The sequence below is a fragment of the Leisingera sp. NJS201 genome, assembly GCF_004535885.1.
GTDB lineage: Bacteria > Pseudomonadota > Alphaproteobacteria > Rhodobacterales > Rhodobacteraceae > Leisingera.
Map to the genome: position 1 here is coordinate 2,062,812 of NZ_CP038234.1, position 57,671 is coordinate 2,120,482.

General features: G+C 63.2%; 48 protein-coding genes and 6 pseudogenes (1 of these 54 only partly in view). 21 read left to right on the top strand and 33 right to left on the bottom strand.

Annotation, left to right across the window (positions count from 1 at the left end):
* From ETW23_RS10175 to ETW23_RS10200, 6 genes are all read left to right on the top strand, one after another.
* Nucleotides 1-2,529 carry the 3' portion of a vitamin B12-dependent ribonucleotide reductase gene (locus ETW23_RS10175; protein WP_134829918.1) on the top strand. It extends 1,116 nt beyond the left edge of the window, so only the last 2,529 of its 3,645 coding nucleotides appear in the window; the start codon falls outside the window, past its left edge; its stop codon occupies nt 2,527-2,529.
* 388 nt (nt 2,530-2,917) lie between these two features.
* Nucleotides 2,918-4,057 carry an acyl-CoA dehydrogenase family protein gene (locus ETW23_RS10180; protein WP_129370976.1) on the top strand — a complete coding sequence of 380 codons (1,140 nt, stop codon included), beginning with the start codon at nt 2,918-2,920 and terminating at the stop codon, nt 4,055-4,057.
* Nucleotides 4,058-4,108: 51 nt separating this feature from the next.
* A complete protein-coding gene (locus ETW23_RS10185; protein ID WP_134829919.1) occupies nt 4,109-5,155 on the top strand; it encodes an enoyl-CoA hydratase/isomerase family protein in 1,047 nt (348 codons plus the stop codon).
* Nucleotides 5,152-6,027: a 3-hydroxyisobutyrate dehydrogenase gene (mmsB, locus tag ETW23_RS10190; RefSeq protein WP_134829920.1), complete on the top strand. Its 876-nt coding sequence runs from the start codon at nt 5,152-5,154 to the stop codon at nt 6,025-6,027. Before ETW23_RS10185 ends, mmsB begins: the two co-directional genes overlap by 4 nt.
* A gap of 210 nt (nt 6,028-6,237) precedes the next feature.
* The gene (locus ETW23_RS10195) at nt 6,238-7,809 is read left to right on the top strand and encodes a Hint domain-containing protein (RefSeq protein ID WP_129370979.1); all 1,572 of its coding nucleotides are present in this window, start codon (nt 6,238-6,240) and stop codon (nt 7,807-7,809) included.
* A gap of 98 nt (nt 7,810-7,907) precedes the next feature.
* A complete protein-coding gene (locus ETW23_RS10200) occupies nt 7,908-8,261 on the top strand; it encodes a hypothetical protein (protein ID WP_129370980.1) in 354 nt (117 codons plus the stop codon).
* Nucleotides 8,262-8,276: 15 nt separating this feature from the next.
* On the opposite strand, the gene ETW23_RS10205 is transcribed toward ETW23_RS10200, so the two are convergent.
* Nucleotides 8,277-9,047 (bottom strand): helix-turn-helix domain-containing protein, encoded by a 771-nt coding sequence (locus ETW23_RS10205; protein WP_134829921.1) that lies wholly within the window; start codon nt 9,045-9,047, stop codon nt 8,277-8,279.
* 121 nt (nt 9,048-9,168) lie between these two features.
* On the opposite strand from ETW23_RS10205, the gene ETW23_RS10210 reads away from it, so the two are divergent.
* The gene (locus ETW23_RS10210; protein WP_134829922.1) at nt 9,169-9,603 is read left to right on the top strand and encodes an excinuclease ABC subunit A; all 435 of its coding nucleotides are present in this window, start codon (nt 9,169-9,171) and stop codon (nt 9,601-9,603) included.
* A gap of 147 nt (nt 9,604-9,750) precedes the next feature.
* On the opposite strand, the gene uvrA is transcribed toward ETW23_RS10210, so the two are convergent.
* The 8 genes and pseudogenes from uvrA to ETW23_RS10245 form a co-directional block, all read right to left on the bottom strand.
* On the bottom strand, nt 9,751-12,609 hold the full coding sequence (gene uvrA, locus ETW23_RS10215; RefSeq protein ID WP_134829923.1) for an excinuclease ABC subunit UvrA: 2,859 nt from the start codon (nt 12,607-12,609) through the stop codon (nt 9,751-9,753).
* Between the two features lie 279 nt (nt 12,610-12,888).
* Nucleotides 12,889-13,239, bottom strand: a complete 351-nt coding sequence (locus ETW23_RS26755; protein WP_368075887.1) for a hypothetical protein — start codon at nt 13,237-13,239, stop codon at nt 12,889-12,891.
* Between the two features lie 118 nt (nt 13,240-13,357).
* On the bottom strand, nt 13,358-13,966 hold the full coding sequence (locus tag ETW23_RS26760; protein WP_368075889.1) for an MFS transporter: 609 nt from the start codon (nt 13,964-13,966) through the stop codon (nt 13,358-13,360).
* Between the two features lie 234 nt (nt 13,967-14,200).
* Nucleotides 14,201-15,595 (bottom strand): dihydrolipoyl dehydrogenase, encoded by a 1,395-nt coding sequence (gene lpdA / locus ETW23_RS10225; RefSeq protein WP_134829924.1) that lies wholly within the window; start codon nt 15,593-15,595, stop codon nt 14,201-14,203.
* 271 nt (nt 15,596-15,866) lie between these two features.
* Entirely contained in the window at nt 15,867-16,445 is a 579-nt protein-coding gene (locus ETW23_RS10230) for a DUF924 family protein (RefSeq protein WP_129370987.1), read from the bottom strand.
* A 138-nt stretch (nt 16,446-16,583) separates the two neighbouring features.
* Nucleotides 16,584-17,857 (bottom strand): annotated as a pseudogene (locus tag ETW23_RS10235) (MFS transporter).
* A gap of 166 nt (nt 17,858-18,023) precedes the next feature.
* Nucleotides 18,024-19,109, bottom strand: a complete 1,086-nt coding sequence (gene queA / locus ETW23_RS10240; RefSeq protein WP_134829925.1) for a tRNA preQ1(34) S-adenosylmethionine ribosyltransferase-isomerase QueA — start codon at nt 19,107-19,109, stop codon at nt 18,024-18,026.
* Nucleotides 19,110-19,170: 61 nt separating this feature from the next.
* Entirely contained in the window at nt 19,171-22,599 is a 3,429-nt protein-coding gene (locus ETW23_RS10245; protein ID WP_254695188.1) for an AsmA-like C-terminal region-containing protein, read from the bottom strand.
* A 123-nt stretch (nt 22,600-22,722) separates the two neighbouring features.
* Between ETW23_RS10245 and ETW23_RS10250 the strand changes: the two genes are divergently transcribed.
* The 7 genes and pseudogenes from ETW23_RS10250 (at nt 22,723) to ETW23_RS10275 (ending at nt 28,496) form a co-directional block, all read left to right on the top strand.
* Nucleotides 22,723-23,184, top strand: coding sequence for a peroxiredoxin (locus ETW23_RS10250; RefSeq protein ID WP_134829927.1), 462 nt, complete (start codon nt 22,723-22,725; stop codon nt 23,182-23,184).
* 244 nt (nt 23,185-23,428) lie between these two features.
* Nucleotides 23,429-24,271 (top strand): ferritin-like domain-containing protein, encoded by an 843-nt coding sequence (locus tag ETW23_RS10255; RefSeq protein ID WP_134829928.1) that lies wholly within the window; start codon nt 23,429-23,431, stop codon nt 24,269-24,271.
* A 182-nt stretch (nt 24,272-24,453) separates the two neighbouring features.
* Nucleotides 24,454-24,576 (top strand): hypothetical protein, encoded by a 123-nt coding sequence (locus ETW23_RS26580; RefSeq protein WP_302658375.1) that lies wholly within the window; start codon nt 24,454-24,456, stop codon nt 24,574-24,576.
* Nucleotides 24,573-24,959, top strand: a complete 387-nt coding sequence (locus ETW23_RS10260) for a hypothetical protein (RefSeq protein ID WP_254695189.1) — start codon at nt 24,573-24,575, stop codon at nt 24,957-24,959. The genes ETW23_RS26580 and ETW23_RS10260 overlap by 4 nt, the downstream gene beginning before the upstream one ends.
* A gap of 212 nt (nt 24,960-25,171) precedes the next feature.
* A pseudogene (locus ETW23_RS10265) lies at nt 25,172-26,502 on the top strand (DUF5930 domain-containing protein).
* Nucleotides 26,492-27,037, top strand: a complete 546-nt coding sequence (locus ETW23_RS10270) for a polymer-forming cytoskeletal protein (protein ID WP_129370994.1) — start codon at nt 26,492-26,494, stop codon at nt 27,035-27,037. Before ETW23_RS10265 ends, ETW23_RS10270 begins: the two are co-directional and overlap by 11 nt.
* Nucleotides 27,038-27,251: 214 nt before the next feature.
* Nucleotides 27,252-28,496 (top strand): calcium-binding protein, encoded by a 1,245-nt coding sequence (locus ETW23_RS10275; RefSeq protein WP_134829929.1) that lies wholly within the window; start codon nt 27,252-27,254, stop codon nt 28,494-28,496.
* Nucleotides 28,497-28,547: 51 nt separating this feature from the next.
* On the opposite strand, the gene ETW23_RS10280 is transcribed toward ETW23_RS10275, so the two are convergent.
* The 3 genes from ETW23_RS10280 to ETW23_RS10290 all read right to left on the bottom strand — a co-directional run bounded on the left by ETW23_RS10280 (nt 28,548) and on the right by ETW23_RS10290 (nt 30,729).
* On the bottom strand, nt 28,548-29,480 hold the full coding sequence (locus tag ETW23_RS10280) for a DUF3179 domain-containing protein (RefSeq protein ID WP_247676701.1): 933 nt from the start codon (nt 29,478-29,480) through the stop codon (nt 28,548-28,550).
* Between the two features lie 201 nt (nt 29,481-29,681).
* Entirely contained in the window at nt 29,682-30,230 is a 549-nt protein-coding gene (locus ETW23_RS10285; RefSeq protein ID WP_134829931.1) for a peptidylprolyl isomerase, read from the bottom strand.
* Entirely contained in the window at nt 30,223-30,729 is a 507-nt protein-coding gene (locus ETW23_RS10290; RefSeq protein WP_129370998.1) for a peptidylprolyl isomerase, read from the bottom strand. The genes ETW23_RS10285 and ETW23_RS10290 overlap by 8 nt, the downstream gene beginning before the upstream one ends.
* A gap of 139 nt (nt 30,730-30,868) precedes the next feature.
* Between ETW23_RS10290 and pgk the strand changes: the two genes are divergently transcribed.
* The 6 genes from pgk to ETW23_RS10320 all read left to right on the top strand — a co-directional run bounded on the left by pgk (nt 30,869) and on the right by ETW23_RS10320 (nt 36,860).
* Nucleotides 30,869-32,059 (top strand): phosphoglycerate kinase, encoded by a 1,191-nt coding sequence (gene pgk / locus ETW23_RS10295; protein ID WP_134829932.1) that lies wholly within the window; start codon nt 30,869-30,871, stop codon nt 32,057-32,059.
* A gap of 209 nt (nt 32,060-32,268) precedes the next feature.
* A complete protein-coding gene (locus ETW23_RS10300) occupies nt 32,269-32,568 on the top strand; it encodes a septum formation initiator family protein (RefSeq protein WP_129371000.1) in 300 nt (99 codons plus the stop codon).
* Between the two features lie 183 nt (nt 32,569-32,751).
* Nucleotides 32,752-33,768 carry a pyruvate dehydrogenase (acetyl-transferring) E1 component subunit alpha gene (gene pdhA, locus ETW23_RS10305; RefSeq protein WP_134829933.1) on the top strand — a complete coding sequence of 339 codons (1,017 nt, stop codon included), beginning with the start codon at nt 32,752-32,754 and terminating at the stop codon, nt 33,766-33,768.
* Nucleotides 33,768-34,154: a VOC family protein gene (locus ETW23_RS10310; RefSeq protein WP_129371002.1), complete on the top strand. Its 387-nt coding sequence runs from the start codon at nt 33,768-33,770 to the stop codon at nt 34,152-34,154. The genes pdhA and ETW23_RS10310 overlap by 1 nt, the downstream gene beginning before the upstream one ends.
* 1 nt (nt 34,155) lies before the next feature.
* On the top strand, nt 34,156-35,535 hold the full coding sequence (locus tag ETW23_RS10315) for a pyruvate dehydrogenase complex E1 component subunit beta (protein WP_134829934.1): 1,380 nt from the start codon (nt 34,156-34,158) through the stop codon (nt 35,533-35,535).
* 11 nt (nt 35,536-35,546) lie between these two features.
* Nucleotides 35,547-36,860, top strand: a complete 1,314-nt coding sequence (locus ETW23_RS10320; protein ID WP_134829935.1) for a pyruvate dehydrogenase complex dihydrolipoamide acetyltransferase — start codon at nt 35,547-35,549, stop codon at nt 36,858-36,860.
* Nucleotides 36,861-37,049: 189 nt separating this feature from the next.
* On the opposite strand, the gene cysK is transcribed toward ETW23_RS10320, so the two are convergent.
* The 19 genes and pseudogenes from cysK to ETW23_RS10415 form a co-directional block, all read right to left on the bottom strand.
* Nucleotides 37,050-38,114 (bottom strand): cysteine synthase A, encoded by a 1,065-nt coding sequence (cysK, locus tag ETW23_RS10325; protein ID WP_129371005.1) that lies wholly within the window; start codon nt 38,112-38,114, stop codon nt 37,050-37,052.
* A gap of 309 nt (nt 38,115-38,423) precedes the next feature.
* On the bottom strand, nt 38,424-39,245 hold the full coding sequence (gene cysE / locus ETW23_RS10330; protein WP_129371006.1) for a serine O-acetyltransferase: 822 nt from the start codon (nt 39,243-39,245) through the stop codon (nt 38,424-38,426).
* A gap of 309 nt (nt 39,246-39,554) precedes the next feature.
* On the bottom strand, nt 39,555-39,863 hold the full coding sequence (locus ETW23_RS10335; RefSeq protein WP_129371007.1) for a hypothetical protein: 309 nt from the start codon (nt 39,861-39,863) through the stop codon (nt 39,555-39,557).
* Nucleotides 39,860-43,773 (bottom strand): annotated as a pseudogene (locus tag ETW23_RS10340) (glycoside hydrolase/phage tail family protein). Before ETW23_RS10340 ends, ETW23_RS10335 begins: the two are co-directional and overlap by 4 nt.
* Complete coding sequence (locus ETW23_RS10345; RefSeq protein ID WP_134829936.1) at nt 43,773-44,240, bottom strand: NlpC/P60 family protein; 468 nt, start codon at nt 44,238-44,240, stop codon at nt 43,773-43,775. Before ETW23_RS10345 ends, ETW23_RS10340 begins: the two are co-directional and overlap by 1 nt.
* Nucleotides 44,237-45,124 (bottom strand): DUF2163 domain-containing protein, encoded by an 888-nt coding sequence (locus ETW23_RS10350; RefSeq protein WP_134829937.1) that lies wholly within the window; start codon nt 45,122-45,124, stop codon nt 44,237-44,239. Before ETW23_RS10350 ends, ETW23_RS10345 begins: the two co-directional genes overlap by 4 nt.
* Complete coding sequence (locus ETW23_RS10355) at nt 45,121-45,753, bottom strand: DUF2460 domain-containing protein (protein ID WP_129371011.1); 633 nt, start codon at nt 45,751-45,753, stop codon at nt 45,121-45,123. The genes ETW23_RS10350 and ETW23_RS10355 overlap by 4 nt, the downstream gene beginning before the upstream one ends.
* Before the next feature lie 17 nt (nt 45,754-45,770).
* Nucleotides 45,771-46,430: a phage tail tape measure protein gene (locus tag ETW23_RS10360; protein WP_134829938.1), complete on the bottom strand. Its 660-nt coding sequence runs from the start codon at nt 46,428-46,430 to the stop codon at nt 45,771-45,773.
* Entirely contained in the window at nt 46,423-46,638 is a 216-nt protein-coding gene (locus tag ETW23_RS10365; protein WP_134829939.1) for a rcc01693 family protein, read from the bottom strand. The genes ETW23_RS10360 and ETW23_RS10365 overlap by 8 nt, the downstream gene beginning before the upstream one ends.
* A complete protein-coding gene (locus ETW23_RS10370) occupies nt 46,635-46,955 on the bottom strand; it encodes a gene transfer agent family protein (protein WP_134829940.1) in 321 nt (106 codons plus the stop codon). Before ETW23_RS10370 ends, ETW23_RS10365 begins: the two co-directional genes overlap by 4 nt.
* 3 nt (nt 46,956-46,958) lie before the next feature.
* Nucleotides 46,959-47,372 carry a phage major tail protein, TP901-1 family gene (locus ETW23_RS10375; protein ID WP_129371015.1) on the bottom strand — a complete coding sequence of 138 codons (414 nt, stop codon included), beginning with the start codon at nt 47,370-47,372 and terminating at the stop codon, nt 46,959-46,961.
* A gap of 46 nt (nt 47,373-47,418) precedes the next feature.
* Complete coding sequence (locus ETW23_RS10380) at nt 47,419-47,826, bottom strand: DUF3168 domain-containing protein (protein ID WP_134829941.1); 408 nt, start codon at nt 47,824-47,826, stop codon at nt 47,419-47,421.
* Entirely contained in the window at nt 47,823-48,155 is a 333-nt protein-coding gene (locus ETW23_RS10385) for a head-tail adaptor protein (RefSeq protein ID WP_134829942.1), read from the bottom strand. The genes ETW23_RS10380 and ETW23_RS10385 overlap by 4 nt, the downstream gene beginning before the upstream one ends.
* Complete coding sequence (locus ETW23_RS10390; RefSeq protein WP_134829943.1) at nt 48,152-48,751, bottom strand: hypothetical protein; 600 nt, start codon at nt 48,749-48,751, stop codon at nt 48,152-48,154. The genes ETW23_RS10385 and ETW23_RS10390 overlap by 4 nt, the downstream gene beginning before the upstream one ends.
* 177 nt (nt 48,752-48,928) lie before the next feature.
* Nucleotides 48,929-50,109, bottom strand: a pseudogene (locus ETW23_RS10395) (phage major capsid protein).
* A gap of 15 nt (nt 50,110-50,124) precedes the next feature.
* Nucleotides 50,125-50,690, bottom strand: a pseudogene (locus ETW23_RS10400) (HK97 family phage prohead protease).
* 290 nt (nt 50,691-50,980) lie between these two features.
* Nucleotides 50,981-52,147: pseudogene (locus tag ETW23_RS10405) on the bottom strand (phage portal protein); the annotation flags it as partial.
* Between the two features lie 230 nt (nt 52,148-52,377).
* Nucleotides 52,378-53,664: a DNA-packaging protein gene (locus ETW23_RS10410; protein WP_134829944.1), complete on the bottom strand. Its 1,287-nt coding sequence runs from the start codon at nt 53,662-53,664 to the stop codon at nt 52,378-52,380.
* Nucleotides 53,657-53,989, bottom strand: coding sequence for a hypothetical protein (locus ETW23_RS10415; protein WP_134829945.1), 333 nt, complete (start codon nt 53,987-53,989; stop codon nt 53,657-53,659). Before ETW23_RS10415 ends, ETW23_RS10410 begins: the two co-directional genes overlap by 8 nt.
* A 421-nt stretch (nt 53,990-54,410) precedes the next feature.
* Between ETW23_RS10415 and ETW23_RS10420 the strand changes: the two genes are divergently transcribed.
* The gene (locus ETW23_RS10420) at nt 54,411-54,809 is read left to right on the top strand and encodes a hypothetical protein (RefSeq protein ID WP_129371023.1); all 399 of its coding nucleotides are present in this window, start codon (nt 54,411-54,413) and stop codon (nt 54,807-54,809) included.
* Nucleotides 54,810-54,948: 139 nt separating this feature from the next.
* Here the strand turns inward: ETW23_RS10420 and mltG are convergent, their stop codons facing one another.
* Both mltG and fabF read right to left on the bottom strand, forming a co-directional pair.
* On the bottom strand, nt 54,949-56,103 hold the full coding sequence (mltG, locus tag ETW23_RS10425) for an endolytic transglycosylase MltG (RefSeq protein ID WP_134829946.1): 1,155 nt from the start codon (nt 56,101-56,103) through the stop codon (nt 54,949-54,951).
* Nucleotides 56,103-57,368, bottom strand: a complete 1,266-nt coding sequence (gene fabF / locus ETW23_RS10430; RefSeq protein ID WP_129371025.1) for a beta-ketoacyl-ACP synthase II — start codon at nt 57,366-57,368, stop codon at nt 56,103-56,105. Before fabF ends, mltG begins: the two co-directional genes overlap by 1 nt.
* Nucleotides 57,369-57,671 lie beyond the last annotated feature (303 nt).

The following is a 57,671-nucleotide window of genomic DNA, read 5'->3' on the forward strand; positions in this document are numbered from 1 at the left end:
GACACCGACTGGGATTCTGAGGCCTACAGCTCCGTCTCCGGGCAGAACTCCAACAACTCGATCCGGGTCACCAACGCCTTCCTGCACGCGGTTGAAAAAGACGCTGACTGGCAGCTGATCAACCGCACCGACGGCAAGGTCGCCAAAACCGTTAAGGCCCGCGAGTTGTGGGAGAAGGTCGGCCATGCGGCCTGGGCCTGCGCTGATCCGGGCATCCAGTTCCACGACACCGTGAACGAGTGGCACACCTGCCCGGAAGACGGTGAAATCCGCGGCTCAAACCCGTGTTCGGAATACATGTTCCTGGACGACACCGCCTGCAATCTGGCGTCGCTGAACCTGCTGAGCTTCCTGAAGGACGGGCTGTTCCAGGCCGATGACTTCATGCATTCCTGCCGCCTGTGGACGCTGACGCTGGAAATCTCGGTGATGATGGCGCAGTTCCCGTCCAAGGAAATCGCGCAGCGCTCTTACGATTTCCGCACCCTCGGCCTGGGCTATGCCAATATCGGCGGCCTTTTGATGAACATGGGCTACAGCTATGACTCGGATGAGGGCAGGGCGCTTTGCGGTGCCTTGACCGCGCTGATGACCGGCGTGTCCTATGCCACCTCGGCCGAGATCGCCGCGGAACTGGGGCCGTTCCCGGGTTATGCAAAAAACTCAGACCACATGCTGCGTGTGATCCGCAATCACCGCAACGCTGCAATGGGCAACGCGGACGGCTACGAGGCGCTGTCGGTCACGCCGGTGCCACTGGACATTTCCAACTGCCCGGACGCGCTGCTGGCTGATCTGGCCGCCAGCGCCTGGGACGAGGCGTTGGCACTGGGTGAAAAGCACGGTTACCGCAACGCCCAGACCACGGTAATTGCGCCCACGGGCACCATTGGCCTGGTGATGGACTGCGACACGACGGGCATCGAGCCCGACTTTGCCCTGGTGAAGTTCAAAAAGCTGGCCGGCGGCGGCTACTTCAAAATCATCAACCGTTCGGTTCCTTCTGCACTGGAGGGCCTGGGCTACAGCTCTGCCCAGATTGAAGAAATCGCATCCTACGCAGTTGGCCATGGCTCTATCGGCAACGCGCCGGGCATCAACCACACCTCGCTGGCCGGCCACGGCTTTGGCCCCAATGAGCTGGCCAAGGTGGATGCCGCACTGGAATCGGCCTTTGACATCCGGTTCGTGTTCAACCAGTGGACCCTGGGCGAGGATTTCTGCACCGGCGTTCTGGGCATCCCGGCGCCCAAGCTGAATGATCCGACCTTCGACCTGCTGCGCCACCTGGGCTTTACCAAGGCGGATATTGACGCGGCCAACGACCATGTTTGCGGCACCATGACCCTGGAAGGCGCGCCGCATCTGCAAAAAGAACACTATGCGATCTTTGATTGCGCCAACCCCTGCGGTAAAAAAGGCAAGCGTTTCCTGAACGTTGACAGCCACATCACCATGATGGCAGCCGCCCAAAGCTTTATCTCGGGTGCGATCTCCAAAACCATTAACATGCCCAATGATGCCACCATCGAGGACTGTCAGAAGGCCTATGAGCTGAGCTGGAGCCTGGGGGTTAAAGCCAATGCGCTTTACCGTGACGGCTCCAAGCTGAGCCAGCCGCTGGCGGCTGCACTGGTTGAGGATGATGACGACGCGGCAGAAGTTCTGGAGAGCGGCGCGCCGCACGAGAAGGCCGCGGTACTTGCCGAAAAGATCGTCGAGAAAGTCATCATCAAGGAGGTGTTGAAATCGCACCGCACCAAGATGCCGCAGCGGCGCAAGGGATATACCCAGAAGGCAGTTGTCGGCGGTCACAAAGTCTATCTGCGGACCGGCGAATACGAGGACGGCAATCTTGGCGAAATCTTCATCGACATGCACAAGGAAGGCGCAGGCTTCCGGGCGATGATGAACAATTTCGCCATCGCGGTGTCGGTCGGCCTGCAATACGGCGTGCCGCTGGAAGAATTTGTCGACGCCTTCACCTTCACCAAGTTTGAGCCCGCCGGCATGGTCCAGGGCAATGACTCGATCAAGAACGCCACCTCGATCCTTGATTACGTGTTCCGTGAGCTGGCGGTGAGCTATCTGGACCGTACCGATCTGGCGCATGTGAAGCCGGAAGGCGCGACCTTTGATGATCTGGGCCGCGGCGAGGAAGAAGGCGTGTCCAACCTGACCGAGCTGAGTGAAACAGCGGCCTCGCGATCGCTGGAGGTGCTGAAGCAGATCTCCTCGACCGGTTACCTGCGCAAACGGCTGCCGCAGGAACTGGTGGTGCTGCAAGGCGGTCAGACCGAAGTGTCGGCACTGGGAACTGGAACTGATCCGGTTGCCGCGTTGCAATCGCTGGTGCCAGAGACCGGTGATGCACCTGTGCAGCCTGGCGGCGGGATGGATGCGCGCGTCAAGGCAAAAATGCAGGGCTACGAAGGCGAAGCCTGCGGCGAATGCGGCAACTACACGCTGGTCCGCAACGGCACCTGCATGAAGTGCAACACCTGCGGCGGAACCTCCGGCTGCAGCTGAAGAACACCGCCTGCGTCTCTGATTTTCCCTCGGTGACGCAGACGGATTCTGGAAGCAGTGATACTGCTTCCAGCGCTATCAGGAATGGGTGCGCCCGTTCTGAACACCGAGAAGGCCCAGGTAAGAAAACTTTCGGGCAGTCAATGAAGGAGCCTGACCGGTGATAACTGGCTTCCTCTGGTTTCAGAGGAAGCCATTTTCTTGACGGCGGGCGGGCTGCTTGCTGCTTTGCGGCCGCATAGATAATTCTGATAATGAGAATTATGTTTACTCTGGCAGTAGCAATCCTGCACGGCAGCTTTGCATTTGCGCAGCTTGCCTCAGCCACGCGCGCCCGCTATTAAATAAACAACTGTTCAATTCATCTGAGCGACGGGAGGCGCGGCTCATGGATTTCGCACTGACAGAAGAACAGCAGGCCATTTTCGACATGGCCCATGCATTCGGCCAGGACAACATCGCACCGCATTCCCGCCAGTGGGAAAAAGACGGCACCATCCCCAAATCCCTGTGGCCGCAATTGGCGGAACTGGGTTTTGGCGGGCTGTATGTGTCTGAGGAATACGGCGGTTCCGGCCTCTCGCGTCTGGATGCCACCCTGGTGTTCGAAGCACTGGCGATGGCGGACCCCGCCATTGGATCGTTCCTGTCGATCCACAATATGTGCGGCGGCATGATCGACAAGTTCGGCTCGGAAGAGACCAAGCAGAAATGGCTGCCCGCACTCTGCACGATGGAGAAGATCTTCTCCTATTGCCTGACCGAACCCGGTTCCGGCTCCGACGCCGCGGCCCTGAAAACCCGCGCCGAGCGCAGCAACGAGGGCTACATCCTGAACGGCACCAAGGCGTTCATCTCCGGCGGCTCCTACTCCGACGCCTATGTCGTGATGTGCCGCACCGGCGAGGATGGCCCCAAAGGCATCTCCACCGTGGTGGTCGAGGATGGCAACCCGGGCCTGTCGTTCGGCGCGCTGGAGGACAAGATGGGGTGGAAGGCGCAGCCCACCTCGCAGGTGCAGTTCGACGATTGCGCGATCCCCGCGGACAACCTGATCGGCGAGGAAGGCAAGGGCTTTTCCTACGCGATGGCAGGACTTGACGGCGGCCGTCTGAACATCTCAGCCGGCGCGCTTGGCGGCGCCCAGACAGCGCTGGACCAGACCGTGCAGTATATGTCCGAGCGCAAGGCCTTTGGTAAATCCATCAACCAGTTCCAGGCACTTCAGTTCCGGCTGGCGGAATATGAAACCCGCCTGCAGGCCGCCCGAACCTTCCTGCGCCAGGCGGCGTGGAAGCTGGACACCGGCGCCCACGACGCCTCCAAGTTCTGCGCCATGGCCAAGCTGATGGTCACCGACACTGCCTTTGACGTGGCCAACGGCTGCCTGCAGCTGCACGGCGGCTACGGGTATCTGGCGGACTACGGGGTTGAGAAGATCGTGCGCGACCTGCGGGTGCACCAGATCCTGGAGGGCACCAATGAAATCATGCGCCTGATCGTCGCCCGCCAGCTGATTGCCGCGTAAACTGCAGCCGACAAAATTACCCCGGCGCAACACCACGATGGAGCACCCAGGATGAGTGATATCCATATCCGCAAATCCGGCCAGGCCGGCCGCATCACCTTCACCCGCCCCAAGGCTCTGAACGCGATGAGCTATGAGATGTGCATGGCCATTGATGCAGCGATGCGGGAGTGGGCCAAGGATGACAGCATCAAGCTAGTGGTGATCGACGCCGAGGGCGGCAAGGCCTTTTGCGCCGGTGGCGACATTGCCGAGCTGTATGATACCGGCACCAAGGGCGACTACAGCTATGGCCGCACCTTCTGGCGCGATGAATACCGGCTGAACGCGCTGATTTTTGAATACAAGAAACCGGTGATCAGCTTCATGCAGGGCTTCACCATGGGCGGCGGCGTTGGCATCGGCTGCCATGGCACCCACCGGGTTGTGAATGAAACCAGCCAGATTGCCATGCCTGAGGTCGGCATCGGCCTGGTGCCGGATGTGGGCGGCTCCTTGATGCTGGCGCTGGCGCCGGATCATTTGGGCGAATACCTTGGCATGACCGCGGCCCGGATGGGCGCCGATGACGCGATCCTTGCGGGTTTTGCTGATTTTTTCATCCCGCAAGAGCAATGGCCCGCGTTGATATCCGCGCTGGAAGAAACCGGCGCCGCCAAACTGGTCGAGGACGCCGCCCTGCCCGCTCCGCAAGGAAAGCTGCGCCCGGCGCTGTCGGATATCTCCCGCCACTTCGCCAAGGACTCGCTGGAAGACATTCAAGCCAGCCTCCAGGCTGAGGACAGCGATTTTGCCGCCGCGACGCTGAAATCCCTCAGCCGCAATTCGCCGCTGTCGATGGCCTGCACGCTGGAAATGCTGCGCCGCCTGCGCGCGGATGGCCCTGCCATCCGCCGGGCGCTGGATCTGGAATACCGCTACACCTTCCGCGCCATGGAGCAGAGCGATTTCCTGGAGGGCATCCGGGCCCAGATCATTGACAAGGACCGCAATCCGAAATGGCAATATGCGGACCAGGCTGTACCTGCGCAGGCGATTGAAGACATGCTGGCGCCCTTGGGCGCAGATGCGCTGACATTTGAGGAGGACGTGCAATGAAAATCGGATTTATAGGACTGGGCAACATGGGCGGGCCGATGGCCGCCAACCTGGCCAAAGCAGGCCACGAGGTCACCGGTTTTGATATGGCCGATGTCAGCATCGAAGGCGTGACCATGGCCGCCTCCGGCCCCGAGGCCGTAGCAGGCGCCGACGCCGTCATCACCATGCTGCCCAACGGCGCCATCCTGCGCCTGGTCGCGGCTGAGATCATCCCGGCAATGACCAAAGGCGGCGCCTTCATCGACTGCTCCACCGTCGACGTGGACTCGGCCCGCGCGGTTGCCGAACAGGCCGACGCCGCAGGTCTTTTGTCCGTGGACGCCCCGGTCTCCGGCGGCATCGGCGGCGCGGCCGGCGGCACGCTCACCTTCATGGCCGGCGGCTCGGCTGATGCCTTTGCCGCCGCCGAACCGCTGTTTGATATCATGGGTCAAAAGGCTGTGCATTGCGGCGAGGCCGGCGCCGGTCAGGCGGCCAAGATCTGCAACAACATGATCCTCGGCGTGACGATGATTGCCACCTGCGAGGCCTTTGCGCTGGCCGACAAGCTGGGTCTTGACCGGCAGAAGATGTTCGATGTGGTCTCCACCTCCTCCGGCTACAGCTGGACCATGAACGCCTATTGCCCGGCGCCCGGTGTCGGCCCGGCTTCGCCCGCTGACAACAATTACCAGCCCGGATTTGCGGCTGAGCTGATGCTGAAGGACCTGGGCCTTAGCCAGCAAGCCGCCGCCAGCGCCGACGCCGACACGCCGATGGGGGAACTGGCCATGGCGCTGTACAAGAAATTCGTCGAGGACGAAGACGGCAAAGGCATGGATTTTTCTGCCATGCTGCCGCGGTTCGAGACACGCAGCCGCGACGGCTGAGGCTTGCCTCCTCAAACGCAGGCTTTGAACAAATGACCTGTCAGGCGGCCTGTTCCGGGCCGCCTCTTGTGCCCGGCGTTTTTAAAATACCTTTAAAATTCGAGTAAACTCCAGGATTTCGGCACCAGCCCGCCACAGTTCTGTCTCAGTTCCCCAGCATTCCGGTAAGCGATCGTAAATTCTCGCACACCCGGAGGCGCGCTGTCTGTTATGGCCACGGCAACGGAACTGAACATCAACTCCTCTGCAACCGCCACCCAGATGGCAGAGGAAATCTTTGGCGACGGCGTTACGGTTGAAAGTGCCAGCTACAGCGGCGACAGCCTGTCATCGGGCATCTACACTGGCGCTGATACAACCACACCAGGCGTAGCACCTGCAGATTCCGGCGTGATCCTGTCGACAGGTTACGCCCGCGACTTTACCAACAGCGACGGCAGCACCAACACAAACGTCCGCGGCAACACCAGCACCAATACCACCGGCGCCAACAACGACGCGGATTTCAACGCCCTCGCCGGTGCCGCCACCCGCGATGCCTCTTTCCTGGAAATCGACTTCACCCCGGACGGCGACCTGCTGACCATCGACTTTGTGCTGTCCTCCGAGGAATACCCCGAATTCGCCAATTCGCAATACAATGACGTGGTCGGCGTATGGGTGAATGGAGTAGAGGCCCAGGTCTCCATCGGCAACGGCACCGCGTCGATCGGCAATATCAACGATGGCACCGAAAACGTCTATGTCGACAACACCGGCGACCAGTTCAACACCGAAATGGACGGGTTCACAATCACCCTGACCTTTGTCGCTCCGGTGAATGCAGGGGAGATCAACACCCTCAAGATCGGCGTCGCCGATACTGTAGACAGCAGCTATGACACCAACCTGCTGATTGCCGGCGGCTCAGTGCAGACAGCGGTGGTCGCGCAGGATGACCAGGAAGATATCGCGATCAACAAGACCCGTGTGGTGGATGTACTGGAAAACGACACCACCACCGGCGGCACGCTGACCATCACCCATATCAATGGCCAGGAAGTGTTCGCAAATGATACCGTCACCCTGGCAACCGGACAGCAGATCACTCTGAACGCCGACGGCACCTTGACCGTCGTCACCGATGGCGACCTGGAAACCGTCTATTTCAACTACACTGCAGACAACGGTCTGGGCAACTCCGACACCGGCCTGGTCGAGATCAACCAGACGGTTCCCTGCTTCCTGCGCGGCACCCTGATCCGGGTGCCCGGCGGTGAAATCCCGGTCGAGGACCTGCGCCCCGGCATGGAGGTTCTTACCTACGACAACGGCCCGCAGCCCCTGCAATGGACCGGCAGCCGCCGCATCGCCTGCACGCCCGGGACCGCTCCGATCCGCTTTGCCAAAGGCAGCTGCGGCAACAGCCGCGACCTATATGTGTCGCCGCAGCACCGGATGCTGGTTTCCGGCAGCCGCGCCGAGCTGCTGTTCGGCGAGGGTGAGGTTCTGGTCAAGGCCAAGGACCTGGTGAACGACAGCACCATCCGCCCGGCGCTGGAGATGCAGGAAGCGCAGTATGTCCACCTGCTGTTCGGCCGCCACCAGATTCTCTGGGCCGACGGCGCCCTCAGCGAAAGCTACCAGCCCGGCCCGCAAACAGCGGCAGGATTTGACGCTGGCACCTTGGCGGAAATCCGCGAATTGTTCCCGGAACTCTGCGCTGAAACCGGCCGCGGGTACGGAAATGCGGCGCGGCTGGCCCTGCGCAGCCATGAAGCGCGGGTTCTTGCCGCTGCGTAACCGGCTGCAGGCGGGCCGCCGCCGCCGGCTTTACCGCCCTCTTGGATTTTGCGCCTGGCCCGTTATGTCAATGGCGACCAGGAAAGGACCCGCCGTAAATGGTACGCCGTTATTTTGTTTCCATCATTGTTCTCGCCGCCACTTGTGCAGTGGCTATTCCGCTTGCTGCAGGCAATGGCATCGGACATGGCAAGTCGGACCAGGCAGGCTTGCACTGCCCGGCAGGCCTGGCCAAGACCTCATCGCATTGCGTGCCGCCGGACCATGCCAAGAAGTTCTACCGCCGCGGCGACCATATTCTGGATGAGTACATCTGGATCGGGTCTCCAGGCGAATGGGCACCGGACCCATTTGGCAGCTATGTTCAGGCCGGCGGCTATGTCTATCAGGTGAACCGCGAGACCCAGAAAGTGCTGCGCCTGATCGGTGCAGAGGCGGACCTGGCGAACTGACCGGCCGCACTCCTGCTAGCGGCCGCCCATAGCGGCCATCGTCTCCCGCGTGGCCTCATCAGCCGGAAACAGCATTTCGATCCGCAGCTCCGCCATCGCCAGATCCCCTGTGCCGCCGAACTGGGTAATGGTGGAAAAGAATGACAGCACCTGCCCGCCCATCCGGTAGCGGGCCGGGATCACCGCGGGCAGCTCCCCCTCAGGTGCGCAGCCCGAGGCCGCCACAATCCGCTGCAGCCGCTCTACCGCCTGTTCCAGGACCGGATCCTCGCCGAAATGGGCCAGCTCGGTTCTAAGCCGGGCCAGGCTCAGCCGTTCAACATCCTGCAGGTTCTCCAGCACTTCCCGCAGACCGGCGTTCTCCAGCAGAGCCTCAATCAGGCTGCAGCCCGCACTGATCCCAACGCCTTCAAGCATTAGGGCCGCAGGCCGGTTCAGGCGCAATAGCCGCCAATGCCGGTCGATCATCAGCGCCGGATACGGCTCATGCGCGATCATCATCTGTTCAGCGGCCTGCTTCAGCGGCGCCAATTCCGCATCGTTCAGATTCCTCCGGGCAAAGGCAGGTGCCAGACCGGCAGCCGCCAGCAGCTGATTGCGCGCCCCGCCCGGCACCTGCAGTTCATCGCTTAAGCGCAGCACCATGCCGCGGCTGGGCCGCGACCTTCCGCTCTCCAGAAAGGACAGATGCCGCGCTGAGACCCCGGTCTCCAGCGCCAGCTCCATCTGGCTCATCCGCCGCAGCCCGCGCCATTTCTTCAGAACCGCGCCGAAACCTTCTGCCATGAGCTGTCTCCTTTTCCCGCAGCATAGACAGGCACAATCAGAAGTTCACTTACCTCCAAGGTAATTGTTCCGCTTCCGTGCCTGACTGCATTCTGCGCGCAGACATTATCAGGAGCTTTCAATGACCCATTCAGCTGCAATCCGCATGCTCAAAACCGTCTCGATACTCGCCGCCGCCTTCGGGCTGGCTATGGTACTGGCGCTGGCCACCCCGCTCGGCACTGCACTAAGCCTGTTCATCGATCTCGCCTTTCTGCCGGTGGATGGCGCTCAGGCGCTTACCCCCGGCGCGGCCGCCCTGATGACCGCCATCAGCGGCGGGCTGATGTGCGGCTTCTGCGTGATGATCTATCTGGTGACAGAGCATATCTACAGCACCAACCCGGCTCTTGGCCGCCGCCTGCTGTTCCCGGCGCTGCTGGCCTGGTACGTGCCCGACAGCCTCGGCTCCCTCGCTGCGGGCGCCTGGTTCAACGTGGTGATGAACACGCTCTTCCTGCTGCTGTTCCTGGTGCCGCTGATGCTGGCCCGCCCCGCCGCCGCGCAAACTGCATGAAAAAAGAGGGCGAAACCGCCCCCTTTCATCTTTCCAGAAATACTCCGGGGTGAATTGGCCAAAGGCCAAGAGGGGCAGCGCCCCTTTTCCATCAAAGGTGAGGGGCAGAGCCCTTCTTCCATCAAACGTGCGGGGCAGTGCCCTGCCCTACTCCGCCGCCACCTTCCGTGCCGCCAGAATGTCCTTCAGGTACCGCCCGGTGTGGCTGCGCGGCTCATCCGCCACTGTCTCGGGGGTACCCGCCGCGACAATCTCGCCGCCGCCATCGCCGCCCTCGGGACCGATGTCGATGATCCAGTCGGAGGTCTTGACCACATCCAGATTATGCTCAATCACCACCACCGAATTGCCCTGCTCCACCAGCTCGTGCAGCACTTCCAGCAACTTCTTCACATCCTCGAAATGTAGGCCTGTTGTGGGCTCATCCAGAATGTACAGCGTCCGCCCGGTCGAGCGTTTTGACAGTTCCTTTGACAGTTTCACCCGCTGCGCCTCGCCGCCGGACAGCGTTGTCGCCTGCTGACCCACCTTGATATAGCCCAGGCCCACCCGCATCAGCGCGTCCATCTTGTCGCGGATCGACGGCACCGCCTGAAAAAACTCCTGCGCGTCTTCCACCGTCATATCCAGCACATCGGCAATGCTCTTGCCCTTGAACTTGATCTCCAGCGTCTCGCGGTTATAGCGCGCGCCCTTGCAGGTTTCGCAGGTCACATAGACGTCGGGCAGGAAATGCATCTCGATCTTGATGACACCATCGCCCTGGCAGGCCTCGCAGCGGCCGCCCTTGACGTTGAAGGAAAAGCGCCCGGGCTTGTAGCCGCGCGTCTTGGCTTCCGGCAGACCGGCAAACCAGTCGCGGATCGGCGTAAAGGCACCGGTATAGGTCGCCGGGTTCGACCGCGGCGTGCGGCCGATCGGGCGCTGGTCGATGTCGATCACCTTGTCCAGATGCTCCAGCCCTTTGATGCTTTCGCAGGGCGCCGGGGTCTGGCGCGCACCGTTCAGCCGCATTGAGGCGGTCTTGAACAGCGTCTCAATCGTCAGCGTCGACTTGCCGCCGCCGGAGACGCCGGTCACGCAGACAAACTTGCCCAGCGGAAACTCTGCCGTCACTTCTTTCAGGTTGTTGCCGGTAGCTTTCACCACCTTGATCTTCTTCTTGTTGCCCTTGCGCCGCTTGGGCGGCACCGCAATCTCACGGGTGCCGGACAGATACTGCCCAGTGATCGAGCCGGTGTCCGCAGCAACCGCACCCGGTGTGCCGTGGCTTACAACTTCACCGCCATGCACCCCGGCGCCGGGGCCGATGTCGAACACATAATCCGCCTGCCGGATCATATCCTCGTCGTGTTCCACCACAATCACCGTATTGCCCTGATCGCGCAGGTTTTTCAGGGTGCCGATCAGCCGGTCATTATCACGTTGGTGCAACCCGATGGAGGGTTCATCCAGCACATAGAGCACGCCCGTAAGGCCTGAGCCAATCTGCGACGCCAGCCGGATCCGCTGGCTCTCGCCGCCGGACAGCGTGCCGGAGTTACGGCTGAGCGACAGGTATTCCAGCCCGACATTATTCAGGAACCCCAGCCGCTCGCGGATCTCCTTCACAATAGCACGGGCGATCTCCTGTTTCTGCTGGGTCAGATGGTTCGGCACATCCTCGATCCAGGCCAGCGCCTCGCGGATCGACAGCTGCACCACCTGACCGGCATGCACGCCGGCAATCTTCACCGCCAGCGCCTCGGCGCGCAGCCGGTAACCCTCGCAATGGTGGCAATGGCGGTTGTTCTGATAACGTTCGAACTCCTCGCGGATCCAGTTGGAATCGGTCTCGCGGTAACGCCGCTCCATGTTGGGGATCACACCCTCGAACGTGCGTTCGACCTGATAAACCCGCCCGCCCTCGTCATAGCGGAACATGATCTCTTCCTCGCCGGAACCATACAGGAACACCTTCTGCACCTTCTCCGGCAGGTCCTTCCAGACAGTGTTCTTGTCGAACTGGTAATGCTTGGCAATGGCCTCAATGGTTTGCAGGAAATAGGGCGACTTGCCCTTGCGCCAGGGTGCCAGCGCGCCGTCATAGACCTTCAGGGACTGGTCCGGCACCACCAGGCGTTCGTCAAAGAACAGCTCAACCCCCAGACCATCGCATTCCGGGCAGGCCCCGAACGGCGCGTTGAAGGAAAACAGCCGCGGCTCGATCTCCGGAATGGTGAAACCGCTGACCGGGCAGGCAAAATTCTCACTGAAGGTAATCCGCTCCGGATCGCCCTCCTTGGGCGCGGTTTCCAGAATGGCGATACCATCCGCCAGATCCAGCGCGGTGCGCAAGCTGTCGGCCAGCCGGGTCTCCATACCTTCCCGCACCACCAGCCGGTCGACCACAACGTCGATGTCATGGCGGAACTTCTTGTCCAGCGTTGGCGGCTCGTCCAGCTCATAGAACTCGCCGTCGACCTTCACCCGCTGGAAACCCTGCTTGCGCAGCTCCAGGAATTCCTTCTTGTATTCACCCTTGCGGTCGCGGACGATCGGCGCCAGCAGATAGCCGCGGGTGCCGTCCTCCATCTCCATGATCCGGTCGACCATGTCCTGCACCTGCTGCGCCTCAATCGGCTTGCCGGTGGCCGGGGAATAGGGCGTGCCTGCGCGGGCAAACAGCAGCCGAAGATAGTCATAAATCTCGGTCACCGTGCCAACGGTTGAGCGCGGGTTCTTCGATGTCGTCTTCTGCTCAATTGAAATCGCCGGAGACAGGCCGCTGATGTGGTCCACATCCGGCTTTTCCATCATGTCCAGGAACTGGCGGGCATAGGCCGACAAGCTCTCGACATAACGGCGCTGGCCCTCGGCATAGATGGTGTCAAACGCCAGGCTGGATTTGCCCGAACCGCTAAGGCCTGTGATCACCACCAGCTCATCGCGCGGAATATCCACATCGATGCTCTTCAGATTATGCTCGCGCGCGCCGCGTACTTCGATGGATTTCAGCTCAGCCATAATGCCCCCGTGCCCGCGCCTGCCAAACCAGCGGCAAACGCCCGCCATACAAATAGGGAATGCACCGGGAAACGCCAAGCCCCAAAAGAGAACATATCACGAACAGGACAAAACTTGCTGACAGCAGCTGGCAGCAGGCTGCGCCGGCCCCGGATCAAACCGGAAAACACGCGTTTTCCGGCCCGGATTTCAACCGGAATCCGGCGCGCCGCTTGCGGCGCCATGCCCAACGGGCGACGGCCCCGGACCGGGGGCCGTCGACGGGCGGGAGAGGCCCCGTTACGCCATGCTGCGCCGCCGCGCTGACAGCAGACCATGCACCGCAGTTCCGCTTAGGAACAGCGCCAGCAGCACAGCCATCATGCCGCCAAAGCCGCCGCCGGCCAGTGCCAGCACCATCAGCGGCGTTCCGATGGTATTGCCCAGATTACCCATCTGCGCCATTGCACCGCTGGACTGCGCCCGCGCGGCGGCACTGCCGTTCAGCTGCGGAACGGCTGCAAAGGAGCCGCCCTGCACCAGCCCCATGGCCCCCGCCATGGCGATACAGGCGGCCGGCGCGCCGGGCATGGCCCACAGCCACAGGGCGGCGGCGGCACAGGCCAGGAACCCCAGCTGCGCCAGCCGCACCCCGGCAGGAAGCGCAGCAGATACACCCCCAGGGTCATCGACACCGCAATGCTGGCCAGCGGCATCATCCCCAGCACAAAGGCGCGGATGTCCTCGGCGATATAAGGCGGGATCACCGTCAGCACCGCCACAAAGCAGCAGGTGTAAAACAGCCAGCCCGCGGCCGGCGCCGAAATCCAGGGGGACCGGTAAATGGGCAGATGCAGCCCGGGCAATTCCGCCAGACGCGGCAGCGGCCCCTTTCAGGCACCGGAACATCGCGCAAGGCAAAGCCCAGCAGCAGCGCCAGCCCCGCCATCACGCCCGTATGGGCACCAAACAGCGCCAGCAGCCCCCATGCATCCGCCAGCGGCACCCCGAACCAGGTCAGCAGGGTAAAGGCGACGGCAAAAAACGTGCTCCACAGGGTCATCGCCAGCCCCCGTCCCCGCTCCGAGCTCAGCTGTGCAATCAGAACCGGCCCTGCCACTACGATACCCAGATGCGACAGCCCCTCAACCACACGGGAGGCCAGGAACACCCCGAACGGCAGATGCAGCGCTTGCAGGGCAGACATCGCCGCCCCCGCCCACAGCGCCCAGATCAGCGTGCGCCGGTAGCCGAAAGCGGCGACATACAACCCCGCCACAGCCCCGAGCAGAATGCCCAAAACCCCGACCAGCGACACGGAAAAGCTGATCGCGTTTCCCGCCTGCGGGTACAGCTCCCCCATCCGGCCAAAGATCACGCTGATCTTGCCGTATTGCGCAGCCGCCCCAGGCCTGCGCCCCAGACCGCCAGGATCAGCCCCCAGCGGGAATTTCCGGATGCCGTCATGGCTGCTGCCCCTGTTGTATCCTTTGGTCAGCCTCTGGTTACCCCGGACCCGGCGCCGGGACCAGAGCCCTGCCGCCAAAGAAAAAGGCGGCCCCTCACAGGCCGCCTTTCCAATTTCCGCTCCACAGGCAACTTGCCAGGCAGCTTACATATGGATCACCCGGTCATAGGCATCGAGCACCGATTCATGCATCATCTCGGACAGCGTCGGATGCGGGAAGACGGTGTTCATCAGGTCTTCCTCGGTGGTTTCCAACTGGCGGCCCACCACGTAGCCCTGAATCAGCTCGGTCACTTCCGCACCGACCATATGGGCGCCCAGCAGCTCACCTGTTTTGGCGTCAAAGATGGTCTTCACCATGCCCTCAGCCTCTCCCAGCGCAATCGCCTTGCCGTTGCCGATGAAGGGGAAGCGGCCGACCTTGATGTCATAGCCCAGCTCCTTGGCCTTCGCTTCGGTATAACCGACCGAAGCCACCTGCGGCTGGCAGTAGGTGCAGCCGGCAATGCTTTCGGGCTTGACCGGATGGGCGTGTTTGCCCGCGATCAGCTCGGCCACCATGACACCCTCGTGCGACGCCTTATGCGCCAGCCAGGGCGCGCCGGCGATATCGCCAATCGCGTAAAGACCATCCACCCCGGTGCGGCAGTATTCATCCGTCACAACATGGGTGCGGTCGACCTTGACGCCCAGCTCTTCCAGCCCCAGGCCCTCGACGTTGCCGACGATGCCCACGGCAGAGATCACGGTGTCGAACTCCTGCTTTTCAACCTTGCCGCCAACCTCGATATGGGCCGTCACTTTACCCTTGCCGCGGTCCAGCTGCTTGACCATGGCTTTCTCCATGATCTTCATGCCCTGTTTGACAAAGGCCTTCTTGGCAAAGGCGGAGATTTCCGCGTCTTCCACCGGCAGCACCCGGTCCATCACTTCAACCACCGTGGTATCGGCGCCCAGCGTGTTGTAGAAGCTAGCAAATTCAATACCGATGGCACCCGAGCCGATGACCAGCAGCTTCTTCGGCATCCGCACCGGGTCCAGCGCGTGTTTGTAGGTCCAGACCAGATCGCCGTCAGCCTCAAGACCCGGCAGCTCGCGCGCCCGTGCACCGGTGGCCAGCACGATGTGTTTGGCGGTCAGCTCTTCAGTGCCCTTATCGGTTTTGACCGACACCTTGCCCTTGGCAGGAAGCGTCGCTTCGCCCATGACCACCGCAATCTTGTTCTTCTTCATCAGATGGCCAATGCCGGAGGACAGCTGTTTCGCCACCCCGCGCGAGCGTTTCACCACCGCGTCCAAGTCATAGCCGATGTTTTCCGCCTTCAGGCCGAAATCCTTGGCCCGCTCCATCAGGTGAAATACCTCGGAGGAGCGCAGCAGCGCCTTGGTCGGGATACAGCCCCAGTTGAGGCAGATACCGCCCATATGCTCGCGCTCGACAATGCAGGTTTTCAGACCCAGCTGTGCGGCACGGATGGCCGCGACATAGCCCCCCGGCCCGGCGCCGATTACGATCACGTCATAAGATTGTGCGGCCATAGTGCTCCCTCGCCCTCGAACAGGTTCCAAAACTAGTTTACCGTTAAACTATTTTTTTCTGCGCTGCAATCATCCTCTGCTGCGGCATAGCGGCCATGCAAGAAACAGCGCAACGCCGTCTGAACAGGCTATGCTGCAGGCAAACAACCCGCCAGAAGATTTTTGCGTTCGCCTTGAAAAGGCTGCAACTGGCAGGATCACAACAGAAAACGCCGCGCCCCTTTCAGGGCGCGGCGTTTTCTGTTGCTTCAGACCCGTGACAGGACCGGGTTCAGCCCGCAGCTTGCACTTGCCGCACGGTCTCGCCGTAGCCGCCCGCCATCACGTAATCCAGCTCCGGCGCGGTGCTGGCGCGGTGCAGAGCCTCGTTGCGGTAGGGGAAGCGGCCGAACTGGCGGATCACCTCGCGGTGGGCCCGCGCGTGCAGCAGGTTGCTGGTGCCGGTCTGGGGCATCCGTTCCAGCATCAGCCGGATGCAGCGTTCCTGGTCGCACAGGTTCTCGGAATGCATCAGGGGCAGATAGAAGAACTGGCGCGCCGGTTCGTCGATCTTCTTGTCCCATTTCTTGTTGATCGCCACCTTGGCCGCCGACAGCGCCGCCCGGTCAGAGGCAAACGCCTTGCCTTCGCCGCGGAACATGTTGCGGGGGAACTGGTCCATCAGGAGGATGTAGGCCAGGGTGCCGCTGGGGTAGGTCAGCCAGAAGGAAAACCTGCCCTCGCAGGCCTCCTCCCAGGTCTTTTGAAACTTCGTGCGGATCTCTTGATCCAGCGCGTCATCCTGCAGATACCATCCCTTTTCCCCAACCTTATCGAGCCAGAATGCAAGTATCTCTTCGGGACCAGTCATCGGTCGTAACTCCAAGTTTTTCCTGACCCTAACTTCAGGCCATTTTACATTACCATTACAAGTAACCTTGGGTCACAAATTGCGACAGGCAAGCCCGCTGTGTGAAATAATCCTCACAATTCCGGCTGGTTAGCGCAATCAATTCTCCTCGCCGGCGGTTTCCTGCTCTTCCAGCTCGGTCTCAATCGCGTATTCCTGGGCAAACTCAACCGCCACAGGCGTCGAGCTCGGATACATCGCGGCAAAGCTCCCGGTCTCGTCAACCGGCGTCGCAGCACGCTGGGTCATCCGGTAAGCCGCATAGGCGGCCATCAGGAACATCAGCGCCGCAATCAGTGCAAAGAAGCCAGCCGGACCGAACACCGCGTCGCTCATCAACCAGCCGGTGATCATCGGGCCGGCAATGGCGCCCAGCCCGTTGATGAACACCAGCCCGCCCGATGCCGCCGCCATGTCCTCATGCTCAAGGTAATCGTTGGTATAGGCGATCAGCAGCGAATACAGCGGATTCGACAGGCCGCCGATGATAAAGGCCGCAACCAGCAGCATCTTAAAGTCCATGCCGTAGATAAAGCCCAGCACCGCGCCGCAGCCGCCTGCAGCCGCCACCATCATGATCAGCAGCCGCCGGTCCATCCGGTCCGAGACCCAGCCCAGCGGATACTGCAGGATGGTGGCGCCGATATAGAAAGTGGCGATAAACAGCGACAGGTTGCCCAGGCTCAGCCCCGCAGCGGCGCCGTAAACCGCGCTCATCCCGAACTGGGCGGAAAACACGCCGCCCAGAATGAACATGCCGACACAGCCCAGCGGCGAAATCCGCATGATCTCGCGCAGGGTCATGGGCTTGGTGGTGTCAAACGCCGGGGTCGGCGAGATCGACAGCAGAATGGGCGCAAAGGAGATTGAAACCAGGATCGACGCGATGATGAACGCCTCGTAACCGGCTGGATCTCCGACCTGAATCAGCCCCTGCGCAGCGATGATACCGACCATCTGCACGATCATGTACAGCGACAGCGCCTTGCCCCGGTTGGAGTTGTCGGCAGAATTGTTCAGCCAGCTTTCCGCCGTCACATACACGCCGGAAAAGCAGAACCCGATGATCACGCGCCCCAGCCCCCAGGCGACGGTATTCGGCAGCACCGGATACAGGATCATCACCGCCGAAATGAACGAGGCCAAGGCCGCAAACACCCGCACATGGCCAACCCGGCGGATCATCTCCGGCGCCAGCCGCGAACCGCCCAGGAAGCCAACGAAATAGGCCGCCATCACAATCGACATCTGGAAGGTGGAAAACCCTTCCAGCTCGCCGCGCACACCCAGCATGGTGCCCTGCAGGCCGTTGCCGACCATCAGCAGCATCATCCCAAGAGCAGCGCCCATGCGCTCGACAGCACCTGCAGCATTTCATGCCTCCTTTGAAAGCAAAGCAGCCCTCCACAAGGGACGGGCTGCCATCACATTTGAATGTTATGTCCGGGCGATCAAGGCTCGCTTGGCCGGTATCGCTGATTCAGATTTCAATTTCATGACCCGGATTGCGCAATCCGGAGCCATGGTTGCGGCGCTTGTCTATGAATTCGCGCCGCTTTTCTGAGGTGTATCCGCCTTAGCCGGGATCAAAAGCGACGCGTCGCCATAAGAAAAGAACCGGTAGCGGTTTCCGACAGCATGTTCATAGATCCTGCGGATCTCCTCCTGCCCCATCAGCGCCGACACCAGCATCAGCAGGGTCGATTTCGGCAGGTGGAAATTGGTCATCAGCGCATCCGCCACCTGAAACCCGAACCCCGGATAAATAAAGATATCCGTATCGCCTTCCCAAGCGTGGATCTGCCCGTCCTTGGCGGCGCTTTCGATCAGCCGCAGCGCGGTGGTGCCAACCGGGATCACCCGCCCGCCTGCAGCCTTGGTCTCGGTGATCTCCGCCGCCGCCTGTGCGCTCACCTTGCCCCATTCCGCGTGCATGCGGTGGGTGGTCACATCCTCGACCTTGACCGGCAGGAAGGTGCCCGCGCCCACATGCAGGGTGACATAGGAAACTTCTACCCCGCGTGCCTTCAGCGCTGCCAGCAACGGAGCGTCGAAATGCAAGGAGGCGGTCGGCGCCGCCACCGCACCGGTATTGCGGGCCCAGACGGTCTGGTAATCGGTCTTGTCCTGCTCGTCCGCCGCGCGTTTGGCGGCGATATAAGGCGGCAGCGGCATCGCGCCGGCCTCAGCCAGCGCTGCGTCAAAATCGGTGCCGCTCAGGTTGAAACGAAGATGACCCTGGCCTTCGGAAACCGTTTCCAGCGTTGCGCTCAGATCGTCCGAGAAAACAATATCTTCCCCCGGCTTGATCTTTTTCAGCGGCTTCAGCAACGCCGCCCAGCTGCCATCTGCGCGCGGCTCCAGCAGGGTCGCCTCAATTTTGGCCGCCACCGGCCCTTGGGCGCTGTCACGGTGGCGCAGCCCGCTCAGCCGCGCCGGGATCACCTTGGTGTCGTTCAGCACCAGCCGGTCGCCGGGTTGCAGCCATTGCACCAGATCGGTCACCTGGCCATCATGCAGTTCCCTGCCAGCAGCCACCAGCAGCCGCGCCGCGCTGCGCGGATTGGCAGGCCGGGTGGCAATCAGATCGTCGGGCAGGTCGAAGTCGAAATCGCTGAGTTTCATGTTGCGCGCTATAGGCTGTGCTGCAGGGGAAATCTACGGTGTTTTTCGCCGTTTGTCAGGGTCACTTGTCAGCGCCCCGCGGCGTCCGGTACGGCCTGCGCTCTTCTTGCGCCTCTTCTTCTTCCGCCGTAAAGGCGCGCTGCTGGCCTGGCACCTTTGGCGCCGGCCCGCGGAAAATTTCCCGCAGAAAACCCGGCGCCAACCCCGCCAGCGGGTTGACCGAGACCGCAGGATCATCCGCCGTGCCGCGCAAGGTGAAGGTAAAACCAATCAGCCCCTCGCCGTCGCGCGGCGCCAGGATCCTGCCGATTGCGTTGACCAAGTAGATCGGCGAAATCACGCCGCGCATGTTCAGGCGGCTGTTGTTCAGATCATAATTGCCGTCCAGCGACAGCCCCATCGACGGACCCACCGCGCTGCTTTGATGCAGAATCAGATGCGAGGCACCCAGCCGGAACCGCCCGTTCATGCTGGTGAACAGGATGCCCTGGCCGGTCATCTCATCCAGCAGCCCGATCAGGCTGATCGCATTCAGGATCGCCGCCATTGACGGTGCATTGCGGATCCGGATGTTTCGCACATTGACCTTGCCGTCATATTCGCCCGGCTTGTCTGCCGGGATCAGGGTCATTTCAAAACTGCCGCCGCGGCCATGCTCGAACATGCCTGCCGAGCGGAACACGCCCCCGGCATCATTGGCCCGGATCCGGGCCGCGGTGCCGCCATTTTGTGGCACCACAGTGCCCGCCACCGGGGTCTGGCCGTTCAGGCGGGCGGTGAATTCACCGTTCATGCCGCCTTGGGTGGAAAAACGGCCTTGAAAATTCTGCAGCCCGATACTGTCGGTCACCTGCAGGTTTTGCAACCGCAGGGTAACCGGGCTCGACCCGCCGCCGCTGCTGCTGCCGCCGCCGCTGGCTGAGGTTGCCGAAAACGGCGAACGGTTCAGATCCAGCCGGCCGCCGGTCACCTCGATTGCGGGCGGCGCGGCACCGCGCCCCCGGAACGTCACAGATCCGCGGAACCAATCCCCTGCCCGCGCTGATGAGAACACCGCCTGATCCAGCCCGCCGCCTTTGCGCGTGGACACCTGCCCGGTGGCAGCCAGCCCCGGCGCCTGCAACGTCAGCTGTTCTACCGCGGCGGTCTCACCCAGCAGCGCCGAAACCGACAGCTTCCCCTTTGCCGCTTCGCCCTTGCGCCAGCTGATCTCGGGGATCCGCAGGCCAAGACCCGTCAAATCCGACTGCAGTTCCAGACGCGGCGGCGCCTCCGGGGTCAGATCCACCGAATAGCGCCCCTGGCCTTTGCCAAAGACCGCCCCGCGCGGCAGGCCAAGATTAAAGGCCTCCACCGCCTGCGCCGACAGTTCAATAGTCCCCTCCACCCGGCTGTCCGGCGGCGCGTCCTTGCCGATCCGCTGCTGCCAGCTGGCCGTCAGCGGAACACCCGACAGGCTGCCTGCACCGCTGAGGCGCACTTGGCTCTGATTGCCCTCGACGTCCAGCAGCGGGGCCGCCGCTACATGCCCCGGCACCAGTATTCTGCTTTCCACAGCGCGAATCGTGCCGCGGTAATGATAGAGGATCTCCTCCACCGGCACCTGCTTTTGCAGCGGCAGCGCCAGCGTGCCCGTTGCCTCCACCAGCCCCTCGGCCAGATCCACCGGCAGGCTGGCCTTATCCATCACCCGCAGCGGTTCCCGGTTCAGCAGCGACAGCGCCGCCGTGGCCGATCCGCGCGCCATGATCCGGGCAATGCCGGGGGTGCCGTCCTTGGCCGACACATCCGGAATGATGAAAGAGGTTCCGGCGACATCAACCGCGCCGCCCTGCTCGGCCGTCACCGTGCCGCCAGAAGCTGTCACAACAAAGCGGTCGCCGTACAGGCTCAGCTGGCCCGCGGCCCTGCGCACCGGCGGCATGAATTTCTGAAACAGCACCTCGGCGCCGTCAAAGGCCAGGTCCAGACTGACAAAGGGCTTGCCGCTGCCGCGCCCGCGCATGTGAAACCCGACATTGCGCACCTCGCCGTCCCGCAGGTTCTCCCGCACCCAAAGACGCGGATTCGGCGCCAGCGGCTCCGGCCACAGTTCCTTGACCCGCTGAACAGACACCTGATCAACGCTGCCGTTCAGATCGTAATCCCAGCCCTCGGGGCCAGCACCGATATCGCCGTCAAAATGAATGCGGCTGTCCCCGTCGCGCACCAGCATCTCGCCAAGGCGCAGCCGGAACGGGGCAAGGCTCAGGTCAAAATCCGCATCAACGCCGGGGAATTTGACGGGAGTTTCAAACAGACGGCGCGGGTTCAGCTCCAGATCGGAAAACCGCAGCTGCCCGACCAGCCCGGTCAGCTGCCCGTTTTGCACCCCGGCCAGGCTCGCCTGCCCCTGCATCACCCCGGACCCCCAGCCGCTTTGCACGCTGAGTTCCGAGAACTTCAGCAGCTGCTCTGCCGGGTAATAGGTGAAATAGCTGCGCGCGCCGGTAATCGGCACCGGCCGGGTCTGGGCGGCCGGCTGGATCACACCTTCGCCGATACGCAGGCTGGCCTGTACCGGAGCAATGCCGCCGTCGCTGAACACCTCGCCACGCAAGGAACCGGAAATCGGCGCCCGCAGCACCCCCAGCCAGCCAAGCGCCGGGCTTTGCAGAGCGATATCCTCGCTGGCGATATCCGACACCAGAAACCCGAACTCCGCCTCCGGGCTGCCGATCCCGGAACTGTAGCTGGCCTCCACCGTGCCCACGCCGCCGCGTCCGCTCAGGACCGAAAACACCGCCGACAGGGACACCTTGCTGCCGTCACGCTTCAAACCGATCCGGCCGCCGTCCAAGGTCCAGGCGCGGCCCAGCCGGTCGTCGGTGTAGGACAGCGTTAGCGCGCTGGTCTCCATGCCGGCAAGCGCGGCCAGCACCGGTTTTTGCAGCTGACTGTCCCATTGCTCGATCAGCTCAGCCAGATTGCCTGCCTGCCGCGACGGCAGCCCGCCGCTGGCAAAACTGATCGCAAAAGAGCCGTCCTTGTTGCGCCGCAGCGCCGCAAACAAGCCGTTCAGCGAAATCTGCTTGGGCTGCAGCTTGCCGCGCAGCAGCGGCCGCATCGCCAGGCTGGCCTGGGCATCGGCCAGCTGTGCAAACAGGGTGCCGTCCGGGTGCCGCAGCACCACATCCTTCAGACTGACCCGCGGCCGCAAGCCCTCGTTCACCACCACATGAATGGCACCGAATTCGATCTGCAGCCCGTTCAGATGCCGCTCGATCCGGGTTTCCACCCGGCTGCGCACCCAATCCGGCGCATTCAGCCGGGTGCCGATCCCGAAATAGACCGCAGCGGCTGCCAGAAAGCTCAGCAGCGCCAGCATCCAGATACACCCGCGCAGCAGCCGCCAGCGCCAGCGGCGGCGCGCAGGCCGTTGCGCCGTGCCGTGACCCGGCTCCGAACCGCGTCCAGGCACGGCTTCAGCACCCGGCCCCGGACCCTTCACGGGCACCGCCTCAGCAGCAGCGCGGTTATTCTCGCCGGCAGGTTTGATCTCAGCTTTCCCTTTGCTGCTCTTGGGTTATGTTTGCCGCGCAGAGATTTTGCGCAAATGACCGGAGACAGGCCAATGCTCGACGTATCAGATCCCGCCCCTTCCTTTACCCTGCCCCGCGGCGGCGGCGGAGAGGTCACTTTGTCCAGCCTCCAGGGCGCGCCCGTGGTGCTGTTTTTCTATCCCCGCGATAATACCCCCGGCTGCACCAAAGAATCCATCGGCTTTTCAGAGGCTTTGCAGGCATTCGCCGATGCCGGCGCTCACGTTTTCGGGATTTCCAAGGACAGCCTGAAGAAGCATGAGAATTTTACCGCCAAACACGGGCTGACCACGCCGCTCTTGTCGGACGCAGAGGGCACCGTCTGCGAGGATTACGGCGTCTGGAAGGAAAAGAGCATGTACGGCAAGAAGCATTGGGGCATTGAGCGTTCCACTTTCCTGATTGGCACCGATGGCCGCATCGCCCGCGTCTGGCGCAAGGTCAAGGTCGATGGCCACGTGGATGAGGTGCTGGCCGCCGTCCAGGCGCTCTGATCCGCCGGCCGGAGCTCTCCCGCCCGCTCCGGCTGCTCTTTGGCAAGAGCAGCCCTCACCGTTGGGCCAGGCGCCGCCCGCTGGGCGGCGCGCAGCGCGCCAAGGCGCGCTGCCATGCCCAAGGCTGCCAGAGTGATCAGCCTGCTGATCACCCGCAGGCGCGGGAGCACCGCCGTTTTCCGCTCTGGACTCCGGCTGCCAAATCAGGTGAACCCGGCGCATCCCGCCGTTTGAGGAGACCCCTATGGACACCCAGCCCCTTTCGCTAGCTGAATGCGCCGCCGAGGTGCTGACCACCGCAGATGGGCGCGCCAAGACCGCGCTGTCCCGCCGCCATGCCGCCGAGTGGTTCGCTTACCGCAAAGGCGAAGCGCCGGAAATCGCCATCGGAACCGCCACGCCGCCGATGCACCCGGCCCGCCCGGACCGGCCACAGCTGCTGCACCCGCGCGACGTGCCCAAACGCAAACCGGGATCCGAGGCCGGCCGGATCGCCCTGCTGCACGCGGTGGCCCATATCGAGCTCAATGCCGTTGACCTGCATTGGGACATCATCGCGCGGTTTTCCCATGTGCCGATGCCGATGGGCTTCTTTGACGACTGGGTCCAGGCCGCGGATGAAGAATCCAAACATTTCAACCTGATGTGCGACTGCCTTGAAGCGCTGGGCAGCCATTATGGCGCCCTGCCTGCCCATGCCGGCATGTGGCGCGCCGCCGAGGACACAGCCGAAGACCTGATGGGCCGCCTCGCGGTGGTGCCGATGGTGCTGGAGGCGCGCGGGCTGGACGTCACCCCGGGCATGATCGAAGTCTTCCGCAAGGCCGCCATCACCCAGGCCGTGGACGCTTTGGAAGTGATCTATGCCGAGGAGGTCAGCCATGTCGCCTATGGCTCCAAATGGTTCAATTTCCTCTGCGGACGGGACAACCTTGACCCGAAAGAAGTGTTCCACGCGCTGGTACGCAAGTATTTCCACGGGCCTCTCAAACCGCCTTTCAATGAGGAAAAACGCGCCGATGCCGGCCTGCCGCCGGATTTCTACTGGCCGCTGGCCGATCAGGACCGGGTGCTGCCCGGCAGCTGAACCGGACCTGCTGCCTGCAGCCGCCGCTGCACCGAAGGGTGCCTGTAACAATCCTCACAACAAGGCCCGGGCCGGATCACCAACCGGTGAGATCGCGCCGCAGCGAATTGACGTTGCGGCCCCGGTCCCGATGTTCAGCAGAAGCAAAGCGCCAGCTTACCCCGCACAGGAGACCAACTGCCATGATGATGTCCGCCGATCGCCGCGCCCGTCCCGCCTGCCCAGGCTTCAATGTCCAAACCCTTGGCCTGATGTTCATTTCCGGCTTCTTTGCCACCAACGCTTTTGACCTTTGGGGCAGGTGATCAGCCCTGGCCTGGGATTCGCCAGCCTGTCGCCGCACGGGCTGGCCCGCAGCCTCCTGGGCAGCCTGGGTCTGCCCGACGGCGATTTTGCCGGCTATTTTGTGCATTTCTATCTGGTCGGCCTGATCGGCTACCCGGCGGGCTGGCTGTTCATCTTTGCTCCCGTCTGGAACCGGGTGGCAGGAGGCACCCATTGGTTGCTGCCGTCTGCGCTCTATGGCTTTGGCCTTTGGGTTTTTGCCATCGGCGGCATCACCGCCATCGCCGGGCTGCCGTTCTTCCTGAACTTCACCGGAATCGCCTGGGTCGCCCTGGCTGGCCACGTGCTTTACGGGATTGTCCTGGTGGCTATCCTGCGCCTGATCGGCCGCTCCCCGGATTGAGAACCGGATGAAACCCGGCAACTTAGCCGGGTCTCCCCGGCGCAAGCCCCGGTTTCTTCGGCAATTTTCCGCCTATCACACGGCTCCTCCCGCCGCTTCCCTGCCCAAAGGGTCAACAGGCTTGCCCAATGGCGCCGCCCTGTCTATTCACTTCGCCCAAGGCACCGGCTCCGCCTTGAGGGGCCTGTGCAGAACGGGACAGGGACCAGACTTTGCGCACACGGCTCGCGATCAGAATCCACAGCTTTCTTGAACGCCGCTTCCCCGAGCGGCGGGTGTTCCTGAAGTCCGACAACGATACACGCTTCATCCGGCTGCGTTCGGAAACCCAGTTGGCAGCCGTTGCAGGCGTTACCCTGTTTACCGCCTGGACCATTGTCGCCACCGCGATTGTGCTGATGGACAGTATCGGGTCAGGCAACTTCCGCGAATTGGCCAAACGCGATCAGCAGACCTACCGCGAGCGGCTCAACGCTATCTCCGATGAACGCGACACCCGCGCTGTTGAGGCCCTGGCGGCGCAGGACCGTTTCAATGCCGCGCTGACACAGATTTCGATGATGCAGTCTGAGCTTCTGGCCTCGGAAACCCGCCGCCGCGAGCTGGAAACCGGCATCGAGGTTATCCAGTCCACCCTGCGCGACACCATGCGTCAGCGCGACACTGCCCGCAAATCCCTGGCGCAGCTCAAGGCAGACACCCAGGACGAGAACGCCCCTCACGCTGTCATCGCCAGCGCTTCGGCGCAGATGGACCTGCTGGCAGGGGTGCTGTCGGACACCGCAGCGGAACGCGACCGGATCATGGCCGATGCCCGCGACGCCATCGGCCAGCGCGACGAGCTGGAACTGGAACTGCAGCTGATGGACGAGCGCAACAGCCAGATTTTCCGCCAGCTGGAAGAAGCGGTGGCGGTTTCTGTCACCCCGCTCGACAAGATGTTCCGCAACGCCGGCATGCCGCCTGAGCGTATTCTGGAGCAGGTCCGCCGCGGCTATAACGGCCAGGGCGGGCCGCTTGCCCCTTTGGCAATGTCGACCCGCGGTGAAGAACCCACAGCCGAAGCGTTGCGGGCCAACAGCATCCTGGCCAAGCTGGATCAGCTGAACCTTTACCGCCTGGCCGCCCAGCAGGCGCCTTTTGCCACGCCGGTGAACCTGGGCCAGGTGCGCCAGACCTCGGGCTTCGGCTACCGCCGCGACCCCAAGACCGGCGGCCGCCGCCTGCATAAAGGGTCGGATTTTGCCGGCGGCACCGGCACCGATATCTTTGCCACTGCCGACGGCGTTGTCACCCATGCCGGCTGGCAGTCGGGCTACGGCAGGATGGTCACCATCCGGCATGCCTTCGGCATCGAAACCAGATACGCCCATAATTCGAAACTCCGCGTTACAAAGGGCCAAAGGGTCTCGCGCGGGATCACATTGCTGATATGGGTAACACCGGACGGTCCACCGGGACCCACCTCCATTACGAGGTCAGGGTCAACGGGCAACCTGTAAACCCCATGATCTACATCAAGGCTGCGAGAAATGTTTTCTAAAAGCAAAATCAACGAGCCCGGGCCGAAGCAGGCCGAAGCAACCCCGGCTCCCACTGCTGCGCCGGCGGCTCCGGTCAGCGACTACAGGTCCAGCGCCCCCAAGGCCAAGCCAGCCGCGTCGCTGCTCAGCTCTGACCTGCACATCACCGGCAACGTTAAGACCACCGGCGACATCCAAGTCGAAGGCACGGTCGAAGGCGACATCCGCGCGCATCTGCTGACGGTCGGTGAAACTGCCACCATCAAGGGCGAGGTCACCGCCGATGACGTGGTCATCAACGGCCGTATCGTTGGCCGCGTGCGCGGCCTGAAGGTGCGCCTGACCGCCACCGCCCGCGTCGAAGGCGATATCATCCACAAGACCATCGCCATTGAAAGCGGCGCCCACTTCGAAGGCTCTGTGCAGCGCCAGGACGACCCGCTGAACCCGGGCGGCCGCAAATCCGCCCCCGCCGCAGCACCTTCTGCCGTTCCGGCTCCGGCCCCGTCTGCAGCCGTAAAAGCAGCGACTGCCGCGCATAAAGCCGAGGGCTGATCCGCCGTTACTGCCGGATCCGGCATGACCATTTCAAAAGCCGCAGGCCATCGCCTGCGGCTTTTTTGTACCCGGTCAGCTTCGCATTCTGCCAGTCCCGCAACGGTATCTTGTATTCCTTACCTTGCAGCCACGAGTTGAGGCCGATAGTTAACACGGAAAATACAGGACTGCGGCCCGGCATGCGGCACAACGAAAAGGGTATTTTAGGGAAATGGCGACAGTAAACTTGAATGATCCGAGCGGAACATGGTCGCTCAATGCCCTGAACTCTCCGGATTTTGCCAACGCAAGCATCACAACGCAAACTTCCAGCCTGATTATCTTTACCGGCACCAACGGGGCTGGCTTCAGCCTGACCGGGGATTTTTCCTCTGCGTCCCCCTATTCCTGGACGCTAAAGTCTCTCAGCATCACATCCTACGGAACTCCAGTTCTTTCGTTCTCCGACTTTTCGATGAATTTCTACACGTTCGCCTCCTCCAGCGGCGCACGTCTGGAAGCATCCATTCTGGCCGGCAGCGATACAATCACCTCCAACATGGCCGAGGGACAGCGCTGGCTCACCCATGGCGGCAATGATACAATCAAGCTTGGAACCGGCGACGACACGCTGTACGGCGGCAGCGGCACGGACCGCCTGATTATTGCCGACACATTCGGCAATGCGTCTTTCTCCTCAAACTTCAGTACGGTCACAATCGACTCGGGCGATGGCCGCGACATCGTGTCCTCGATCGAACAGCTGGAATTTTCCGACCGGACCTTTGCCCTGACAACCGGCAGCTACAGCGGCAATTCCCTGACCGGCGACACATCTGCCGGGCTTTCCAGCGACCTGATTTTAGGCGGTGCCGGCAATGACACTTTGTCCGGTCTGACCGGCAGCGACCTGTTGCTGGGCGAAGATGGCAATGACCGCCTGCTGGGCGGCGCCGGCCGCGATACTCTCAACGGCGGCGATGGCGATGACGATCTTTGGGGCGGCAGCGGACGCGACCTGCTGATTGGCGGCATGGGCGATGATCTGCTGATTGGCGGCAAACACGGCGACAGGCTGCTGGGCGGCGGCGGCGCCGATGAGCTGAAGGGCGGCCATGGCAAGGACGTTCTGATCGGCAATTCGGGCAACGACCTGCTGGTCGGCGGCGGCGGCAGCGATACACTGAAGGGCGAGTCCGGGCGCGACATGCTGCTGGGCCACAAGGGCAACGACGTGCTGACCGGCGGCAGCAATGCGGATACCTTCGTCTTCCACAAAGGCCACGGCAACGACACTATCACCGATTTCACCGCCGGAGAGGACCGCATCGCGATCGGCCGCGGCGCCTCCCGGCTGAGCCAGCTGGATTTTGACAGCCAAGGCGATGACGTCCTGGTCTCCTTTGCCAATGTCACCATTCTGGTGGAAGACATCACCGTGGCGCAGCTGCAGGACGCGGACAACTTCCTGTTCTGACCACTGCAACCATTGACCTGCTCAAGGCGCGCCCCGGCGGCGCGCCTTTTGTCATTTCAGCATCCACCGCCCGTCCGGCCAGAAGGCGTGAAAGGCAAAGGCAAACATCACATCATGCGCCAAGTCGAACCCGCTTGCGTCGCGCACCCTGACTGATCCGATGTCCCGCCCCTTGGCCAGCGTGCCGGCATCCAGCGCCGAGGCCTGCCCGGCCCGCCAGCTGAGCACCACGCCTGCCTCACGGATCTCGCCCGTTTTTGCCAGCCGCGCCAGCGGCCAGGCCCGGCTGCCGACCCGCACCACCCGGTCCAGCGGTGCCAGCCCGTGCGGCGGCGGGGTGCCGTCATACAGAAACGGCCAGTCAGACGTGTCATACCCCCGGTAAGGGTTTTGCCCGTAGCGCCTGTTATAGCCAGGCTGCGCCATCACCAGACCATCCGGGTTGCGCGCTTTGAACTCTTGCCAGCTTTCGACCCAGCTGGGCAGGCTGGCCAGCCGCTGGCCGCTCATCTCGCCGGCAATGCCGGTGCCGATCGCCTGCTGCCACCAGCTTTGGGTTTCGCGGTCATACATCACCATGTCGGAATAACGCAGCTTGCCGGTGACCCCAAACCGCAGCACCCCCGCCCGGGTGCGCCGGTCGAATGTCATCGCCGAATTGCACAAAGGGCAATAGGTCACCGCCACCGGCACGCCTGCCACCACATCGTTCACGATCTCATGCCAGGTAAGGTAACGCAGCGGATAGGCGCGGGCCGGCGCGCCCTCTATTTCCAGCGCGATCACCGGCTCCCGCGGCGTCAGCCGCCGGTCCTTGGCCGCCGCTGTGAACTGTGGCGCATCCAGCGCCGGAATGCCGTCCTTGGGCACCCCGCCGGAGCGGATCTGCCCCCAATCCCCGACACTCGTCCGGCTGAAATCGGTTTTCGGCCATTCACGTTTCCACTGGGCAGGCTCAGCCTGCGCCATCCAGGGCAAAAACATTGCCGCACTCATCAACAAACGTCCCAGCATACACCACTCCCTGCTGAACCCCAGTATTCGGGACAAGCCGGGACTGAACAGTGGGAAACACAGGCTTGTGACATCATGTCAGAGGCTTGGCACAGCGCAGGGCTGCAACGGCAAAGGCCCGCCCCCGGATACCGGGAACGGGCCTTGGATTTTCCGGAAAACCGGAGGTCCTTATTCGGTGACGGTCACCTTGGTCATGGCGTCGGGCTGGCCGATCACCGCGCCGTTTCCGCCTGTGCCCAGCTTGATCGCGTCAACCACATCCATGCCGCCGGTCACCTTGCCGACAACCGTGTACTGGCCGTTCAGGAAATGGCCCGCATCAAACATGATGAAGAACTGCGAATTGGCGCTGTTCGGGTTTTGCGACCGGGCCATGCCGACCACGCCGCGGTCAAACGGCAGGTCCGAGAACTCGGCCGGCAGATCGGGACGGCTGGAACCGCCGCGCCCGGCAGCACTCATGTCGCCGCCGGCCTTGCCGAACTCGACGTCGCCGGTCTGCGCCATGAAGCCCTCGATCACCCGGTGGAACACCACGCCGTCATACTGGCCCTCAGTGGCCAGTGCGGTGATCTGCGCCACATGGGCGGGTGCCACATCCTCGAACAAGTCGATCATGATGGTGCCGTTGGCTTCGCCTTCGACCTGAACCTCCAGGCCGGTGGCAAAGGCAGGCCCTGCCGCCAGCAGAGCCACCAGGGACAGGCTTTTAAGCATCCGCAGCAACCTTTACGCTGATCATCCGGTCCGGGTTTGCCGGCGGCTCGCCTTTGGTGATCGCATCCACATGCTCCATACCCTCAATGACACGGCCGTAAACGGTGTACTGGCCGTTCAGGAAGTGGTTGTCCTTGAAGTTGATGAAAAACTGCGAGTTTGCCGAATCCGGGTTCGCCGAGCGCGCAGCACCCAGAGTGCCGCGGTCATGCGGCAGCTTGGAAAACTCAGCCGGCAGGTTCGGCAGGTCCGAGCCGCCAGTGCCCGCCATGCGGATGTTGAAACCGTCTTCCATGTCGCCATTGGCCACGTCGCCGGTCTGCGCCATGAAGCCGTCGATCACCCGGTGGAAACAGACGTTGTCGTATTCGCCGGCACGGGCCAGTTCCTTCATGCGCTCGGCGTGTTTCGGCGCCACGTCGGGCAGCAGCTCAATCACGACGTTGCCGTCTTTCAGTTCAACAATAACGGTGTTTTCGGGATCTTTAATCTCGGCCATCTGGCTCTCCTGTCGTCGAAATTTGCACAGATACCTAAGGCCAGCGCCCGGAAATGCCAAGGGAGCATTGACTGATGCGCAAAAACCCCCGAAACAGCCCGCGGATTTACCTGCATTTTCACCATAAGGGGTCTCGCTGATGGGCTGGAAAACACTCGACGACATGGATCTGAACGGCAAGCGCGTGCTGGTGCGCGTGGACATCAACGTGCCGATCGTCGACGGGGTTGTCACCGACTCCACCCGCATCCGCCGCATTGCCCCTTCTGTGCGCGATATTCTGGCCGCCGGCGGCAAGCCGATCCTCTTGGCCCACTTCGGCCGCCCCGGCGGCGAGCGCCGCGAGAACCTGTCGCTGAACCAGCTGGTGCCGACGCTGGAGCGCGCCTTTGAAACCCGCGTGTTGTTTGCCGCCGATTGCATCGGTGCGGGCGCCGAGGCCGCCGCAGACGCGCTGCAGCCGGGTGAAGTGCTGCTGTTGGAAAACACCCGCTTCCATGCCGCCGAAACCAAGAACGACCCCGAACTGGCCGCAGGCATGGCGCGCCTGGGCGAAGTTTACTGCAACGACGCCTTCTCGGCTGCCCACCGCGCGCATTCCTCGACCGAGGCGCTGGCCCGCCTGCTGCCCGCCTGCGCCGGCCGTCTGATGCAGGCCGAACTGCAGGCGCTGGAAAGCGCCCTGGGCCAGCCGCAGCGCCCGGTCACCGCAGTTGTCGGCGGCGCCAAGGTCTCCACCAAGCTGGAGCTTCTGGGCAACCTGATCGAGAAGGTCGACCACCTGGTGATCGGCGGCGGCATGGCCAACACCTTTCTGGTGGCCAAGGGCCTGCCGGTCGGCATCTCGCTGGCCGAACGCATCATGAAGGACACCGCAGCCGAGATCCTGGCCAAGGCCGAGGCCGCAGGCTGCGAGATCATCCTGCCTTCCGACATCGTGGTCGCCAAAAAGTTCGAAGCCCATGCTGAGCATGAAATCCTGCCCGCCGATCAATGCCCGGACGACGGCATGATCCTGGACGCAGGCCCGGAAAGCGTCGCCCGCATCATCGAGGTGTTTGCAAACAGCAAGACCCTGATCTGGAACGGCCCCCTCGGCGCGTTTGAGCTGGAACCGTTCGACGCCGCCACCAACGCAGCTGCGCTGAAAGCAGCCGCCATGACCCGCTCGGGCCAGCTGATTTCCGTGGCCGGCGGCGGCGACACTGTGGCGGCCCTGAACGCCTCCGGCGCGGCCGGCGATTTCACCTATATCTCCACCGCCGGCGGCGCCTTCCTGGAATGGATGGAAGGCAAAGAGCTTCCCGGCGTCGCGGCACTCGACCAGTAACCGGAAACGCCCGCCCGGTCAGCCGGACGGGCGCCTTCCGCGGGTTGCGGGTTCAGGAGCCGCCTTCCGCTCCCGGCCGTGCCGAGAAAAATCACCCTGTGGACAGTTTTAGGATTCACAAGCCGATTCGGTTGTGGCATAACTAGGGCAGACGCCGGGAAACGGCGCAAAAACAAAAACTTGAGCAGTAACATACAGGCACCTCCAAAGTGACCCGAAGCAATCGCCCGTCGCTGGGCGCCATCGCCTTTTTTGCCATCGCCTTCGCGCTCAGCGCGTATTTCACCTTTGCGGCGGTGCAGGGCGACTTCGGTCTGTTCAGACGGGTCGAGATCCAAGCCGAAGCAGAAGAACTGCGGCTGGATCTCGACCGTCTCCAGTCCCGGATCGGCGGCATGGAAAACCTGACCCGCCGCCTGTCCGACGACTATCTCGACCTTGATCTCCTGGATGAGCAGGCCCGCTCGGTGCTTGGCCTTGTCCGCGCGGACGAGATTGTCATCCGCTAAGCGCCCTCCTGTCCGTCCCCCTTTGCCGCGCTTGCTGTTTGCTGCGTGGCATTTTTGCGTTCCATGGGCGGATTTTTACGCGGCGGAAACCCCGCGGCAGAATAACACTATTCAGCCGGGCCAAAACCGGGTATCAATTGGTTTAACACTAAACTATCTAGCCTGCAGGGGGAGTCGACCACCATGGCCGCTAGGAAAAGCGCAAAGAAACCAAACGTTTCTGCCGAAGAGCTTACGAAACACTACCGCGAAATGCTGCTGATCCGCCGATTCGAGGAAAAATCCGGCCAGCTTTACGGCATGGGTCTGATCGGCGGCTTCTGCCACCTCTACATCGGCCAGGAAGCGGTTGTTGTCGGGCTTGAGGCCGCAGCTGAGGAAGGCGACAAGCGCGTCACCTCCTACCGCGACCATGGCCATATGCTGGCCTGCGGCATGGACCCGGACGGCGTCATGGCCGAACTGACCGGCCGCGAGGGCGGTTACTCCAAGGGCAAGGGCGGCTCCATGCATATGTTCTCGAAAGAGAAGCATTTCTATGGCGGCCACGGCATCGTCGGCGCCCAGGTGCCGCTTGGTGCCGGCCTTGCCTTTGCCGACAAATACAAGGGCAACGGCCGCGTGACATTCGCCTATTTCGGTGACGGTGCCGCCAACCAGGGCCAGGTCTACGAGACCTTCAACATGGCCGCCCTGTGGAAGCTGCCGGTGGTTTTCGTGATCGAGAACAACCAGTACGCCATGGGCACCTCGCAGCAGCGTTCCACCTCCAGCGCCGAAATCTGGGAACGCGGCAAGGCCTTCGGCATTCCGGGCGAGGCGGTCGACGGCATGAACGTGCTGTCCGTCAAGGAAGCCGGCGAACGCGCCGTGGCCCACTGCCGCAGCGGCGACGGCCCCTATATCCTGGAAGTCAAAACCTACCGCTACCGCGGCCACTCAATGTCGGACCCGGCCAAGTACCGGACCCGCGAAGAGGTCCAGAAAATGCGCGAGGAGCGCGACCCGATCGAGCAGGTCCGCGAGATGCTGCTGACCGGCAAGCACGCGACCGAGGACGACCTCAAGGCGATCGACAAGGAGATCAAGGAGATCGTCTCCAAGTCCGCAGATTTCGCCAAGGAAAGCCCGGAACCCGCGCTCGAAGAGTTGTGGACCGACATTTACGCCGACGAAGTCCCGCAGGAGGCCAGCGCCTGATGCCGCATTTCGAAATCCACGCAACGGATGTTGAGGCCGCAAAGACCTTTTACAGCGGTCTGTTCGGCTGGCAGTTTGAACCGATGCCGGGCGGCGAAGATATGGCGTATCACCTGATCGAAGGCGCCGATATCGGCATGGCCCATGGCGTGACCGGCGGCCTGATGAAACGTATGGGCGATGCCCCTGCCGCCGGCGGCCCGGTCCGCGGCGGCACCATGACATTTGAAGTCGACGACTGTGACGAGCGCTACAGCTGGGCGCTTGGCAACGGCGGCGCCGAGGCGCTGCCGCCCCAGGACTATCCCGGAATTGGCCGCTGCGCCTATGTTGAGGACGGTCAAGGCAACATCGTCGGAATGATCACTCCTGCGGAGAGCAACTGATATGGCAACCGAAATTCTTATGCCCGCCCTGTCGCCGACCATGGAAGAAGGCACCCTGGCCAAATGGCTGGTCAAGGAAGGCGATACTGTAAACTCCGGCGATATCATGGCCGAGATCGAAACCGACAAGGCGACGATGGAGTTTGAAGCAGTTGACGAAGGCATCGTCGGCAAGATCCTGATCGGCGAAGGCACCGAAGGCGTCAAGGTGAACACGCCCATCGCGGTGCTGGTCGAGGACGGAGAGAGCTACGACGCCTCTGCCGCGCCGGCATCCGCCGCCGCCAGCGAAGCGCCGGCGGCCGAGGCACCTGCGGCGCCCGCAGCCCCCGCCGCTGCTGCCGCGGCTGCGCCGGTCGCCTCCGTGACCCTGGAACCGGACTATCCGGAAGGCACCGAAATGGTGCAGACCACGGTCCGCGAAGCCCTGCGCGACGCCATGGCCGAGGAAATGCGCCGCGACGAAGATGTGTTCCTGATGGGCGAGGAAGTTGCCGAGTACCAGGGCGCCTATAAGATCTCCCAGGGCCTGCTGGACGAATTCGGCGCCAAGCGGGTGATCGACACGCCGATCACCGAACATGGCTTTGCCGGCATCGCCACCGGCGCGGCCTTCGGGGGCTTGCGCCCGATTGTCGAGTTCATGACCTTCAACTTCGCCATGCAGGCGATTGACCACATCATCAACTCGGCGGCCAAGACGCTGTATATGTCCGGCGGCCAGATGGGCGCCCCGATGGTGTTCCGCGGCCCCAATGGTGCTGCCGCCCGCGTCGGCGCCCAGCACAGCCAGGACTACGCCGCCTGGTACATGCAGATCCCCGGCCTTAAGGTGGTGATGCCCTACTCCGCGTCCGACGCCAAGGGGCTGATGAAAACCGCGATCCGTGATCCCAACCCGGTGATCTTTCTGGAGAACGAGATCCTCTATGGCCGCGCCTTTGATGTGCCTAAGCTGGATGATTACACCGTTCCCTTCGGCAAGGCCCGGATCTGGCGTGAAGGCACCGACGCCACCATCGTCTCCTTTGGCATTGGCATGACCTATGCGCTGGAAGCGGCTGATAAGCTTGCAGAAGACGGCATCTCAGCCGAAGTCATCGACCTGCGCACCATCCGCCCGATGGACCTGCCCACGGTGATCGCATCGGTGCAGAAGACAAACCGTCTGGTCACGGTTGAGGAAGGCTGGCCGCAGGGTTCGGTCGGCAGCTATATCGCCTCGGAAGTGATGCAGCAGGCCTTCGATTACCTTGATGCGCCGGTCATCACCTGCACCGGCAAAGACGTGCCCATGCCTTATGCAGCCAATCTCGAACGCCACGCGCTGATCACCACGGATGAGGTGGTCGCGGCCGTGAAGCAAGTGACCTACCGGTAAGGAGCCTCAAGATGCCCACAGAAATCCTGATGCCCGCGCTGTCCCCCACCATGGAGGAAGGCACCCTTGCCAAATGGCTGGTCAAGGAGGGCGATACTGTCTCCTCCGGCGACCTGATCGCCGAGATTGAAACCGACAAGGCCACCATGGAATTCGAAGCCGTGGACGAAGGCGTGGTCGGCAAGATCCTGATCGCCGAAGGCTCTGAAGGCGTGAAGGTCAACACCCCGATCGCGGTGCTGCTGGAAGACGGCGAAAGCGCTGATGACATCGGCACTGCTCCGGCCTCCTCTGAACCCGCCGCAGCATCTGCCGCAGCCGAGCCGGGGTCTGCAGAGTCCCCTTCTCCTGCCGCGGCCTCACCAGCCCCGGCAGCCCCCGCCGCGTCTGATGGCAGCCGGATCTTCGCGTCACCGCTGGCGCGCCGCATCGCCGCGGACAAGGGCCTGGACCTGAGCCAGATCAAGGGCTCAGGCCCCAAAGGCCGCATCGTCAAGGCCGACGTCGAAAGCGCCAAGCCGCAAGCCGCCGCTGCCGCGAAAGCAGACGCCGCACCCGCCGCCGCTGCCCCGGCGGCCGCAGCACCGGCAACCGGCCCCTCCGCCGATCAGGTTGCCCGCATGTACGAGGGCCGCGACTTCGAAGAGGTCAAACTGGACGGCATGCGCAAAACCATCGCCGCCCGCCTTACCGAAGCCAAGCAGACGGTGCCGCATTTCTACCTGCGCCGCGACATCCAGCTGGATGCGCTGCTGAAATTCCGCGGGGAGCTGAACAAGCAGCTTGAAGGCCGCGGCGTGAAGCTTTCGGTCAACGACTTCATCATCAAGGCCTGCGCCCTGGCGCTGCAATCGGTGCCGGATGCGAATGCTGTCTGGGCCGGCGACCGGGTGCTGAAAATGAAAGCCTCGGATGTGGCCGTTGCCGTCGCTATCGAAGGCGGTCTGTTCACCCCTGTTCTGCAGGACAGCGATATGAAATCGCTCTCTGCGCTCTCAACCGAGATGAAGGACTTGGCCAAACGAGCCCGCGACCGCAAGCTGGCGCCGCATGAATACCAGGGCGGCTCTTTCGCGATCTCCAACCTCGGCATGTTCGGCATCGACAATTTCGACGCCATCGTGAACCCGCCGCATGCCGGAATCCTGGCGGTTGGCGCCGGCGTCAAAAAGCCCATCGTCGGCAAAGACGGCGAGCTGGCGGTGGCCACGGTGATGTCTGTTACGCTATCCGTGGATCACCGGGTGATCGACGGCGCCCTTGGCGCGGAGCTTTTGAACGCGATCAAGGACAACCTGGAAAACCCGATGGTGATGCTGGCCTGATCCGCCTTCACTGCGAAACCTAAAAAGCCCCGGCCAAAACCGGGGCTTTTCCTTTACCTCAAGACACGCAGTCAGGCAGCTGAACACAAACGAAAAAAGGGGCGCGCCCGCCCCCTTTCATCTTTCCAAAAATACTCACCTGCGCAACACCCGCCGCGCCCGCGCCACCAGCGGCGGCGCGCTGACCTCTCAATACTGAAAGCCGGGCGTCGAGGCCGACAGCGCCGCCTCATCCGCGTCCATCTCCGCCGCGATGCCATCGAACAGCGGCGTCGACAGATAGCGCTCGCCAGTATCCGGCAGCACCGCCAGCAGCACAGCTCCCTCCGGCGCGCTCTCCGCCACCTTGATCGCCGCCGCCAGGCTTGCACCGCCGGAAATCCCGGTCAGGATGCCTTCTTCAGCCGCCAGCCGCTTGGACCAGGCAATGCTCTCCTCGCCGCTCACCGGCTCCAGCATATCGAAATAGCCCTTGTCCAACGCCTCCTGCAGCACCAGCGGGATGAAATCCGGGGTCCAGCCCTGGATCGGGTGCGGGTTAAAAGCCGGATGCGTCGCCGCCGGCTCGCCCTCATCATTGCGCGCCTGCGCCTCACCGGACTGCACCAATGCGGCATTGGCAGGCTCGCTGAGGGTGATTTTCAGATCCGGCCGCGCGCCCTTCAGCACCCGCCCCAGACCGGTGACCGTGCCGCCGGTGCCATAGCCCAGCACCACATGATCCAGCCGCTGCCCGTCAAAATCGCCCAGGATCTCCCGCGCGGTGGTGGCCTCATGAATGTCGGCGTTGTCCTTGGTCTCAAACTGATGCGCCAGAAACCAGCCGTTTGCTTCGGCAAGCTCCTTGGCCTTCACCACCATGCCGACGGCCTTGTCCTCCTTGCGGGTCAGCACCACCTTGGCGCCCAGCATCCGCATCAGCCGCCGCCGCTCGACGGAAAACCCGTCATGCATGGTGATCACCAAAGGATAGCCCTTGGCGGCGCACACCATCGCAAGGCCGATCCCGGTATTGCCGCTGGTCGCCTCCACCACGGTCTGCCCCGGCGCCAGCCGGCCCTCGCGCTCGGCAGCCTCAATGATGTTCAGCGCCAGCCGGTCCTTCACCGATCCCGCCGGATTGAACGCCTCAAACTTCACATACATTTGAACATGATCCGGTGCGATCCGGTTCAGCCGGATGGCCGGCGTGTCACCCACGGTTTCCAGGATCGACCCATACAAACGGCCGCGGCCTTCGGTTGTGTAAATCATCGTCTTTCCCCCGTTCCTGTCGTCTCAGTTTGCAATTGCTTCCAAACATATGCCCATCACCGCCGCTCTGATCAAGGAAAGACCGCCGCAGCCACGCAAGGAAAGACCGGTGTTCAAAGCGTTGCAGCCGAAGCAGAACCAGATGCTCAGCCAACGCCCCGGCGCAGACGGAAACAAGGCCGGAAATCCTGAGAAAAGAAGCGGAACCCCAGTCCCTTACCCCGAAAACCCGGTCAACAAAAAAGGGGCGCCAAACGCCCCTTCATCTTTCTTGCAAATACTCAATTCCCGCGGCCGGCGCCAAATGCCTCACTCCGCAGCAGGAGACCCCGCCGGCACCACCTGATCCATATTGACCGAAGGCTGATCACAACCCGCCTCGCCGACAATCCTGGCCGGCACGCCCGCCACTGTAGTGCAGGGCGGAACCTCCGCCAGCACCACCGACCCGGCGGCAATCCGGCTGCAATGGCCAACCTTGATGTTGCCCAGCACCTTGGCCCCTGCGCCGATCAGCACGCCATCGCCGATTTTCGGATGGCGGTCCTGCTCTTCCTTGCCGGTGCCGCCCAGGGTCACCGAATGCAGCATCGACACATTGTCGCCCACCACCGCGGTCTCGCCGATCACAATGGAATGGGCATGATCAATCATGATCCCCTTGCCGATCCGTGCGCCGGGGTGGATGTCGATGCCGAAAATCTCGGACGTGCGCATCTGAAAGAAATAGGCCAGATCCTTCTGCCCCTGCTCCATCAGGTAATGGCTGACCCGGTAAGCCTGCACCGCCTGGAACCCCTTGAAGTACAGGATCGGCTGCAGCAGCCGGTGGCTGGCCGGGTCGCGTTCGTTGATCGCCATCAGGTCGGCACGGGCCGCCTCTACCAGTTCCGGGCAGTCCGCATAGGCGTCATCGACAATTTCCCGCAGGATTGTCATCGACATCTCGTTTGAGGACAGCTTGGCGGCGATCCGGTAGGACAGCGCCTTCTCCAGCGTCTTGTGGTGCAGGATACAGGCATGGACCAGCCCGCCCATCAGCGGCTGGGTGGCCACGGCCTCCTCTGCTTCGCGGGTGATGCGGTCCCATACGGGATCCACTGGCGTTACGGCTTGCTGTGTTTTTGCCATGGGTCAACGTCCTTTCTCCGCTCAGACTACCCATCTAAGGTGGAATGCAGCAAACGCAAACCCGTGATGAGGCATATTTTTGAAATGAATGAGTCGGATCAGGCGCAGCTGAAACAGCAGATTACCGCCCAGTTGGCGCTGGCCCTGGCGGCGCACAAGTGTATTTGATGCGCTTCAGGATGACAGGTTTTTGCGCCCGGAATCAAGCCGCAGGCGCCGGGTGAGCGCCTGCCCTTAGCTGCGATCCGCCCGCGCCGCCGCCAGGCGGCGCTGCGCCCAACGGCTGGCCGGGCAGGTTCCCTGCACGGATCAGCGGGCGGGAGCGCTCCGCTCCGCATCCATCGCTGCCGCCAGTTCCCGCAGCACCAGCCGGGTGCAGCTTAGATATTCCGGATCATCCAGAAACGGCTCGGCGGCCAATGCAAACCGCCGGGCTGCCGCACTCAGAGACCCATCGCCCCAGCGCGGATGCAGACGGCCCATCAGGCGGCAATGCGCCGCCGCCTCCGCCGCACCGCCTAAGATACGGCGGCACAGGTGCAGCCGTATGTTCTCCGGCACCGCCAGCAGCGCCCGTGCCACGGCAGACACATCGCCGGGCAGCACAGGAAACCTCATCCCAGCACACATTTGGCCGCAGGTCCGGCGCCGAACCGGGCGGAGCGCTGCGCGATTTCCAGACTGTCGCCCGGCTGCACCCCGTCGGCTGCTTGCAGTGCCGCCGGATAGGTCCAGCCCCGCGTTCCGGAATTCTCCTCCCGCAGCACCGTGTTCCCGCGCATCACCCGGATGCGGTAGGATTCGATTTCTTCGCCCAGCGGCACCTCCTCCAGCTCCCAGCTGTCACCCTCAATCCGCGTCCGGCGCACCCAGGAAGCCGCAATGTCCGCCCCAAGCCGCCTGCCATCCGCAAATGCACCGGCGCATAGGGGCGCAGGCCAACGCCCTCAAACGCCTCCTGCAGATGCAGATAAGACGGATCCTCCAGCGCCCGCCGCGCCGGGCCGATCCGGTAGTGCCGCAGCCGGCGCCGCTGTTCCGGCGCCAGTTCCATCTGCACCGGCGTTCCATCCAGCAGCACCACAAATGATCCCGCAGGCCAGACCGCAGGCATCAGCGCATCCGTGCCCTGCTGTCCGCGCAAGCGGCCGCGCAACAGATACGTCTGCGGCGCAATCAGCTCTGCCTCGCGGAACTGGAACAGCTCCCAGTTTCCGGCCGAGCCATCGCCGATCGCCGCCGCATTGGCACCATTCAGCACTGCCTGCATATCGCGGCTTTCAAGCGAGCCGGAGATCAGCTTTACCTGAAGATCCGCCCCCAGATCCCAGCGCCCGGAACCGGCGGCGAACAGCGGCGATTGTGTCACCCCGACCACCTGCCGCGCCGCAACCACCTGTTCCAGAGCGTAATTTTCATCCGCCTCCGCGCCGTAAACCGCTACACTGCCTGGCCAGGCCTGCGCCGTCAGTGCCAGATGCGGTGCATGCGGCACCTCGTCGCCGCGCATCAAGGGCAAGTCCATGAACAAGGGCAGCACCGGCCCAGGGGCTGCAAAGGCATTGACCCCCGGCAGCTCCTCCGCCACTGCGGCCAGATCATAGACACCGGGCTCGATCCGGACCGCCTCCACCATCTGCGCTTCCGCCTGCTCCACCCGGTCGATACGGTAGAGCTGGTCCTTGCCCTCCACCGGCAGGGAGACCACATCCCCCGCCCCCAGATGCAGCATCGAAGGCGGCAGCGAGAACCGCGCCGTATCGCGTGAGATCCGCGCCTCGGCCAGCCAGCGGCTGACCACCTGACGCGCCTCGGCTCGGGTCAGCGCCAGCGGCAGCTCGTTCTGGCTGACACTATGCGTCGCCTCATCCGGCAGCACCGCCTCAACCGAACCGGCAGCATGGTCGCCGCCCCATTCGGTGAACCGCAGCCGCACCCGGCCCGCCAGTTCCGCCTCGCTGGCGCGGGCGAGCTCCAGGCTGCCGTCCATCTCGTCATTCCCGGCCAAATGCGCCAGCGACAGCGCCTCGGCGCCTGTCCCTTTGCGCATCCGGAACTTCAGCAGCCCGTCACGTTCCACCGCATCAAACCCGTGCCGCAGCATCAGGGGCTGCAGAACCGTGCGCGCGTCGCTGACATCCGGGTTCGCAAACCCATGCACCACGCCATATAGGCCAGTGACATCAATGTCATACAGACCGGAGCGGTGGCAAACCTCCTCCACCACCGATCCCAGTGTCCGCTGCCCGGCGCGCCCGTTCAGCCAATGGCCGCGCAGATAGTTTTCGCCATCGTTCCAGATCTCAATGCGGCTGGGAAAGGCCGGAAACGGCCGCGCATCCCAGGCCCAGACATAGGCGTTGGCCATGTCCAGCATCCGCCCTTCGTATTCTTCTGACAGCGGATTGTTGGCGGCCTCTCCCCAATAGCCCAGAAAGGCCCGCAGATAGGCAATCTGCATCAGGTCGTCCCGCAACCCGTTGGAATACCTCGGCAGTTTGGATTCAGAGCTTTTCGGATCCAGAAACTTATTCGGCTGATTGGTGCCCTTGTCGATGGCAGCGCAGCCCAGTTCGGTGAACCAGACGGGCTTGGACTGCGGCACCCAACTGGTGGGCACGGCCTGCCGCACCCCGCCGATCCGCTCGTGATGCTCACTTGTCCACCAGCTGCGGATATCCTTGTAACGCCACACCCAAGCCTCATCATGGGCGCCGTCGGTGATCGGGGTGCGGATTTGCGCTTCGCGGGCTTCCGGCGAGTGGTAGTACCAGTCAAACCCCTCACCGCCTTCGACATTGCTGCGCAGATAGTCCGGGTCATAGATCGCCGGCACGCCGGATTGCGCGTCCAGATGGTCCTCGCCGTCGCGCCAATCGGACAACGGCATGTAATTGTCGATGCCAATGAAATCGATATTGCCGTCCGCCCACAGCGGGTCGAGGTGGAAATAGCGGTCCCCCTCCGGCGACTGATAGCCCCAGTATTCCGACCAGTCAGCGGCATAGCCGATTTTGGTCTCTGCACCCAAAAGCGCGCGCACCTCTGCCGCCAGTCCTTTCAAGGCCTGAACCGCCGGAAAGCCGGTGGCGCCGCGGATCTGGGTCAAGGCCCGCATTTCCGAGCTGATGCAAAACGACTCAACCCCGCCCGCCGCCGCACAGAGCGCCGCATTGTGCAGGATAAAACGCGACAGGCTCCACTCCTGCGGCCCGGTATAGGTGACGGTTCCCTCGCCCAAGGTGAAATCCGCCGCAGTGACGGTGCCAATAAACGCCGCAACTTCAGTCTCCGCCGCCGCAGTGCCATCGGGCGACCCCGGCTGTCCGGGCGCCGCAGACAGCGTGATCCGCCCGCGCCAGGGCAGATGCGGCTGGCCGGCAGCCCCGGTCCAGGGATCGGTCAACGAATTGTCCTCGGCCTGATCCATCAGGATGAACGGGTAGAACATCACCCGCAGCCCGCGGCCCTGCATCTCGCGGATCGACTGGATAACCGAGGCATCCGCCGGGGTGCCGCCATAAAGCGGCTCGCCGTCCTTTTTCAGCACTTCCTCGGCCGCGGTGCGGGTCACGCCGCTGACAGACCAGGGCATGCTGCCCTCGGCGTGCTTATGCTCCACCTTGGGTTTCAGCGAACACTCGCCGCAGCGCAGGTCGCCGCCGAACCACGACACAATCAACGAAGCCGCACCGCAGGCCGGCAGCTCAGCCTCCAGCGCGTTCAGCGAGGTCTTGAGATCACTAAGGCCCGAGGGCGTATGCTCATTGGCCGGCTTGGCATCCCCCGGCCCGCCGGAATATTGCACAACATCCGATGCCAGCGCGTATTCGCCGGTGCCGGGCATCAGCGCCACCCCCTGCACCAGCCGGCCCAGGTCCTGCGCATGGCTGCTGCTGGCGGGCTGCTCGGGGCGCAGCACATCAAATGAAAACTGCGGCACCCGGTTGCCGAACCGCCCAAGGTCCAGGTTCTCCATCACCACATAGGCGGTGCCGCGGTAGGCGGGCACCCGGCCTGCGCCTTCGACCGCTTCCATCACCGGATCGGCCAGCTGGTCCATGCTGCCGGTGTAGACGGTCATGTTCAGATCCTTGGGCGCCACTTCCTCGCCATCAGCCCAGACGCGGGACACATGCGCGACCTCGCCCTCGCACAGCGCAATCGCCAGCGACACGGAATAGCCGTAGCTGGTCACCTGCGGCTGGCTGGGCCGCCCCTTGCCGCCGCCGCCGCTGGTCTGGGAGGTTTCCAGAAAGCGCGAGGTCCAGATCACCTGGCCACCCAGCCGCATCCGGCCATAGACCTGCGTCATCGGTGTGCCTTCGCTGGCCTGGGTCAGGCGGAAACGGTCGACCCTGCCGGTCTCCACCGGATCCGCGCCGCTGCCCAGCAGCCGCTCGTCGATCACCCGGCCCAGAGTCGCGCCCACCGCGCGGCCAATCACCGCCGACGACAGCCCCGCCACGGTGCCGCCGATTGCGCCGCCAACCGCCGCACCGGCGGCAGAAAGAAGAATGGTTGCCATCAGATCATCTCCTTTGGAAAGTGAAACCGCGCCACGATGCGGCGCTGCCAGGGCGGGCTCAGCGGGCTTTCGACAACCCCGTGGCCTGTGTAGGCGTGGATGAAAGCAGGGCCTGGTTTGAGAGCGTCCCGCACGCCAGCCCTCAGTTCTGATATGGACGACTGCACACCCAGATGCTTGGCCACCGACCCATCGCGCATCCGGAACAGGATCACATCGCCGGCGGCAGCCTCAGACAAGGGTTTCGCCACCAAATGCCGCGCCGCGGCCTGCCATAGCGCCTCAGCCCCCTGCGGTTCAGACCAATCCATCGTATAGGCGGGCGGCGCCTCGGGCTCGGCCCCGTACAGCTCCCGCCACAGTCCCCGGATCAGGCCCAGGCAATCGCAGCCCGCGCCCTTGCAGGCGGCCTGATGCACATAAGGCGTGCCGATCCAGCCGCGGGCGGCCTGAACCACCCGGTTCATCGTCTGCTGCCCCCGGTGTTCATGCCGGACTGCCGCGGCACCGCCATCACCCAATCTTCGCCCGGAATATCGGGGAAGCCCTGGAAATTCAGCAGGTTATTGAACTTCAGCCGGCAGGTTTCCATGCGCTTGTCGCAACCGGCCTCCAGCCGGACCGTGTCCCCCGGTGCCACTGCCGCACGGATCGGTTCCCACAGGGTGATCCGGCGCCCGCAGGCCTTGGTCTGATCCGCCTTCACGGCGCCCCAAAGCCCTTTTGCCGCACCGCTTAGCACCATCAGCCGCCCGCCGGTGAACCAATCCGGTTCAAATCCCGGCAGCGCGTCCCAATGGAACACCTCGTTGCGCTCAACTGCGATGGTCTGCAGCTCAACCGCGTAGCCGGGCGTCTCCAGATCAAAGCGGCAGGCCGCATCGCCCAGCACCGCCGTGCAAGGTTTCTGATAGATCCGCCCAAGCGGCTGGTTCAGCAGCTCCGTCAGCCCGCGCAGCTCAGCCTCGAACGCACCGCCCGCACGGCGGATCTCGCCGATTGATCCGCGGAACTGCAGCCAGCGCATTGATGCATCCTGCCAGTTCACCAGCCAGCAGCGTACCTCGGCACCGTCAAAGCGTCCGGCCTCAATGTCCTCCTCGCGCACGGCGGCGTCGCTTAAAACCCCCAGCGCTTCGGTGTTGTCGACAGACAGGCCGGTGGCTTGGCTCACGGCCCGTGCCGTCAGCCCGCTGCCTGGCTGAAAGTGCAACCCGTCAAAGCTCAGCACACAGTCGTGATCAGTGAACCCCAGCACCGTGCCGTCACGCCGTTCCAGCGCCCAGGCCCGGCAGAGCGTGGTGACGCCGGTCTGAAGGTGGGCCTGTAACGCGTTGGAAAGACTGCTCATACCCGGACCTCCACCACCGGCACCGCCGGTGCCTCACCCGCTTGGAACGACGCCACGCTGGTCTGGATGCCAGTGGTATCAAAGCGCACCGGCACGTCGAATTCAAAGCCGGCGTTGATGCTAAGGCCGACCTCCGGCGGATGCGCCAGGGTGATCAACCCGGTGGCGGTGTCCAACTGGTAATCGACGCTTTCGCGCAGCTCATCCTGTTCGATGCCGACCCGCACAGAACCCGCTACCGGCTTGGCAATCGGGCGCTGATAGGTGAACTCCCCCGACCGGTAGGTCTTGGCCAGCTGGAACGTTACGGTGCTGCCGTCGCCGATGGCAATCACCTGATCGCGGAAATCCGCCTCGGCGCTGGGCCGGGCTGATTTGTAGTCGCTCCAGTCCTTCCAGCGAAAGCCGTACAGCTGCCCTTGGCGGGCTTCGAAGAAAGCGATCAGGGTTTCGATATCCTCCAGCGCACGCAGGCCCAGACCGGCATCATAACGGCGGCGGGAATGCGCCCAGGGGGTGTTGCGTTCTTCAAACCCGTTGGCAAGCGTCACCACATCGGTGCGCCGCTCAGGCCCGCCGACCGAGCCGAAGCTAAGCGAAGCAGGAAAGCGGACTTCGTGGAAATTCATCTGGTTACCCTCCATCCTTAACGGTTGCGTCCGCCGCGTGACAACGCGCGGGACAGCTGTGCGGCAATCTGGCTGCGGCTGCGTTCAAAGCCTTTGACGTCGGGGGTGGAGACATTCATCACCACATTGACCCCGCCGCCGCCCTGGCTGCGCACGCCAAGCGAGCCGTCAGCGCCGCGGGTCAGCGGCAGGATCGCTTCCGGTCCGGCCTCGCCCATCAGCCCGGTGGCGCCGCGCATCGGGAATGCGGTTGGTCCGGTGACAACGCCGCCCTTGGCAAACGGCATCACCTTGCCCTGGCTGAAGGCGGCGCCATCGGCAAAAGGCAGGATGTTTCCGATCAGCGAGGTGAGGCCGTCGGTCAGCAACCCGCCGGCATGGTTCATCACCGGTTTCATGGCAGCGTTGTAGGTGGTGCGGATCATCGAGCGCGCCAGCGTGTCCATCGACTCCGACAGGCTGTCGCCGTCGAACACCAACCCGTCAAAAGCACGCCGCAAGCCCTTGGAAAGACTACGGTCCAGTATCTGCGCGTCGCGGCCTGTCTCAGAGAAACCTTCCTTCACACGGCCCAGCGTTTCTGCAAAGGCAGCGGCCATTCCAGAGGCACCGTCCAGCGCTTCTCCCAAAGCCTCGCCTTGCAATTCCAGTTCTGCCATTGATGACGAGTCAGCCATCTGTTGTCTCCTTTTCCTGAGGGCCCGGGATGTCGGGGAAGTCCTGCATCAGCGCCGCCAGCCGGTCCCGGCCAAGCGGCCGCGGTGCTGCGGCCTCGCCCAGCATCAGCCGCAGCTCTGCCGGGGTCAGTTGCCAGAAGTCGCGCGGCAGCAGCCTGAGGCCTGCCATGCCCGCGCGCATCAGGGCGGGCCAGTCGAGCGCGGTCATTTGCCTTCCGGCACAGCAAAACTGCGCACCAGAAGCTCCGCCGCCACCCGCGCCGCCTGCATGGGACCGCCGGTGATGGTGGCAGCGGCAAGGTCATCACGGCTTAGGTCATGGCCGCCGCCCTCAAGGCCGGCCGCCAGCAGTACCAGCACGTCGCGGGCGGAAAACCGGCCCTGCTCAAACCGCTGCACCAGATCCACCAGCGCGCCTTCCTCCAGCGCGGCCTCCAGACCCGCCAGCGCGCCAAGAGTCAGCTTCAGCGCGTAAGGCGTTCCATTCACGAGTAATTCCGCCTCGCCTGCATGGGGATTCACCATTGGCTATACCGCTGCAAAGCTAAGCTGGCCGGCACTGGCCAGCGACAGCTCATAGGTCGCTTCGCCATTGTGGCTGCCGGCATATTCAAGCGCGGTCACCTGAAACGCGCCCTGCACGATGCCGAAATCCGGGATGATGACCTGGAATTCCGGCGTCAGCCCTTCGAAAAACAACTGCCGGGCGCGTTCATCCGTCGCCTCGTCCCGGAAGATGCCGGAGCCGGAGATACTTGCCGAGCGCACGCCAGCACCAGCCAGCAACTCGCGCCAGCCGCCCTGGCTTTCGAGGCTGGTCACATCGACGCTTTCCGCATTGAAACTGATCCGTGTGGCGCGCAGGCCTGCGATGGTTTCAAACAGGCCGGCGCCGTTCATGTCCACTTTGACCAAAAGGTCCTTGCCGTTTTGAACTGTCATGGGTTTTCTCCCGGTAATTCAATTGGTTTTAGGGGTGTCCTGATATTCAGACGTCATCCACCCGCGCCCGGAACCGCAGGGTGATCTGGCGGCCGCCGGTGTTCAGCCGTTCCGCTTTGGCCCGATCGAACCAGAGGCCGGTCAGCTGGCCGCGGGTCAGTGGTACGGAGGCGCCAACCAGCGCGTCGCAGACCGCCGCGGCGGTGGCCTTGGCGCCCGCAAAACCGGCGGTGTCGGTGGTGACAGTGATGAAGAACCGGTGCTCGGCGCCGCCTGCCGTCTTGTCGGAGCGGTCCAGCACCTCCTCCGATCCCAGCGCCACATAGGTCTGCGGCAAGGGACCTGCGGGAATGGCGTCATAGATCGCGCCGCCGACCAGAGCTGTGAGGCCCGCGTCACCAGTCAGATGGGTGTAGACGGCGGATTGCAACCCGCCTGCGATGGCATAGGTCATCCGCTCACCTCCTCAACCGCGAAACACGTCAGGTAGCGGGCATCTGGATCGGATTCTGCAATTGCATCAATACGGTAGATCCTGTTGCTGTCGCGGAATCGCTGATCCGGACGGGGCCGGGATGCAAAGCCTTCGGGCGATGCGCGCAGGGTGATCCTGTATTTTTGCAAAGACAGGCTGTCCCCGCTCAGACGCCCGGAGAGCGACTTCACCTCGGCCCAAAGGGTGCCAAGCGCCACCCAGTCCTCGGTATAGCCGCCGGCGCCATCGGAGCTGCGCTGGGGGTCTTCCAGCACCAGCTTGCGGGTGAGTTTCGGAGGGTTTTTCATACCAGGCCTCCCAATGTCAGCCGCAGGCTGCGGTAGCGTTCGATCAGGCTGGTCACGCCAAAGGGCATGCAGCCGCCGTGCAGGCCGGTGTCGGCCCGGTATTCGTAGTAATGCGCAGCCAGCAGCATCACCGCCTGGCCCAGATCGGCGGGCAAACCGCCCCAGTCCCCGGCCATGCCGCACTGCAGGGAAATCCGCGCCAGACCGCCGGTTGGAATGGCCGGCAGAAGGCTGCCTGCCGGGCACAGACGCGGGCGCTGGCTGTCGCGCTCCAGGTGATAAAGGGAGGCATCCAGAACCGTTTCGGTGCCGCCGGCGTCGCGTATCGCAACTCCGGTCACCGATTGCACCGGGGCGATGGGCAGGATCATCCGGACGCGGTCGCGCCAGTGACGGATCTCCAGCTCGAATTCGCGTGTTATCAGCGCCTTGCCGGTCCTTGCCTCAATCGCTGCCAGGGCGGCGCGCAGAAAGCCAAACAGCACCTCATCCTGCAGGCTGTCCTCGCCAAAGCCGGTGCCCAGACGCAAATGCGCCTTGAACTGGGCCAGCGGCAGGGCGGCCTCGGGCACGGGTGTCACTTCGCTCAGCATCATCATCTCACTCCTGCGGGCCTTCCCCTGCTGCGGCCCTGATCTGCTGTCCGGGTGGGGTTCGGCGGGCATGCACCATCCCTTGCCGCTCGGACGGAGGGGAGCAGCTGGACGGCAAAAGACTGTGGGGTGCATGCCCGCCGGCGGACCGGTCTGCCGGTCCGCCATCAGCGCAAAGCGTTAGCTCGCGCCGAATTTCATCAGCTTGATCGCAGCAAAGTCGCTGACGTCGCCGCCGACCCGCTTGGTCGCGTAGAACAGCACATGCGGCTTGGCGCTGAACGGGTCGCGCAGCACCCGCAGATCCGGGCGTTCGGCAATCGTGTAGCCCGCGCGGAAGTCGCCGAATGCAATCGGGTAACTGTTGGCGGCCGGATCCGGCATGTCCTCAGCGATCAGCACCGGGTAGCCCATCAGGCGGGCCGGCTCACCGGCGGCCAGGCCGTCGGACCACAGGAAGCGGCCATCGGCGTCTTTCAGTTTCCGCAGCATTCCCGCAGTCTTGGAGTTCAGAATGAAGGTGGCATTGGCGCGGTATTCCGCCCCCAGCGCATAGACCAGGTCGATGATCGCGTCGCCGTTGCCGATCTCACCGTCCACGCCGGTCGCCTTGTAGCCGATGCTGCCCCAGGTCCAGATGTCATTTTCAGCCACGGTGTAATCAAGGAAACCGCGGGGCTTATCGACGCCGTCGCCGTTGATAAAGGCGTCGGCCTCGGACCGGGAGAATTTGTCGGCAATGCGGCCTGCCAGCCAGCCCTCGATATCAAAGGCGCTGTCATCCAGCAGCCGCTGCGAAGCCTTGGGCAGCGCGCTCAGTTCGTGCAGCGGGATCGAGATGCGGTCGATAGTGCCGGTGGAGGTCTCTGCCGCCGGGCCGGTTTCATTGGCCCAGCCGGCCCCATTTCGCTGTGGTCGATCAGCACGTCATATGACGATGCCTCCACATGCACCACGGAAGCGACGGCGCGGATCGAGGCGGAGGCATTCAGCACCGCCTTGACGGTTTCCGAAGTCTGCGGGTCAACCAGATAGCCGCCGTCGCCGCCCACGGCTGTGGACATCGCCTTGCCCTCCAGTTCCAGCCCGCGCAGGCTGTCGTCGTCGCCGCTGCGCAGGTAGGCGTTGAACGCCTTTTGATGCGGCACGCCCGCGTCCTGGCTGGCTGCCAGATGGGGGCGGTTCTGAGAGATTGTCTTACGGTCCAGCATGTTCACTCGCTCTTCTGCCTGTTTCAGCCTTGATTGCACGTCGTTCTGAAAGCCCTTGAATTCATGAAGAAAGCCGGTGACGGCCTGTTTCACTTCATGGGCCAGGGGCGCTGTGTCCCCGGAGGTGTCCGGGAGGTCTTGGTTGCTCATGATTGGTGTCCTGTTTTATGTCCGGCCTGCCTTGAGGCCGCAGGTGATCTGGCGCAGGCCTGTGGCCAGTGCGCGCAATGCGTCTGCCTCGGCATCCAGAGCAAAGGATTTGCCCGCCACCCGCGCTGCGGGCAGCATCGGGAAGGTGACCAGCGACACCTCCCACAGCTCCACCTCGGTCAAATGGCGGGTGCCGTCCTGGCCGCGGCTGGATTTCACGGTGCGGTAGCCGATTGACAGCCCGTCGATGGCGCCGCCCCGACCAGTGCGGCGGCTTCGGCGCCCTTGGGAGTGGCGGTCAGGATGCGGCCCTTGACGTAAAGCCCGCGCTTGTCCTCGCGCACCTCGTCCCAGACGCCGATGGGCTGCGCCGGGTCGTGCTGCCACAGCATCTTGACCGTGCGGCCCTGATCCTTAAGTGCTTTCAAGGAGGCCGCATAGGCGCCGCGCATCACCACATCGCCGCCCTGGTCGGTCTGGCCGAACAGGCTGGCGTAGCCGCTGATTTCTGTTGCGTCCTTCAGCGAGAGGTCCTCGCCGAAGCGTGCGAATTTATGTTCAAGCCGGGGTGGTCCCTGCATGATATTTGCCTCGCAAGTTGTTGTTGTTACGGCAGTTGAACCGTCAAGAAGGATTGAAAGGCCTGCGCCAGGATCACCGCGGCAACGCCGTAGACGGTGAGCCAGAGGCGTTTCTCCAGCCGTTCCATCATTTGTTCGATCCGGTCGAGCCGGCGGTTCACCGCCTCGTTCTGGATCTGAGCGACCCGCTCATGGGCGGACAGGCGCAATCCCGGTGAACAATCGAAGGAATGCATCGGGTGCTCAGTCATCCTGTCCGCCCCCGCTTGCGGCGCGGCGGCGGCTTCTGCGGGCAAACCCAGCAGCTGCCGCTTTTCCGCGGTGCTGAGGAAATCCGCGCCAGACACCCGGCGCCACTGCGCCTCGCGTTCGGCCGCCAAGGCGGGCAATTGATCAAGGTCGGGTTTCAGGGTCAGGACCTCGCCGGTCCAGCCGGTAAGCCAATCGGCCAGCGCTGCGGTGACCTTGGCCGCCAAGGGCAGCACGGTCAGCCGGTAAAAGGCGCGGTGGGCCTCTTGATAATTGGCGTAGGTTGCATCGCCGGGAATGCCGAGCAACATCGGCGGCACCCCGAATGCCAGCGCAATCTCGCGGGCGGCGGTGTCCTTGGTTTTCTGGAATTCCATGTCGGAGGGCGAAAAGCCCATTGGCTTCCAGTCCAGGCCGCCTTCCAGAACCATCGGACGGCCGGCATTCTTGGCACCCTGAAAGTTTGATTGAATCTCGTCACTTAGGATACGGAATTGTTCCTCGGACATGCGGCCATGGCCATCGGAGCCTGTCCAGACCAGCGCACCGGAGGGACGGGCTGCGTTGTCCAGCAGCGCCTTGGACCAGCGGGAGGCAGCATTGTGGACGTCAATCGCCATTGCCGCCGATTGCAGGGATGAAAGGCCATAGTGGTCGTCCTGCGGGTGGAAGCTTTTGATATGGCAGATCGGGGATTGGGCAGGATCACTGGCAAAGCGGTGCTTGCGCCCGCCCACCACATAATCAAAACCCGCGGGCCAACCGTCCGGCCCCGGCACCACGTTCATCCGGTCGGAGCGCAGCACATGCAGCTCTGCCGGGGCGCTGTTCTCTGCCGTCACCGCTTCGATATAGGCGTTGCCGGACAGCAGGAGATGGCCATACAGCGCCTCCAGCAGTTCGGCCTGGCCCTGCGCCGGGTTGGGGCGGGCCAGAAGCGCCAGCCAGGGGTGGCTGTCATAGCGCTGGCGGCTGTCCTGCAGCACCAGCGGCACAGCGGCGGCGGCCTCGGCGATCATACGGATCACCCGGTGACCGACCGGATTGCCGGCAAAACCGCTGCGGGTCAGGGAGACGCTGTCGCGCGGGCTCCAGGCAGTGCGGCCTGCGCCCTGCCAGGAGACCACGCGGGCGGTCTGGCTGGCCTTCTGTTCCAGGGCGGTTTCCGGGGTTTCGGGCTTGTTGCGCCGCAGCAGGTCAAAGACCATTGTCCGCTCCTCATGGTTGCTGTTTCTGGCGCTCTGTGCCGAAGGGCCTGTTGCGCCTTTGCTGAGGATGATTAATGACAGAGAGGCCTGAAGATTTGGCCAGCGGTGCGTACGCAGGGGGCGCAACACCTTGATGTAACCCATTGTAAAAATTGAAAATGACAACGTTGCACGCTGCCATTTCCTGGTCTTTCATTGCCGCAGTTCCCCAGCCTGCGGCGGGGCTGCGTCTACAAGACCCGCACCTGCGGAAGCTGCAGTTTCGCCGCTGGATGAATGATCAGCTCATGCAAGGCCCAGACCAGCGCATCCAGCCGGTCGGGCGAGCCGCTGCCGCGGTAACCTTGCGGGGTCATCAGGCACATCTGGTCCTCCAGCTCTCCCAGCCCCGGCAGGTGTTTGACGCGGCCCTGCTCATACAGCGCGGCAGCGGGTTCGGCGCGGGCGGACTTGCCTTTGCTTGCGTGCAAGGCGCGGAACGGCACCATGGGGTCGGCCTGGCGCAGCACGGTCTCCACCAAGGCACCGCCCTGATTGACCTCGGCCACAACCCGGTCGGCGCCATGGGTATCGCGGGCGGCAATTGCGGCCTGGGCCCAGGCCAGCGGCCCGACGCCCTGCACGGTGCAATCGGCCAGAACATAGGCGCGCCAGTCCTGCGGCGGACCCTGGGTGACGGCACCGGCCACCACAATGCCGCAGGCGTCCGAGGATTTCCCCGAACTGACCGCTGGATCCACCGCCACCACCACCCGGTCGAGCGGCGGTGCCTCTGCCACCTGTGCATTGACCAGCGCTGCGTTTGTCCAGAGCGCCCCCTGCACATCGGTCAGCATTACCCCGTCCAGCTCCTGCCGCCCCAGACGGGTGCCGGCATAACGCGCGCGCACTTCCTCCAGAAAGGACGGTGCGAGGTTGGCACGGTTGGCCTCGGTCGCGGCGTGGGTCTGCACGGTGCTGGGGGCGGCCAGAAGCCGTTTCAGCACCGGCGCATTGCGCGGCGTGGTGGTGACACAGACGCGCGGGTCCTGGCCCAGCCGCAAGGCAAACTGCAGCATGTCCCAGCACTCCTGCCCCTTTTTCCACTTGGCCAGCTCATCCGCCCAGGCGGCGTCGAACTGGGGGCCGCGCAGGGCCTCGGGGTCGTGGGCGGAAAACGCCTGCGCCTCGGCGCCGTTGGGCCAGGTCAGTTTGCGTTCGGAGGCTTTCCATTTGGGGCGGCGGTCGGGCGGCGAGCAGGCCAGAATGCCGCTGTCGCCATGGATCATCACGTCACGCACCTGGTCATAGGTTTCCGCCACCAGCGCAATGCGGCGGGCGGTGCCGGGATCGTGCGGGCGCGGCCCTTCGGCAAGGGTGCGGATCCATTCGGCCCCTGCCCTTGTCTTGCCGGCACCGCGGCCGCCCAGGATCACCCAGGCACGCCAGCCGCCCGGCGGCGGCCGCTGGTGGTCCAGCGCCCAGAAATCAAAGAGATGCGGCAGCGCGCAGAGTGCTTTGCTCTCCAGCTCATTCAAGAACCAGTTCTGGAGCGAGAGCGGAACGCAGGCCAGAAAGTCCGCGCTCGACAGCTGCGCGTGCCGCGACGAGATCGAGTTCATGTTCGGATTTGAGCATGCGGGCGAATTCTGTGCTTTGTTCTGCAAGGAGTCTCTCCACTTTCTGGCAATCGCGGATCAGCTGTTCCAGTTTGCTGATCTGGCTTTTGGCGCCGGTCACTTCGTCGGCGCCTTCCGCGTCGAGCTGCTTGCGCAGCTCCTCCGCCTCGTTGCGCAGGCGGTGGATGCTCTCCTGCAGGGATCGCAGGAGATCGGCGGTGTAATGCACTTGCCGCGTCAGCACAGCGGCGCCGTCCTGGTCTGTTGGGTGATCTGTCATGAATTTGTCTGCCTCATGCGTTTTTTGTCCGCACAAGAGAAAGAACGGCGGCCACCGGCGGAGGAGTCCGGGGCCGTCCTTGTTTCTTCCAGCTGCAATACAACCTTTACGAGATTTTATCGGAAAAGTCAAGGGGTATGGCGAGGCATGCGTACGGTGGGTGCGCAACGGGCTGCCGCAAACGCGGGCGGCACACATCCTTCGGCAAAGAAGGCCAAGCCCCTGTAAACAAAAATTACACAGGCGGATGTCCATCAATCGGAGGTGATTTAAATGATGTGCATCTTTCGCAAAACCACCCTTTTCGAAATGCAATCCAGGATTGTAGCGTCAATCCTGCACGACGCCGTGCAGCAACGTCATTTTTGATAACGAGGAACCGCACATGGGTTGGACCAATCACCAGATCGCCACCGCGCAGGAATCGGCACCTGTCCAGGGGGATGCCGGAAAGATCTTTTATGATGCCACTCTCCACTATGTGAACATTCCGGCAAACGCCACAATCGTGATGTCCGGCGGCCCCAGCGGCGAAGGCCAGACATCCGTTGACGATGTGGTCAAACTGACCATGACGGACCAAAGCGATCCGGAAAACACCGCCACATATTCACATGACTACAGCAATGGCTGTTCCGGTGTGGTGACGCCGATGCAGCCAGTGGACCTAAGCACGCAGTTCAGCGCGCTGGCTGGAAAAACCGTCAAGGCGACCATTGAATTCTATGATAAATGCGGCGGTTACCAGAGCGGGACAAATTTCTACATCTGTATCTACACGTGACGCCGGCCTGACTTAAGGGCGGCCCCAAGGTTTGCATCAAAAAGGGCGCCCCAAGGGCGCCCTTCCTGCTACCGGATACATCACCGCAGACTGTTTCCCGGCGCGAATTCCGGTGCGAATTCCGGCCCTGGCATCAGCCTCAGTTGTTCTGCTGCTGGGCTTCGATCTCGCGCCATTTGGCCACATTCCTGTTGTGTTCGTCCAGCGTTTCGGCGAACGCATGGCCGCCGGTGCCATCGGCAACAAAGAACACATAATCCGTGGCTTCAGGGTTCACCGCAGCCTCCAGGCTTTCCATGCCGGGGTTGGCTATCGGGGTCGGCGGCAGGCCTTCGATCACATAGGTGTTCCAGGGGGTGGCCTTGCGCAGCTCGCTTTGACGCAGACCACGGCCCAGGACACCTTCGCCCTTGGTGACGCCGTAGATCACCGTCGGGTCCGTCTGCAGCCGCATGCCGCGGTTCAGGCGGTTGGTGAAGACCGAGGAGACTACGCCGCGTTCAGAGGCAACGCCGGTCTCCTTCTCGATGATCGAGGCAAGGACCAGCATTTCTTCGGGGCTGCCGACCGCAGCATCTGCGGACCGGCTTTCCCAGGCGGCGTTGATGCGCAGCTGCTGGCGCTCCTGCATCTCAGCCAGAACGGCTGCACGGTCCGTGCCGGTGGTGACCTCATAGCTGTCGGGCGCCAGGAGGCCCTCCCCCGGACGTTCGCCGGGGTCGCCGTTCAGCACATCCATCGCCTTAAGCGCCTCAACCACCTGCCAGCTGGTCACGCCTTCGGCCAGAGCAATCCGGTAACGGGTGTCGGCCTCCTGGCGGGTCTCAGTGTAGGCAGCAGGCACCTCCCCTTCGCCGAGGATGAAGGCGGCCTTTTCCTCGAATTTATTGGTCGCCGGATCCAATTCGCGCACCACGGTCTGGGTACGGGTCACGCCGACGCGGTAGACAATCTCGGTGCCGCAGGTGGAGGCGCCGGAATGGGTGATCCCGTCGATGATCCGCTCCATCGAGGAGCCCGGTTCCAGCAGGAAGCTGCCGGCCTTCAGCTGGCCGGTCTTCTCGCTGTATTTGGCGCCGAGGCGGAAGATGGCGGCGGAGGCAACCGCGCCCTGGGATTCCAGATCGCGGCTGACCCGTGCCATGTTCGAGCCCCGCTCGACGCGCAGGCAGATCGCTGTCTCCAGCGGGCCTTCAGCGGTGTATTGCGATTTGCCCCACAGAATCAGGCCGCCCAGCAGAAACAAAGCCGCAATGAGCACTGTCAGCATGTTGGAGGCGAGGCTGCGCCACATCAGCCGGCCTTTCCGAAGATCACCGAGGCATTGGTGCCGCCAAACCCAAAGGAGTTCGACAGCGCAATCTCAACCTTACGCTCACGTTTGGCGTTGGGGGCCAGATCCACCTGGCTTTCGATGGCGGGGTTGTCCAGATTGATGGTCGGCGGTGCAACCTGATCGCGGATCGCCAGGATCGAGAAGATCGCCTCAATCGCGCCGGCCGCGCCCAAGAGGTGGCCGGTAGCCGATTTGGTCGAAGACATGGTGACATTGGCGGCGTGGTCGCCCAACAGCCGTTCAACCGCACCCAGCTCAATTGTGTCGGCCATGGTCGAAGTGCCATGCGCATTGATATAGTCAATGGCGGACGGCTCCAGGCCCGCGTTTTTCAGCGCCGCCCTCATCGAGCGTTCGCCGCCTTCGCCATTCTCGGACGGCGCGGTGATGTGGTAGGCGTCGCCCGACATGCCATAGCCCAGCACCTCGGCATAGATCTTGGCGCCGCGGGCCTTGGCGTGCTCGTAGTCTTCCAGCACAACGATGCCGGCACCCTCGCCCATGACAAAACCGTCGCGGTCGGCGTCATAGGGGCGCGAGGCCGCTTTAGGGTCGTCGGCGCGTTTGGTGGACAGCGCTTTGCAGGCGTTGAAACCGGCAATACCGATTTCGCAGATCGCCGCCTCGGCGCCACCTGCGATCATCACGTCGGCGTCGCCGGATTTGATCAGCCGCGCCGCATCGCCGATGGCGTGGGCGCCGGTCGAACAGGCGGTCACAACCGAATGGTTCGGGCCCTTGAAGCCAAAGCGGATCGACACCTGTCCCGAGATCAGGTTGATCAGCGCACCGGGGATAAAGAATGGGGACACCCGGCGGGGGCCTTTTTCCTTGATCATCACGGCGGTGTCCGCAATCGACGACAACCCGCCAATACCAGAACCGATCATCACGCCGGTGCGCAGGCGGCTTTCTTCATCCTCGGGCGTCCAGCCGGCGTCCCGCACAGCCATATCCGCAGCAGCAATGCCATAAAGAATGAAGTCGTCTATCTTCTTCTGGTCTTTCTTGATGACCCAGTCATCCGCGTTGAATGTTCCCTCGGAGCCATCGCCGCGCGGCACCTCACAGGCATATGTGGTGGATACACCGCTGGCTTCGGCGTCAAACAGGGTGATCGGGCCCGCGCCCGACTGGCCGTCCAGCAACCGGGACCAGGTTTCTTCGACTCCGCTGGCCAGCGGGGTGACCAGGCCCAGTCCGGTGACAACTACTCGACGCATTCCTTGCTCTCCTTTGCCTCGGCAATCCGTCCGTTCAAATAGCTTGGAATGGCGGCTGGGTGCAAGAGCGGGCTGATCTGCAGTGCCGCCGCGCGGACTGTGCATTTCACGGAGAAATTGCGGGAGTGGAGTTTATTGTTAACCAATACCCCTTAGGTTGATAGCACGATGATGACAGAACTCGGCATCCGTCCTCGTGGATTGCCAAAACCGGGCTGGAGGTCTGGGCCAATTTTCCTCCAGCCCGTCTTTTTTTCCCAGCTATGCTGACAGCACATTGCTTATGCTCGTTTCACCGGCCAT

What these genes read in the sequence shown, in the direction of transcription:
- mltG (WP_134829946.1), bottom strand. Translation starts at nt 56,103, where the DNA reads ATGTGGCGCAGCCTCGCCTCCAACATGCTGACAGTGCTCATTGCGGCT.
- ETW23_RS10375 (WP_129371015.1), bottom strand. Translation starts at nt 47,372, where the DNA reads ATGACAGTTCAAAACGGCAAGGACCTTTTGGTCAAAGTGGACATGAAC.
- ETW23_RS10345 (WP_134829936.1), bottom strand. Translation starts at nt 44,240, where the DNA reads ATGAACCGGGTGGTTCAGGCCGCCCGCGGCTGGATCGGCACGCCTTAT.
- ETW23_RS10180 (WP_129370976.1), top strand. Translation starts at nt 2,918, where the DNA reads ATGGATTTCGCACTGACAGAAGAACAGCAGGCCATTTTCGACATGGCC.
- ETW23_RS10360 (WP_134829938.1), bottom strand. Translation starts at nt 46,430, where the DNA reads ATGGCTGACTCGTCATCAATGGCAGAACTGGAATTGCAAGGCGAGGCT.
- fabF (WP_129371025.1), bottom strand. Translation starts at nt 57,368, where the DNA reads ATGCGTCGAGTAGTTGTCACCGGACTGGGCCTGGTCACCCCGCTGGCC.
- ETW23_RS10350 (WP_134829937.1), bottom strand. Translation starts at nt 45,124, where the DNA reads ATGAGCAGTCTTTCCAACGCGTTACAGGCCCACCTTCAGACCGGCGTC.
- ETW23_RS10275 (WP_134829929.1), top strand. Translation starts at nt 27,252, where the DNA reads ATGGCGACAGTAAACTTGAATGATCCGAGCGGAACATGGTCGCTCAAT.
- pdhA (WP_134829933.1), top strand. Translation starts at nt 32,752, where the DNA reads ATGGCCGCTAGGAAAAGCGCAAAGAAACCAAACGTTTCTGCCGAAGAG.
- ETW23_RS10250 (WP_134829927.1), top strand. Translation starts at nt 22,723, where the DNA reads ATGCTCGACGTATCAGATCCCGCCCCTTCCTTTACCCTGCCCCGCGGC.
- ETW23_RS10270 (WP_129370994.1), top strand. Translation starts at nt 26,492, where the DNA reads ATGTTTTCTAAAAGCAAAATCAACGAGCCCGGGCCGAAGCAGGCCGAA.
- mmsB (WP_134829920.1), top strand. Translation starts at nt 5,152, where the DNA reads ATGAAAATCGGATTTATAGGACTGGGCAACATGGGCGGGCCGATGGCC.
- cysK (WP_129371005.1), bottom strand. Translation starts at nt 38,114, where the DNA reads ATGATTTACACAACCGAAGGCCGCGGCCGTTTGTATGGGTCGATCCTG.
- ETW23_RS10185 (WP_134829919.1), top strand. Translation starts at nt 4,109, where the DNA reads ATGAGTGATATCCATATCCGCAAATCCGGCCAGGCCGGCCGCATCACC.
- uvrA (WP_134829923.1), bottom strand. Translation starts at nt 12,609, where the DNA reads ATGGCTGAGCTGAAATCCATCGAAGTACGCGGCGCGCGCGAGCATAAT.
- ETW23_RS10390 (WP_134829943.1), bottom strand. Translation starts at nt 48,751, where the DNA reads ATGATGCTGAGCGAAGTGACACCCGTGCCCGAGGCCGCCCTGCCGCTG.
- pgk (WP_134829932.1), top strand. Translation starts at nt 30,869, where the DNA reads ATGGGCTGGAAAACACTCGACGACATGGATCTGAACGGCAAGCGCGTG.
- cysE (WP_129371006.1), bottom strand. Translation starts at nt 39,245, where the DNA reads ATGGCAAAAACACAGCAAGCCGTAACGCCAGTGGATCCCGTATGGGAC.
- queA (WP_134829925.1), bottom strand. Translation starts at nt 19,109, where the DNA reads ATGAAACTCAGCGATTTCGACTTCGACCTGCCCGACGATCTGATTGCC.
- ETW23_RS10320 (WP_134829935.1), top strand. Translation starts at nt 35,547, where the DNA reads ATGCCCACAGAAATCCTGATGCCCGCGCTGTCCCCCACCATGGAGGAA.
- ETW23_RS10335 (WP_129371007.1), bottom strand. Translation starts at nt 39,863, where the DNA reads ATGAGGTTTCCTGTGCTGCCCGGCGATGTGTCTGCCGTGGCACGGGCG.
- ETW23_RS10315 (WP_134829934.1), top strand. Translation starts at nt 34,156, where the DNA reads ATGGCAACCGAAATTCTTATGCCCGCCCTGTCGCCGACCATGGAAGAA.
- ETW23_RS10355 (WP_129371011.1), bottom strand. Translation starts at nt 45,753, where the DNA reads ATGAATTTCCACGAAGTCCGCTTTCCTGCTTCGCTTAGCTTCGGCTCG.
- ETW23_RS10205 (WP_134829921.1), bottom strand. Translation starts at nt 9,047, where the DNA reads ATGGCAGAAGGTTTCGGCGCGGTTCTGAAGAAATGGCGCGGGCTGCGG.
- ETW23_RS10210 (WP_134829922.1), top strand. Translation starts at nt 9,169, where the DNA reads ATGACCCATTCAGCTGCAATCCGCATGCTCAAAACCGTCTCGATACTC.
- ETW23_RS10195 (WP_129370979.1), top strand. Translation starts at nt 6,238, where the DNA reads ATGGCCACGGCAACGGAACTGAACATCAACTCCTCTGCAACCGCCACC.
- ETW23_RS10230 (WP_129370987.1), bottom strand. Translation starts at nt 16,445, where the DNA reads ATGACTGGTCCCGAAGAGATACTTGCATTCTGGCTCGATAAGGTTGGG.
- lpdA (WP_134829924.1), bottom strand. Translation starts at nt 15,595, where the DNA reads ATGGCCGCACAATCTTATGACGTGATCGTAATCGGCGCCGGGCCGGGG.
- ETW23_RS10420 (WP_129371023.1), top strand. Translation starts at nt 54,411, where the DNA reads ATGGGTTGGACCAATCACCAGATCGCCACCGCGCAGGAATCGGCACCT.
- ETW23_RS10310 (WP_129371002.1), top strand. Translation starts at nt 33,768, where the DNA reads ATGCCGCATTTCGAAATCCACGCAACGGATGTTGAGGCCGCAAAGACC.
- ETW23_RS26580 (WP_302658375.1), top strand. Translation starts at nt 24,454, where the DNA reads ATGATGATGTCCGCCGATCGCCGCGCCCGTCCCGCCTGCCCAGGCTTC.
- ETW23_RS10290 (WP_129370998.1), bottom strand. Translation starts at nt 30,729, where the DNA reads ATGGCCGAGATTAAAGATCCCGAAAACACCGTTATTGTTGAACTGAAA.
- ETW23_RS10365 (WP_134829939.1), bottom strand. Translation starts at nt 46,638, where the DNA reads ATGACCGCGCTCGACTGGCCCGCCCTGATGCGCGCGGGCATGGCAGGC.
- ETW23_RS10370 (WP_134829940.1), bottom strand. Translation starts at nt 46,955, where the DNA reads ATGGTGAATCCCCATGCAGGCGAGGCGGAATTACTCGTGAATGGAACG.
- ETW23_RS10385 (WP_134829942.1), bottom strand. Translation starts at nt 48,155, where the DNA reads ATGAAAAACCCTCCGAAACTCACCCGCAAGCTGGTGCTGGAAGACCCC.
- ETW23_RS10200 (WP_129370980.1), top strand. Translation starts at nt 7,908, where the DNA reads ATGGTACGCCGTTATTTTGTTTCCATCATTGTTCTCGCCGCCACTTGT.
- ETW23_RS10255 (WP_134829928.1), top strand. Translation starts at nt 23,429, where the DNA reads ATGGACACCCAGCCCCTTTCGCTAGCTGAATGCGCCGCCGAGGTGCTG.
- ETW23_RS10280 (WP_247676701.1), bottom strand. Translation starts at nt 29,480, where the DNA reads ATGTTTTTGCCCTGGATGGCGCAGGCTGAGCCTGCCCAGTGGAAACGT.
- ETW23_RS10380 (WP_134829941.1), bottom strand. Translation starts at nt 47,826, where the DNA reads ATGACCTATGCCATCGCAGGCGGGTTGCAATCCGCCGTCTACACCCAT.
- ETW23_RS10285 (WP_134829931.1), bottom strand. Translation starts at nt 30,230, where the DNA reads ATGCTTAAAAGCCTGTCCCTGGTGGCTCTGCTGGCGGCAGGGCCTGCC.